The sequence below is a fragment of the Gordonia sp. NPDC003424 genome, assembly GCF_053588655.1.
Genome location: NZ_JBSFQJ010000009.1, coordinates 169,347 through 227,017 on the forward strand (window position 1 = coordinate 169,347; position 57,671 = coordinate 227,017).

Consider the following 57,671-nt stretch of genomic DNA (forward strand, 5'->3'; position numbering starts at 1 on the left):
GGCCTTGTTCGTGCCGAGGTCGAGCTTCTCGGCCTCACCGGCGAACGCGTCGTCATCGAGATCGGCCGCCCAGTCGGTGTGGGCGTCGGTCTCCTTGATGAGGCTCACGGATTTCGACTGGTTGCGCGAGGACTGGGAACCCAGCAACCGCCACATGCTGTTCGTCAGCTTTCCCACCGAAACTTCTCCTGACTCGTGCCCACTCGGGTGTCGGTTCTCGGTCGGGGCCATCGACGTGCGCAAGAACGGCACGCGTGGGCGCCCGAGGTCGCCGTCCACGGTACGCGTCGCCACCTGGCCGCTCGCTGAGAAGTCCACAGAAGTCCACGGTCGGCGACGCCGGTCCGCTCATCGATGTGTCTTGGTGCGTCGCCTGTCGGTCCGGTCGGCTACGTTGATCTCTGAACGACAATGTGAGGTTCGTGAACGCCATCGTCGAAGGAGCGGCCATGACCCGGTTCGACCATCGCACCTTCTCCCCTGCCCGCACGGCCGCGCCCGCCGTGGCCCGGCCGGCGTCTCGCACCTCGACGAGCAGGGCGACGGCCGGGCTCGTCGGCGCTATCGCGCTGGCCGCCTCGGTGCTCGGCGCGGGACAGTCCGCGGCTGCTCCGGCGCCCGTCGCGCCGCCGAACATGAAACCGGCGCCGATATCGCCGCACCGGCTGCCGAACGCGATCGACGGCTTCGCCGGTAGGACGTATGAGTCCGTCGCGGTGTTCGGCGGCGTCATTCCCGGCGGCGGTCCCCTGCGGCTCGCGTTCGGCCGACAGGGCGCGCTCGGTCTCACCGCCGGATGCAACCAGCACGTCGGGCGGGGATCCATCACCGGTGATCAACTGCGGATCGGTCGGCTGGCGTCGACGATGATGGCGTGTCCCGGCCCGCGCGCCGATGCAGACCGCTGGCTCACCACGTTCGTCTCGGTGCCGCTGACCTTGCATGCCATCGGGCCCGTCCTCACCCTGTCGAGTCCCCGACAGACCGTGATCCTGGTCGAGCACACCCGCTGACCCGACATATCAACGACGCGAAGGAATTTCATGTCATCGCTCACACCTGCGGTGGTCACCGTGACCGGCGCCGCCGGCCACATCGGTTATGCCGCACTGTTCCGTATCGCGGCCGGGGCCATGCTCGGCCACGATCAGCCCGTCGCGCTGCGACTCCTCGAACTGCCGCAAGCGGTTTCGGCCGCCGAGGGAACCGCGATGGAGATCGACGACGGCGCGTTCGAACAGCTGGACTCGGTCGACATCTTCGACGAACCCCGCGCCGCGTTCGACGGCACCGACTTCGCGCTGCTGATCGGTTCCAAACCGCGCACCAAGGGGATGGAGCGGTCGGATCTGCTGCAGGCCAACGCGGCGATCTTCGCGGAGCAGGGTGCGGTGCTCAACGAGGTGGCCGGTGACGACGTGCGCATCATCGTGGTCGGCAACCCGGCCAACACCAATGCGGCCATCGCGGCCGCGCATGCCCCGGACATCGCCCCCGAGCGGTTCACCGCTCTGACCCGGCTCGACCACAACCGGGCCATCGCGCAACTCGCTCTGCATGCACATGTCCCGGCCCGCGAGATCAGTCGGGTCTCGGTGTGGGGCAATCACTCCGCATCGCAGTACCCGGACATCTTCCATGCCCGCGTCGGTGACCGGGACGGCGCGGAGCTGGCCGAGGATCGGGCATGGCTGGTCAACGATTTCATCCCGACGGTCGCCAAGCGGGGCACCGCGATCATCGAGGCCCGCGGGGCGTCGTCGGCCGCATCGGCGGCGAGCGCGACGATCGATCACGTCCACGACTGGGTGCTGGGTACCCCGGCGGGTGACTGGACGTCGGCGGCCATGCCCTCGCCCGGCGCCTACGGGGTTCCCGAGGGTCTGGTGTGTTCGTTCCCGGTCCGGGCTGTCGACGGTCGGTGGGAGATCGTCGAGGGGTTGGACATCAACGATTTCTCCCGCCAGCGCATCGACGCGTCGGTGGCCGAGCTCGCCGGGGAGATCGCGGCTGTACGGGATCTGCTGCCGGTCTGATCGTGATCGCCGTAAGCTCAACGCATGTCGAAGAAAGCGAAGGCCGCCGCACCCCTGAAGTTGTCCGGCAAGGTCTATGAGGCCGAACTGTTCCGCCTGCAGACCGAGTTGGTGAAGCTTCAGGAGTGGGTGCGCACGACGGGCGCACGCGTTGTCGTCATCTTCGAGGGCCGCGACGCCGCGGGCAAGGGCGGCACCATCAAGCGGATCAGCGAATACCTCAGCCCGCGCGTGTCTCGCGTCGCGGCACTGCCCGCGCCGACCGACCGGGAACGCGGCCAGTGGTATTACCAGCGCTACGTCGCGCATCTGCCCGCGCCCGGTGAGATCGTGCTGTTCGACCGGTCCTGGTACAACCGCGCCGGCGTCGAGAAGGTCATGGGGTTCTGCACCCCGGAGGAGCACACCCGGTTCCTGCGCCAGACACCGATCTTCGAGCAGATGCTCATCGACGACGGGATCGTGCTGCGCAAGTACTGGTTCTCGGTGTCCGACGAGGAACAGCTCAAGCGATTCCGTTCCCGGATGAACGACCCTGTGCGCCAATGGAAGCTGAGTCCGATGGACCTCGAGGCGGTGTACCGCTGGGAGGAGTACTCACGGGCCAAGGACGAGATGATGGTGCACACCGACACCGCGATGAGCCCGTGGTACGTCGTCGAATCCGACAGCAAGAAGCACGCGCGGCTGAACATGATCGCGCATCTGCTGTCGACGATCGACTACCACGACGTGCCGCGACCGAAGGTGGATCTGCCGAAGAAACCGATCGCCTCGGGCAACTATCACCGGCCGCCGCGCTCCCTCTCCAAATACGTGCCCGATCATGTGGCGGCACTCCTCGGGGGAGATCACTGACCCGAGCCGTACCGGATGAGTTGGTGCGGTCGGTAGTATTCCCGGGGTGCACGTGCCCGGCTCAGACGTCTTCACCCGTGTCCGCGATCGTCTCCGCCGCACGGAGATCATCTATCTCGTCGCGCCGGCGGGATATCCCAATTATGGCGACGAACTGATCGCGCGAGCATGGCTGCGGTATCTGGCACGGACGCGGCCGCGCGCCCTCGTCGTTCTCGACTGCCATACTCCTGGGCAGTCGGCGCTGATGCTGTACGACGCCCACCCGAACGTGGTGTTCGTCGACACGCTGTGGCAGCTGACGGTCTATGCCGCCGACGCCACCCGCGAGGACGGACCCGACCCGGCCACGCCGTGGACCTGGGTGGCGGAGGCGGCGACCACCTTCGGGCCGGCACCGCGCCTGTCCGAGGGTGTCGACATGTTCCGGAGTGCGTCGTCGGTGCATCTGCTGGGTGGGGGTTACGTCAATCAGGTGTGGCCGCATCATGTCTCGCTGGTCATGGCGGCCGCCGAACTCGCCCGGACCGCAGGCGTTCCGGCCTACGCCACCGGGCAGGGCCTGATCCCGGTGGTCGACGGCCCGGCGCGCGACGCGCTGCTGCGGGCGGCCGACGAGTTCACCGTCTTCGATGTTCGCGACGACGGATCCGCCGATGTCCTGGGTTCGATGGCGGGGCGGCGGCAGACCGGCGACGACGCGTGGCTCGCCGTACCCGAGACGCTTCGGGCCCTCGAGAGCTCCGAGATGCCACCGCAATCCGACGGTGTCGCATTGTGCATCCAGTCCGATCTGACCGAGAGTTTCGCCGCGTTCGGCACCACCGGTCTCGACGCGCTGACCCGATTCGTCGCCGCCACACTCGATGCGTGGGAGGTACCGGGCAGTGCGATCACCGTCGTCGAGGCCATCCCGGGCATCGATTCGGAGGTGCCCACCCGGCTCGGCGCACGACTCGACGGGGCCACCTATATCCCGTTCCTCGACGTGTGGCGTTCCGGCCTGCCCATCGGGCAGGGCAAGACCTGGATCAGCACCCGTTTCCATCCGCATCTGGTGGCGGCGGCCGCCGGCGATCCGGGGGTCGCGATCATCGGCCGGCCGGACTACTACGCCAGCAAGCACATCTCGCTGACGTCGGCCGGCTCGCGCTGGACCGTCGTCCACGATCCGGGCGAGATCCCCGCCAAACCCACCGCCAATGGGTTCACCGCCGATGACCGGGACACCGCGATCGCAGCGAAAAAGGCTCTGGCGCAACGCCTCTATCCGTGGCGAATAATCTGATCGCGGAACCTCGCCGGCGAGGTCTACGATGGCGGAACGATGTGGATAGGGTTCGCAGAGTTCGATTATCTCCTTGGTGACGTGCATTCACTCAAGCAGAAGCGGTCGGTGATCCGGCCGATCATCGCCGAGATGGGCAAACGCTATGCGGTGTCGGCCGCCGAGGTGGAACACCATGACATGTACCGCCGCTCGATCATCGGCGTCGGTGTCGTCGCCGCCGATCGCGCCCACGTGATCGACGTGCTCGACCACGTCGAGCGCTGGGCCGCCGGACGCCCGGAGGTGGAGTTGCTGTCGGTGCGCCGCCGGGTCATCGCCTCCGACGACGTGTGATCACACCACGCCCGCCGCGCGCGCCGCCGCGGCATACGCTTCGGCCAGCGTCTCCACCGTCTCGTGGGCATTGAGCCCGCTCGGGTTGGGCACCACCCACACCGACGCGGAGTCCCACTTCTCGTCCTGCGGTCCGACGACCGCCTTCGGGTGTCCGAATGCCGTGCGGTAGGCGGTGATTCCCGCGATCGCGACCACCGTCGGCGCCACCCGCCGCACCGTGTCCCGCAGTCGTCGGCCCCCGGCGCGCAACTCGTCCGCGGACAGCTCGGCCGCGGTCGCCGTCGCGCGGGCGACCACGTTGGTGATACCCACGCCGCTCGCGATCAGCAGGTCACGGTCCTGCTCGCGCATACCGGTCGAGGCGTCGATGAGTCGGGAGGTGATCCCGGCGCGGAACAGCGCCGGATAGAACCGATTGCCGGGTCGCGCGAAATGCGCGCCGACCGCGGCGGTCCACAGGCCCGGGTTGATCCCGACGAACAGCAGCCGGCAGCCCGGTCCGATCAGGTCGGGCACCTCGGCACCGGAGAACGACGCCAACTCTGTTCGGGTGAATCCCATGGACCCTCCTGTCGCCACCTGACCGTCGAACCACGGTATCCCGCCGAACGGACATGTGGGACCACGGTGTTCCGGTTTACACTCTCGTGCGTGGCCCGGCTCGAGTTCATTGTCCTGGGCGGCCTCGGCGCGCAGATCGATTCCGAGGCCGTCGAACTCGGTACGCGCAAACAACGCGCGGTGCTCGCGCAACTGCTGCTCGCCGACGGGGACCCGGTGAGCACCGGCCGGCTCATCGACGGAATCTGGGGATCGGCCGCGCCGGACCGCGCGGAAGTGTCTGTGCAGGCCTACATCTCGGGGTTACGCAAGGCCTTGGAACCGGATCGGCGGCCCCGGACGCCGTCGAGCGTCGTCCTCACCCGCGGAACCGGCTATGTGCTGTCGGCCGATCCCGATCGGGTCGACGTCCGTCTTCTCGTCGCCGACATCGAGAAGGCTCACGAGCAGCACAAGGCGGGCGACTCGGCCGGTGCCGCGACACGACTGCAGTCGGTGCTGACCCGCTATCGCCCGCTGCTGCCCGAGTTCGAGGGTCTCGGATTCCGCGACGAATCGGCTGCACACCTCGACCGGACGATCGCCGAGGCGCAGGAACTCTCGTACGAGGCCCGCCTCGCCATCGGTGAGCATCGGGCGCTCGTGCCCGAACTCGAGCAGGCCGTCCGGCGGTCTCCGCTCGACGAGGGCCTGTGGATGCTGCTCGCCGTCGCCCGATATCGGCTCGGGCGCCAGTCCGAGGCGCTGGGCGCGATCGCCGATGCCCGCGCGATCCTGGCCGCGGAGATCGGCGTGGATCCCGGTCCCCGGTTGCGCGCGCTCGAGCACGACATCCTCACCCACTCCCCGGCCCTCGACGCACCCACCGGCCCCACCACTCTCGCGGCGACGCCCACCACATCGCCACATGTGGACACGCCGACGACCACGACGGAAGCTCCTCTGCCCGAACCGGATCGGGAGCTGATCGGGCGGCTCGACGAACTCTCGGTGCTGCACCGTGCCGCGCTGGCGTCGACCACGGGACCGGGCGGGATCGTCGTCGTCGAGGGGGAACCCGGCGCCGGCAAGACGACCCTGCTCGAGGAGGCGGCTCGCCGCGCCACGGACGCCACCGACCTGCAGGTGCTGTGGGGGCGGTGTGTCGACGATGCCGCGGCACCCTCCATGTGGCCGTGGGTGCAGGTCCTCGGCGCTGTGCTCCCGGAACTCGATGCCGAGCATCGCGCGACCCTGCTCGACAGCGACCTCGGCCGCATGGTCACCGAGGACACCACCGTGATCCCGCCGCCACGCGAAATGCCGGATGCCACAGCGCGATTCCGCTTCTACGGGCAGGCGGCGGACCTGCTGGGCGCAGTGGCGGAGTCCCATCGCCTGGTCATCGTGCTCGACGATCTGCAGTGGGCCGACAACGCATCGCTGGAACTGTTGTCACACATGATTTCTCGGCGGACACCGGGGGTCACGTTCTTCGTGGCGCTACGGTCGTCACCCTCGTACCGCACTCCCGTCGCCAACGCGCTCGCCTCGCTGGCACGGCTCCCCGATCACCGCCGGATCGAGGTCGGACCGCTGTCCGACGACGACATCTCCGCGCTGGTTCTCCGTGAGGCCCAGGCACAGCCGAGCGCGGACATGCTCGCCTCCATCGCGTTGCGCAGTGGCGGCAACGCGTTCTTCGTGCGGGAACTGGCCCGAATCCTCGCCGACCGGGGTTCCGTCGATGACCAGGCCGTACCCGCCGGCATCCGCGATGTCGTCGGCGAGCGCCTACGCCCCCTGCCGCCGACGACGCTCACCCTGTTGGAGTCTGCGTCGCTGATCGGGCGGCGGGTGGACATCGCGCTACTCGCCGACGCCGTCGGGCTTGCGGTGGGTGACACCCTCGACGCTCTCGACGCCGCCGCGGCCGCCGGTCTGATCGACCTCGACCCCGACGACCCCTTCGCGTTCCTGTTCAATCACGACCTGATCCGGGAGGCCGTCGCCGACCGCATTCCGGCCACCCGCGCCTACCGGTTGCACCTGGCCATCGCCGACCAACTCGCGACCGGTCGCACCCCGGCCATGGTCGCGCAGTACGCCGCACACCTGTGGGCGGCGGGCCCGTTGGCCGACCGTCGTCGCACTGCTCGAGCGTTGTTCGACGCGGGACGAAATGCTTTGCGCAGCTATAGTTTCGACATTGCCGAGCAGCGGCTGGTCAACGCCGCCACGCTCGCCCGCGCCGTCGGCGACGACAGTCTCGAGCTGCAGGTGCTCACCACCCGTCTCGCCGATGCCGTCGCACGGACCGGCTACCTCTCCGCCGACCCGGACCTTCTCGTCCGGACACGGGAACTCGGGGAAGCCGCCGGGGACCTCGCCCTGCTCACCAACCTGGACTTCGCCCGGTTCGCCGCCCACTCGCAGATCGCCGACATCCACGCGTCGCACCGCTACGCCGTCGATCTGGCGGCCGCCGCCGTGGTCTCCGACGATCCACGCGTCATCCACCTCGGCATGCAGGCAGCCGGTATCGACCAGTTCGACCGCGGCCACTTCGGCGAGGCGTACCGCACGCTGGAGACCTACGCTCCGCTCACCGCACCGGTCGACGGACTGCAGCCGGACCAGATGATGATCGCGCGCGGGTTCCGGGCGCTCACGGCAACCGTGCACGTCGGGCCGGACCACGGACGCGACCTTTTCGCCCAGATCGACAGGGGTCCCGCCGACCCCATGTCGCATTTGGGTGTGGCGATCTTCGGCGCCACGGCGGCTGCCCTCGCCGGCGACGCCGCGTGGGCGCAGGAGATGGGCTCACGTCTGCTGACGGGCACCGCGCACGAGTCGATGGCGTATCTGCGACACAGCGGTGAACTCATGTACTGGTGGGCACGGGGGGTGGCCGATCCCGGCGGTGAGGCATTGCACCGGATTGACGAGTTGCTCGCCACAAGCATTCCACGATTCACCGGAACCGGGTTATGGTTGGCCCTGTACGCGGAGGTGATGATCGTCGCCGGGCGGCTCGAGGTCGCCCGTGACCTGCTGACACGTGCCGAATCGTTCGCGAACCGTTCCGGTCAGCACTACCCCGATGCCCACCGACTGCTGATCGCGGCGCGCTACCAGTCCGCCGCCGGATCGGTGGCCGGCGAGGTGATCGAGACACTGCAGGCCGCCCGACGCCGCGCCCACGAACAGGAGGCGACGACGATCGCTGCGCGCATCGACGCCTTCGCCAAGCATCACGGGTGGTCACTGGACGACTGACCCCGGTCACCCGAGCACGGCTTGGATGACGAACCAAGTCCATCCCAAGCCCGCTCCAAGACCCTCCGAGCAGAGTTCCTCATGAGCCGGCACCCCGCCGGAGCCCCCCAGCCGGAACCCCGGCCGACCAGAGGAACACCGATGACCATCCAGTCCACTCCCCCATCCCCCGTCGTCGCGTCCACCGAACTGCACGCCCGCATCGCCGGTGACGTCATCAGCCCCGGCGATCCCGGGTACGACGCCGCGCGCAGCGGTTTCAACCTGCTGACCAACCATCGCCCGGCCGTGATCGTCGTGGCCGCCAACCGGTTCGACGTCGTCGAGGCCGTCCGGTATGCCGCGGCGCGCAATCTGCGGGTTGCCGTGCAGGCCACCGGTCACGGACCCGGCCCGGCCGCCGATGGGGCGCTGCTGATCAACACGTCGACGATGACCGAGGTCAGCGTCGATCCGGCGGCGCATACCGCCCGGATCGCGGCGGGTGCCAAGTGGGCCCCGGTCCTCGAACAGGCCCAGCAGCACGGCCTCGCGCCGCTGCTCGGCTCGACCACGGACGTCGGCGCCGTCGGCTACACACTCGGCGGCGGGTTCGGCTGGCTGGGTCGCAAGTACGGACTGGCGTCGGACGCGGTCCGGTCGTTCGACGTGGTGACGCCGGACGGCACCCCGGTGCACGCCAGCGCCACCAGCCACCCGGACATCTTCTGGGCGCTTCGCGGCGGTGGCGCCGGATCGATCGGCGTGGTCACCGACATGGAGATCGACCTGTTCCCGGTGGCCGAGGTCTACGCGGGCAACCTCTTCTACCCTGCCGAGGATGCCGCCAAGATCCTCCGTCGCTTCGGCGAGTGGGCGCCGCAGCAGTCCGAGGACCTGACCTCCGCGGTGACGTTGATCAACTTCCCGCCGCTGGACATGGTGCCGGAACCCTTCCGCGGCAAGAGTTTCACGCTGTTCCGCGGATGCTGGTCCGGCGATCTCGAGGAGGGTAAGGCGATTGTCGACGAGTGGCGCGCGTGGCAGGAACCGCTGGTCGACATGTGGACCGAACTGCCGTTCGCCGCGGCCGACGCGATCTCCATGGACCCGACCGACCCGATGCCGGCGATGGTCACCACCGAGTGGCTCGACACCCTGCCCGAGGATGCCATCGACATCATGACCACACGGATCATGCCGAACGACGGCTCGATGCCGCTGATCCTGTTCGGCGAGATCCGCCACGCCGGTGGAGCGATCGGGCGCAACGCCGGCGACGCCGTCAACGACCGTGGACGCAGCGGCACGTTCCTGCTGGAGATGTGTTCGATCGTGCCCGATCCGCATACCGGACTCGCGATCGAGTCGGCTCAACGTCTGACCCGAAAAGCTCTGGAGCCCTTCGTGACCGGTGCCACCTACCTCAACTTCACCGAGGGCGGGGAGCGGTCCGCGCGATCGGCGAGTGCGTTCAGCGACGAGCATCGCCGGCGGCTCGTCGCGATCAAGCAGGCACTCGACCCGGAGAACCGGTTCTGCCACGGCGTGGCGATCGGCTGACCGGCCGCTACCCCGCTCGTCGGCCGCCCGCGGCCCGCCACCCCTGCTGGTCGATCAAGTAATCTGAGCCGCTACCCCGCTGCTTACGAGGACGCGCATCGAGACCCCCTTGCTCGGGTGTCTCGATGCGCTTCGTCGCTGTCGCTCCCCGCTTACTCGATCAGCGGGCGGAGACTTTCGTTCAGGCCTCGGTGAGTTCGAGGTCCTTGGTCTCCCGGGTGAACACCAGGATGGTCCCGCTGACGAGGGCCAGAGCGATCACGAACAGACCCACCGGGACCAGGGAGTTGCCGGCACCGGCGAACAACGAGGCCAGGATGACCGGGGTGAAACCGCCGCCGAGGAGGGTGGCGAGCTGATAGCCGAGTGACGCCCCGGTGTAGCGGCTTCGGGTGCCGAACTGTTCGGAGATGTAGGCCGCCATCGGTCCGTAGGTGGCGCCGTGGCACACCATCGACAGGACGAACGCGAGGGCGATCAACGCCAGGTTGCCCGAGGCGAGTAGGTGGAACAGCGGGTAGACCAGCAGGATCATGCCTGCGAGTCCGGCCAGCATCACCGGCCGGCGTCCGATGCGGTCGGACAGGCGGGCGTAGAAGAGAATCAGGAAGATGCCGCAGAACTGTCCGAGCGCATACGCCAGCAACACGTTCGGTTTCGACGACCCGCCGTGGACCGCGTAGGCGATGCCGAAGGTGGCGAAGGCGGTCTGGATCGCGAAGCTCGCCAGGCACGCACCGGCGGCGATCGCAACGGTCTTCGGTGCGCGCAGCACCTCGACGATCGGCGCGGTGCTGCGGGTCTTGCTCAGCGCCGCCTTTTCCGCGGCCGCCGCGAAGATCGGGCTCTCGCTGACCCGGGTACGCACGAACAGCCCGAGTGCGAGCAACACCGCCGACAGCAGGAACGGGATGCGCCAGCCCCAGCTCAGGAACTCGTCGTCGGGTAGCAGGGCGAACAGGGTCAACGCGAGCGTGCCGAGCACCGCGCCGGTGGGTGCGCCCGCGTTGGTGAACGCCGCCATGAATCCTCGACGACGCGGGTCGGCGTGTTCGAGTGCCATGAGCGCGGCGCCGCCCCACTCGCCGCCCACCGCGATGCCCTGCACGATCCGCAACAGCACCAGCAGGACGGCACCCCAGCTGCCTATCGCCGAGGCCGGCGGGATGATGCCGATGAGCACCGACGCGATCCCCATGATGGTCATCGCTAGGACCAGCATCGCCTTGCGGCCGACCCGATCTCCGAAGTGCCCGAAGATGATTCCGCCGAATGGGCGGGCGAGGTAGCCGGCCGCGAAGGTGCCGAGAGAGGCGATGGTGCCGGCGGCCGGGGACAGTCCGGAGAAGAAGACCGGGCCGAACACCAGCGAGGCGGCAGTGCCGTAGAGGAGGAAGTCGTAGTACTCGAGCGTGCTGCCGAGGTAGCTCGACATCACGACACGGCGGGCTTCGCGGGATCTCTCCTCGCGGGTCAGGTTGGTCAGTGCCTCGGAGGTCGTCATGGTGGGCCTTTCGGAAGGGTGACGATGGTGGGCGTGGATTATGTTGCTGCGGAGTATGTTTCGCGAACTCGATGCTTCCGGACGTATGGGCTCACGGCTTGGTGAGTCGTCGGCCGATGATCTCCTTCATGATCTCGGTGGTGCCGCCATAGATCGTTCCGCCACGGGAATCGACGTAGTCGCGGGCGACGTCGTATTCGGCCATGAATCCGTAGCCGCCGTGGAGTTGCACGGCTCGGTTGACCACCGTGGAGTGCAGTTCGGTGACCCACCACTTGGCCATGGCGGCGGTCACCTCGTCGAGGTCGTGGTGGGCGGCGTCGAGGATGCAGCGATCGACGAAGACCTGTGCGATCTCGATCTCCGTGGCCAGCTCGGCGAGGTAGAAGCGGTTGGCCTGGAAGTCGGCGAGGCGCTGCCCGAAGGCCTTGCGCGACAAGGTGTGCTCCAGAGCCTGGTCGAATGAGCGGCGCATCAGCGCCATCGACGTGACGGCGATGGAGAGTCGTTCCTGTGCGAGATTGTGCCGCAGGTAGGCAAAGCCTTTGCCCTCGTCGCCGAGGAGGTTCGCACGGGGGACGCGCACGTTGTCGAAGTGCAGTTCGGCGGTGTCCTGCGCCGCGAGGCCCATCTTGCTCAGCGGGCCGGTGCGGGAGAAGCCAAGCGTGTCGGCCTCGATGAGCAGGAGGCTGATGCCGCCCTTGCCCGCCGACGGGTCGGTGGTGACGACGGTGACGAAGATGTCGGCGAGCATGCCGTTGGAGATGAACGTCTTCGATCCGTTGACGATGTAGTGGTCTCCGTCCGCGATGGCCGTGGTCGACACGGCGGCAAGGTCACTACCCGCGCCCGGCTCGGTCATCGCGATCGCCGACACCTTGTCGCCGGAACACAGCGGTGCGAGGAATGTGCGCTTCTGCTCGTCGGTGCACAACCATTCGAGGTACGGCGCGACGAGGTCGTTGAACCCGGACAGCGCCATGGTCACGGCCTGCGCGCCGACCGCGCCGAGCTCCTCGATGAGGATCGCGTTGTACCTGAAGTCGTCGATGCCGCCGCCACCGAAGTGTTCGTCGACCGCGACGCCGAGCAGACCCAACTCCCCGGCCGTGGCGAACAGCGAACGATCGATCGACTTGGCCGCGGCCCATTCGGCGAGGTGCGGCTCGACGTGACGCTGCGCGAAGGCTCGGGCGGTCTGCCGAAATGCTCGGTGATCGTCGTCGAAGATGGTGCGTTCGAGGGCTACCGAAACCATGGCTCTGTTCGTCTCCTGGTCCGAGCGTTGAGGGCTGGAATGTCGTGGATCACACGTAATCATCGATTATTGAGTATGTCAATGGTTAATACTGACCAGTGTTCGTCGCAGGAGGATCACCATGACCACCCCGGTTCCCGTCGAGTTGACCGCCGACATCGGCTTTCTGCTGTCCCGTGTGGGCGCGCTCGTCGCTTCCGCGGTCAGCGAGGCGCTGGTCGTTCACGGGTTGAAGGTGCGTTCGTACTCTGCCCTCGCCCTGGCCTGTGACAGTTCGACGGGTGTCAACCAGCGCACGGTGGCCGAGACCATCGCGCTCGATCCGAGTCAGGTCTCCTCGCTCGTCGACGATCTCGAGCGCCGTGACCTCGTGCGGCGCATCACCGATCCGTCCGATCGGCGTAACCGGCTTGTCGAAGCGACCGCCGCCGGTCACACGCTGTACCGTCGGGCACACCGTGACGTGTGCGCCACTCAGGATGACGCCTTGTCCGCGGTGCCCGATGATGTGATGGCCGCACTTCGGACGACGCTGCAGTCCGTGTTGGCCACCGCCCACTGACCACCGTCCACTGACCACGAGCGCTGTCCCCTCCCGAAAGGACCGAACGACGTCTTCGACACCGAACCCCGAACCGCCGCTGCTCGTCGTCGATGCGGCGAACGTCGTCGGGTCCCGCCCCGACGGTTGGTGGCGGGACCGCCAGGGCGCGGCCGCGCGCCTGCGGGACCGGCTGGCCGGGGTCGCCGATGCCGGGGTGCCCGGGGTGCTCGATCCCCCGGTGGAGGTCGTCATGGTGGTCGAGGGCAAGGCGCGCGGCATCGAGTCGTCTCCGACGGTTCTGGTCGTCGAGGCCGACGGATCCGGCGACGACCGGATCGTGGACGTGGTGGCCGGGCGGACCGAGGGCCGTCGTTGCGTCGTCGTCACCGCCGATCGCGGCCTGCGCGAACGCGTCGCGGCGCTGGGCGCCGACCGCGTCGGGCCGACGGTGTTGGGCGGCTGAGAGGCGTCCACCACGAAGGACCCACCGGCGCAGCAGGATTCAGAACGGCGGTGGCGGGCCCTCGTGGTGACGCTTGTGGTTACGGTTCCTCTCTGCCCGTCGGCGGGCGTGCTTGTTCGCCGTCCGAGTCCGGGTGCGGGTCGGCCGTGGGATCGGTGGGGGCGCATCCTGGGGTGGGGCTTGGGGCCGGGCGGTGAACCGGATACGGCGCAGGCCGGGGAAGAGGTCTTCGAGGGTTTCGGCCTCGCCGGGGATGACCAGCCCTTCGGGGGTGATCGTTTCGGTGCACAGCCGGCCGTCATGGTCGCGCCCCATGTCATCGAGCCACTCGCCGAACGTTTTCAGCAAGTGCCAGGGCCGACATTTCGGGTTCATGTTCTCCGAAGTCGTCTGCCCACCCGCGGCCGGATCATCGTGGTCGTACTCGGCGACATGATCGCCATCGCACTGCCAGGCACTCGTCCCGCAGCCGGGTTCGCTGCAGTAGCCGTGCCGGATGCGCATGAACTCATTCAGCGCGGTACTGGACCGGTACGGGTCCGACGGGATCGACCCGGGCAGCATGAACGACCCGTCGGGGTCCATCGGGGTGCCCGGCGGAACCAGATACGAGATCCGGGCATCCGGGCGGTTCGCCAACTCACGCACATGCTCGTCGTCGATGACGCCGTGTCCGTCCATGAAGCCCGGGTTGTTCGCTCGACCGGCCAGGGTGGCTTCGTCGCACACGACGTGGATGACCACCCGCGGCGCTACCGGTACCAGCGCCGTCGACGCCGCGGGACTGTCGGTGACGGTGTCGCCCCTGGTGTCGGTGTCGGTGGTGAGGTCGAGGGTGGGTGTGGTGACTGGGCAGTCGTCGCGTCCGCATTCACACGCGAACTCGCTGGCACTCAGCAGCGCGAACTCGGCATCGGAGAGTCGCTGGTTCTTGGTGCGGCCGTCGTGCTCACACACCCGGCCGGCGACCGCCTCGATGTTCGCGTAGGCGATGCGGGCGTTCTCCGCGGACATGACCGCGGCAAGTTCGGCGGTGCCGTCGCCACGGTTCTCCACCCACACACCACGCTTGTCCAGGGCGTCCTTGCGACGCTCGCGCACCGCGTCGGGGTCGTGGCGGAAGATGATCCGGTCGACCATGTCCCGCAACCGTTGGGTGGAGTAGGTGCCGGCGCGCAGTCGTTGGGCGATCTCGGCATCGACCTGCGGGCTATAGGACTGGCCGTCGATCAGGTCGGTGTCGAGAATGATCTGTCGGGCCTGGTTGGGGCTGATCACCCCGTCGCCGAGACATTCGAACACCTCCCGGAGCCGGTCACGCAGGGCGATCGCCTCGGTGAGCAACCGCTCGGCCCGATACCGGGTCACGGTGAGCACCTGCGCGATGCGGGTGGCGGCGTCGGCGAATCCGTCCACGACGAACCCGTCGGTGTCTTCGCGGGCGGCGACATACCGATCGTAGAGGGTGGCGGCGTGCTGGTACTCGCGGTAGGCGAGATAGGACTGTCCGCGATGCATCTCGCGCATCCCGGTGAGCAGATCGGTGGTCGGCGCCGCCTCGACGTCGCCGGCCTCGACCCCACCGGTGTAGGCCGCCGGCAGCCCACGCCACACCGACGGTGTGGTGGGCGAACCGGCAGACGCGGACACGACGAGCCTTTCAGAGATGCGGGCATGACTGCAGGACAACCACATTCATCTCTGACTCGTGCACCACCCGACAGCGCGGTGGTGCGGCCCCTCGTTCTCTTTTTCCTGCTGACAACAACCTATAACAGGGGTACGACAAGAATCGTCGGCGTGCGCGGTCGTCTCGACTTCGACAAGCTCAGCCCGGCGGATTCGCCCACTCGCTCCGCTCGCGCGCTCATCCGAAGAGTCGCCACACCCCCCTGATCGAGCAAGGGAGGAGCTTGCGACGACCGCATCGAGATCGATCAGCGAAAAGGGCTGCGCCTCTTCCCAGCCCACGCTGGACGCCTGCGGCGGCCCAGGTTACTCACTCGACCATCGGGAGGCTTGCCCGATCATCGGGTCTCGGCGTACACAGATGACTTCCCCGCCGCGCAGCCGATTACCGCTGATCGAGTACGGATCCGAGGGTAGTGAGGCGCCGCATCATCCGGCGGGTCGAGTAAGCGCGGCGACGAAGGAGCCGTGCGCGTCGAGACCGAGGTCCTCTGGCTGACATCAAGATCCTCTGTGTGACAACGAAAGTGGTCTCGATGCGCCGCCTCGCTTCGCTCGGAGGCTTACTCGACCATCGAAGCGGGGAGTCCTCGCCCATCGGACCGGAGTCCTCGCCCATCGACGGGAGGAGCCCGACCATCGAAGCGGGGAGTCCTCGCCCATCGGACGCAAGTCCCCGAACATCGGACGCCGCGTCGAGATCGACCGGCGGAACCAGGCGCCTCTCCCCGGCCGGCGTCGACCACCTGGCAGAATTGTGTCCCATGGCCAACGACGCAACCGTGGATCTACCCGCCTACCTGGAGCGTGTCGGTCATCACGGCGACGTGACACCCACCCTGGAGACACTCGACGCCCTCATCGGCGCGCATCTGCGTCACATCCCGTTCGAGAGCATCGACCCGATGATGGGGATACCGGTCGAGCATCTCGATGCAAAGAGCCTGCACGACAAGATGATTGCACAACGGCGTGGGGGCTACTGCTACGAGCAGAACGGCCTGTTCCGATATGTGTTGTCCGCGATCGGTTTCGACGTCGAGCTTCTCGCCGGCCGAGTCGTGTGGGGCCGTCCGCCGGGCGGGTCGATTCCCGCGGAAACCCATCAACTACTACGGGTCCACATCCCGGGCGACACACAGCCCTATCTCGTGGACGTCGGCTTCGGCGGCCAGACTCCCACGCAGGCACTGCGTTTCACCACCGGTGACAGACAGGCAACCGACCTCGATCCGTTCCGGATCGTCACGTGCGACGACGACCGCTATCTGCGGCTCGACTCCGAGGTCGCCGGCAGGTGGCGCCCGGTCTACTTGTTCGGCGACACACCGCGACCCGACATCGACAGTGTCGTCGGCAGCTGGTACGTCTCCACGCACCCCTCGCATCCGTTTCGTACCGGCCTGAGCGCGTCGATCATCCACGACGACGCCCGCTGGAATCTGCGCGGCCGCCACCTCGCAATCCACCGTCCGGAGGCGGCCAGCGAGACCCGCGATCTCGATACCGCCACCGAGGTCCTCGATCTGCTGACCGAACGCTTCGGCATCGACCACTCCGGCATCACCGGCCTCGAAGCCCGAGTCGCCGAGGTCCTCGACAACTGAGCTCGATCGTTGGCGGCCTGTCACCCGAGTCGAGTCAGCCCTCGATGTCCGCCCATCCCGGGTATCGCGCACACAAGTCCTCGGCATGTTGTACGAAAGAGTCGACCGCGGCACGATCGCCGGCTGCCGACCACACCAGCCCGAAATCGCGAACCGCGCCCTTGTCGGTAAGGGGGATGCTCACCGCATGTGCGTGAGCGATTGAGTCGGCCGGCACCACGCCCACTCCGAGTCCACCCGCGACATAGTTCGCGACCGTCAGCCGATCGTCGGCCTCAACGACGATCCGTGGCACGATTCGTGCTGCAGCCCAAAGGTTCTCGACCACCTGCCGCGAATGGTAGCGGCCGTCGAGCACGATGAAACCCTCGTCGGCCACCTCTGCGAGCGAGGCCGATTCGCGACCGGCAAGTCGATGCGACGGTGGAACGAGGAGCACGAACGCCTGTTTCCCGAGCCGTAGCCAGCGGAATCGGCGTGGAGGTCGGGGTGCGGTCACGGCCACATCGACGTCTCCGGTCTCGATGTCACGCAGGACCGCGGAGGTGGACATCTCGCGATGGGCCACCGAGGTTGTCGGGTGGTCGCGCAGATAGGCCGGGACGAGTTCACACACCACGGACGGCCCCAGCGACCGCAGGAAGGCGATCGTCAGTCGAGTGCCGGCATCCGCACCGGTCACGCGCCGGATGGCCATATCCATACTGTCGACGGCGGACGCCGCGGCATCGGCGAGGGCCCGCCCCTCGTCCGTGAGCCGCACGCCACGTCCGTCCTCCTCCACGATCGTCACGTCGAGCGCATCCTCCCAACGTCGGATCGCCCGACTCATCGTCGGCTGGCTGGTCCCGGCCCGAGAGGCCGCCCCGGTAACCGATTCCTCGATCCGCAACGCCGCGAGCTGCACCAGGCCCGGCGCCAAGACGCGTATCGCCGATTTCTCATTCATCATTGAATGAGTATAGGGGCTGGGTGCTGGTGTGGGCAGCACGATCTGCGCGACAGTTGGACGGTCCGCATCACCACGCCGAAGGAGACCGATGTGACCACCGAAGCAACGGCCACCAGAGATCGACGTGCGTCCGCGGACCGGTCCTGGACGACCCGCCGCGACCGCAAGCGCCGCCGCCTGTCCGCCGCCTCGTCGATCGCGAACGGTCATGTGGCGCCCACGGAATCGATCGTCCGGTTGATCGAGGCCGTGGTGGAGTCCGGTGACCGCGTCGCGCTCGAGGGCAACAATCAGAAGCAGGCCGACTTCCTCGCCCGATCGCTGAACCTCGTGGACCCCGATCGGATCCACGACCTGCACATGCTCATCTCGTCGATCTCCCGCCCCGAACACCTCGACCTGTTCGAATGCGGGATCGCCCGCCGGATCGACTTCGCCTTCGCCGGACCACAATCCGCGCGCGTCCCCGCCCTCATCGCGGACGGGACGATGGAGGTCGGCGCGGTGCACACCTATCTCGAGCTGTACGCGCGGATGTTTCTCGACCTTGCTCCCGACGTCGCCCTGGTCGCCGCCGAGGCCGCCGATGCCGCCGGCAACCTGTACACCGGAGCGAACACCGAGGACACCCCGGCAATCGTCGAGGCCACCGCATTCCGCGACGGCATCGTCATCGCCCAGGTGAATCGCCTCGTCGACGACGGTCAGCTCCCCCGGGTCGACATTCCGGCCGACTGGGTGGATTTCGTCGTGGTCGCCGACCGGCCGTTCGACATCGAACCCCTCTTCACCCGCGATCCGCGACTGATCACCGACGTGCACGTGCTGCTGGCCATGCTCGCGATCCGTGGCGTCTACGAACGGCATCAGGTCACCTCCGTCAACCACGGCATCGGGTTCGACACCGCCGCCATCGAACTCCTGCTGCCCACGTACGGCGAGCGACTTGGATTGCGCGGCAAGATCGCAACGACCTTTGCGCTGAACCCACACCCCACCCTCATCCCCGCCATCGAGAGCGGCTGGGTCGAGACGGTGACCTCGTTCGGCGGCGAACTCGGCATGGAACGCTACGTCGCCGCGCGCCCCGACGTGTTCGCCACCGGACGCGACGGCACGCTGCGGTCGAATCGCATGGCCGCGCAGACCGCCGGCCTCTACGCCACCGACATGTTCATCGGGTCGACCTTGCAGGTCGACGCCGAAGCGAACTCCTCGACCGTCACCGCCGACCGGCTCGCCGGCTTCGGCGGCGCCCCGAATCTCGGCAACGACCCCCACGGCCGTCGTCATGCCACTCCCGCATGGATGAGCCTCGTCGAGGGAGAAGGGCGGCTCGGCGTGCACCGCGGCCGCAAACTCGTCGTCCAGATCGCGGAAAGCTACGGCACCGGCGGGGTCCCGAAATATGTCGAACGTCTCGACGCCGTCGAGGTCGGCCGGAGCGCCGGAATGCCGCTCGCCCCGGTGATGATCTACGGCGACGACGTCACGCACCTCGTCAGCGAGGAGGGCGTGGGGTACCTCTACCGTGCGCGCGATCTCGAGGAGCGTCGACAGGTTGTGGCCGCACTGGCCGGAGCCGGACCGCTCGGAGCCACCTCCACTCCTGCGCAACGTGACCGGCTGCGTCGCGACGGTGTGCTCGCCACACCCGGTGACCTCGGCGTACGACCTGCCGACGCCACCCGAAAGATGCTGTCCGCCTTCAGCATCGAGGACCTCGTTCGATGGTCCGGCGGTCTGTACGACCCGCCGGCCCGGTACCGGAGCGCGTGATGGTCACCGCGACAACGCTTCTGCGCTCCGACGAGCGCAGCGATGAGGATCTCGCCGACGCCGCGATCGCGGCCCTGGTGGCCGAGGCCGAACTCACACCCAAACCTGCGCTCGTCGACGGCCGCGACAGCGGCGTGCATTCCGACATGGACCTCGCCATGATGCACCGATCCGCGCACGCCCTGCGCGACACCTTCGTGCGACTCGCCCGAATCGGCCACACCGTCGACGACGATCGTGCACTGCGTATCCATCTCGCGGCGGCGGGCCGCGACGGTGAGCACGCGATGATGACGGCCACCGGCGGTGTCAACACCCACCGTGGCGCGATCTGGGCGCTCGGACTCGCGGTCGGTGCCACTGCGGCCACGAGGAGCAACGTTCCTTCCGAGATCCTGACGAAGGTCGCCGCCATCGCCGCGCACGACGACCCCGCCGGGCAACACGAGAGCGATCGTCTCGGCGCACGTGCGCGCGCACGGTATCGCGTCGGTGGCGCTATCACGGAGGCGCGCAACGGATTTCCGCACGCAGCCGCGGCCCTGGACCAGCTGCGCGCCTCACGGGACCACGGCCGGCTCGAACATCACGCCCGACTGGACGCACTCCTGGCCGCGATGAGCGGTCTACAGGACACCTGCCTTCTCGCGCGCGGCGGACTTCCCGCCCTCGACACCGCGCGTCGCGGCGCACGTTCGGTGTTGCGCCACGGCGGCGTCGGCACGTCGGCCGGCGCACGTGCACTCGACTCCCTGGACCGCCGGCTCTGCGCGCTCGGCGTCTCGCCCGGGGGCAGTGCCGATCTGCTCGCCCTCGCACTGTTCCTCGACCACCTGGAGGCACCATGCAATCGTTGACGCTCACCTTCCCCGCACACGCGGAGCTCGAGCGGCCCGTTCACGTCGGCGTGGTCGCCTCCGGCGATCTGGAGATCCTGATGACCCCTCGCCTCGGCGGCGAGGACGCCCGGGTCGAGTTGCGCACCAGCGTCGACGGTTTCGACGACCTGTGGCGCCGTGTCCTCGAGCGGACGCTGCGTGAGCACGCGTTCGCCGCACGCTACGAGATCAACGACTTCGGCGCCACGCCCGGCATGGTCACCCTCCGACTGGCCCAGGCCGCCCAAATCGCCCGGAACGGAGACACCGGTGAGTAGTCCTCTGACGCAATGCCTTCCGTTCACAGAGCTGACGGCCCGCGACCGCGTCCGATCGATTCTGGACCCGGGAACCTTCCGCGAACTGCTGGGTCCGGCCGATCGCGTCGAGTCCCCGCACCTGCCGATCCAGGGCATCGTGCCGCAGACCGACGACGGTGCGGTCATCGGACGCGGCACCATCGACGGGGTCAGCGCCGTGGTCGCCGCACTCGACGGCCGATTCCAGGGCGGCGGAGTCGGCGAGATCTCCGGGGCGAAGCTCGCGGCCGCGCTCGAACGGGCCGCCGTAGACCTCGCCAGGGGCATCGACATCCGCGTCGTGCTGGTCCTCGACACCGGCGGAATCCGTTTGCAGGAAGCCAATCTCGGGCTCCTCGCGATCGCCGAGATCCATGCGGCGCTCGTCGAGCTCCGCCGTGGCGGCCCGGTCGTCGGCGTGATCGGCGGACCGCTCGGATGCTTCGGCGGGATGGGCATCGCCGCCGGCCTCACCAGCCATCTCATCATGACCCGCAATGCCCGCCTCGGCCTGAACGGACCCGAGGTCATCGAGAGCGAGGCAGGCGTGGATGAACTGAATGCACGTAACCGCCCACTCATCTGGTCGACGATCGGCGGCACACAACGCACGTCGACGCGTTTCGCCGAGATGCTGGTCGACGACGAGGCCGATCGGGTCGGCGACGCAGTCCGCGCGGTGTGGACGACACCGTCGAATCCGGGCCCGGCCCGGGCCGACCAGATCGACCGCGGTCTGCGGATCGTGGCCGCCGTCGACCCCGTCGAACGTCCCGATCCCGCCCGGTTCCGCACGCTTGTCGAGGAGATCGACCGATGACCACCCCACCCAACTCATTCGGATATGCATGGTTCGACGCGCTCGTCGCGGACCGTCTGCGGGCCGAACCGGCGAGTCTGCTCTCCGGGACGTACCGCACCGAATCCGCGGCATCGGCCGCGATACTCGCCGTCACTGGGGACCCGGCCGCCCGCTACCCCCGGGCGCGGCGCGGCGAGGTCGGCCTGGCCGAGGGATGGGCAGTCGCCGATGCGATCACCCGGGTCATCGACGACGACGCGTCCCGCACGGACAAACGTCCGGTCATCATGGTGATCGACGTGCCGAGCCAGGCATACGGCTACATCGAAGAATTGGCGGGTATCCATCAGTCGCTCGCCGCGGCCGCGAACGCCCTCGCCAGCGCACGCCTGGCGGGCCATCCCACCATCGGAGTGATCGTCGGGCAAGCGGTTTCAGGTGCCTTCCTGGCGATCGGTCTGCAGGCCGGGCGGTTGCTCGCCCTCGATCACGACGGTGTGGTCGTGCAGGTCATGTCCAAGACGGCCACCGCTCGCATCACCCGCCGCACCGTCGATGAACTCGACGCCACCGCCGAGCTGGTACCGGCCACCGCGTACGACATCCGGTCGTTCGCCCGCCTCGGCGCCCTGCACGCGCTGCTCTCGGTGGAGGATCCGTCGTCACCGTCGGTCGACGACGTCCGGGTGGTCCGCGCGGCCATCGATACCGCGATCGACGACCTGCGGGTCACCGGCGACCGCACCCTGCGAACCCGGCTGACCTCGGACGCAGCCCGCGACCAGAGGGCAGGATCGACTCTGGTCCGTGAGCGGATAGACGCGCAGTGGACGCTCTGACGCCGCACCCACACGACCTGCTGCGCCTGATGTCGGCGACGGCGCTGCACTGCGATGACCCCACGCGGACGGCACGTGCCCGCGCAGCGGCCACGATCGGTCCCGACCCGTGGGTCGTCGTGCGGCGCGCCGACGCCGGTCCTGGCCGGGTCGCGGTGGGCGTCCGGGGAGCGACGCGGGCCGAACGCTACGCGGCCGTGGTGCCCGTGGGCGCGGTGACCGAGGTGGTGGCGCCGTGGGCGATCGCGACAACACCGGCTCCGGACCGGCGACATCTGCCGGCGTTGCGCACGTTGGACCGGTTGCGCAGCTCTGGGGCACTCCAGGGGCTTGCCGAGCGCTGGGGTCCGGGCGGCAGCGTCGGCTTCGAACTCGTGACCGGGGCACCGGCGGTCGCCGAGGGCAGCGATCTCGATCTGGTCGTCGACGCCCCGACACCGCTGTCCCGCGACGCCGCGCACGACTGTCTCGCCGTGCTCGACGGCTGCGGTGCACGAGTCGACCTCCAGGTCGCCACCCCGCTCGGCGCCTTCGCACTCGCCGAATGGCTCCGGCAGGACGGCGGGCCGGTCGCGCTGCGCACCGGCACCGGCCCGGTCTTGACCAGTCGCCCGTGGGGATGACGGTGCGATGAGCGCCGCTTTCGTCTTCCCCGGCCAGGGAGCCCAGCAACCCGGCATGCTCCACCGACTGCCGGCGGCGGGTGCGGCCGTCCTCGCCGAGGCCGCCGAGGTCTTGGGTGCCGATCCCCTCGAGCTCGACACCGAGGCCGCACTCGCCTCCACCCGGGCGACGCAGTTGTCCATCCTGCTGACCTCGGTCGCCTGGGCTCGTGAACTCTGTTCTGCCGGAGCCCGTCCCGATCATCTCGCCGGCCACTCGGTGGGACTCTGGGGTGCGGCGGTGATCGCCGAAGCCGTCGACCTCGGTGACGCCATCGGGCTCGTCGAGCTTCGCGGCACCGCGATGGCGTCGGCCTCCCCACCGGATGCCGCCATGGTCGCCGTCGACGGCATCGGTGTCCTGGCCGCGGAATCGGCTGCGGCACAAGCTCGAGCAACCGGGAACCGGGTGTGGGTGAGTACGGTGAACTCGCCGCTGCAGGTGACGATCTCCGGCCTGGCGGCCGACGTCGATGCGCTGGTGCCGCATCTGCGTCACCTCGGGGCGCAACGGGTGCGGCGTCTCGCGGTCGCGGTACCCGCTCATACCCCGCTGCTGATCCCCGCCGAGACCGCCCTGCGGCAGGCGCTCGCCGACACTGACCTCCGACGGCCCGCGATCCCGTTGGCAGGCAACATCTCCGGGCAACGAATCGTCACGGCGGCCCAGTTGCGCGCCGAGCTCAGCGCCGGTGTCACCCGGCCGGTGCAGTGGTCCAAGGCGATGCAGATCCTGTCGGATCGCGGAGTCCGCTGTTTCGTGCAGCTGCCGCCGGGGCGATCGCTGGTCGGACTGATGCCCGATGGCGCGGAGGTGGTCGTCGCGGAGGAAACCGGCGCGGCCGAAGCCGCCCGGCGACTGGCGACGTTCGGTCGCCACTGAACCGCCCCTTTCCGGGGCGCCACAGTCAGGCCCTCGAGAACTCCGATGCCCGCGCTACCTGCTCGGCGGTGATCGCCATCCCGGTGTACCGCTCGAACTGCCGCGCGGCCTGCAGGGCGATCACCTCGGCTCCGGTGATCACCTGCTTGCCCGCCGCGCGGCCCGCGCGGATGAGTGGCGTCTCGGCCGGAAATGCGACGACGTCGAAGACCACGTCGGCCGCGGCCACCGCGTCGTCGGAGAACGACTGTGTGTCCTCGTCGGCACCCCGCATGCCGAGGGGCGTGACGTTCACGACGACCGGGGCGCCGGGCGCCGGGTCCTCCACGCTGTGCCGGTAGCCGTACTTCTCGGCGAGCGCGGCACCGGCTTCGGCGTTGCGGGCCAGCACGGTGACGTCGTCGAATCCGGCGCCGCGAAACGCCGCCACCACGGCCTTACCCATGCCGCCCGATCCGCGGATGACCACCGACGACGACGGGTCGACGGCGTGCGAGGCGAGCAGCGATGCCACCGCCTCGTAGTCGGTGTTGGACGCGGTCAGGCGGCCGTCGTCGTTGACGATGGTGTTGACCGATTCGATCGCCGTCGCCGATTCCTCCATCTCGTCCACGAGCGGGATCACGGCCTCCTTGAACGGCATGGACACCGAACAGCCGCGGATGCCGAGCGCCCGGACACCGCGGATCGCACCCTCGATGTCGTCGGTGGAGAACGCCTTGTAGATGTAGTTCAGCCCGAGTTCGTCATAGAGAAAGTTGTGGAAGCGCGTCCCGATGTTCGACGGTCGGCCGGACAGCGAGATGCACAGGGTCATGTCCTTGTTGAGGATCGGCATGTGGCGAGCCTATCCGGCCGGGACTGTGCGCGGTGCGCAGTAGCCTCGAATCATGACGATGCACAGTCGGCACCTGTCGGTCGTGATTCCCGCTGCCTCGGCCGACGAGGTGTACGCGTTCGCGGCAGACCCGGACAACCTGCCGAGGTGGGCCGCCGGTCTCGCCGCGGGCGTGCGTCGGGTCGGCGATGTCCTCGTGGTGGACTCCCCCATGGGTGAGGTCACGGTCACGTTCGCACCGGCCAACGACTTCGGCATACTAGACCACGACGTGACGCTCCCGGACGGGACCGTGGTCGCCAATCCCCTCCGCGTTCTCGCGCACCCCGATGGTGCCGAAGTGGTGTTCACCGTTCGGCAACGCGACCTCACCGACGAGCAGTTCGAGGCCGATTGTGCTGCGGTAGAGCGGGATCTGGCGGCGCTGGCGGCTGCGGTTGTCGGGTGAGAACATCGACCGGCTGAGAACATCTGCGGCTCACCGGGTTTCGACTCGATGCTCCGCTGGCGCTCCGCATCGGCTCAACCGGCGGGGGGAACGATCCCGCCAGCGCTCCGCATCGGCTCAACCGGCGGGGGGAACGACCCCGCCGGCGCTCCGTATCGGCTCAACCGGCGGGGGTTACTTGCCGAAGCCCGCGTCCCGCAACGCCTGGGCCATCGATCCACTCGGTGCCGGCCGGTTGTCCCGCCGTTGGTTGCGATCACCACCACGCTGCCCCCGCTGACCACCGCGATTTCCGCCGGACTTGCCCTGTCCCGCAGAAGGTTTCGCCGGCTTCCCACGTCCGGGCTCGTCGTTGAGCCGCAGGCTCAGCCCGATGCGCTGGCGATCGACGTCGACATCGATGACCTTGACCCGCACCACCTGGCCCGAACGGACGACCTCGTGGGGATCGGAGACGAACCGATCCGACATCGCCGACACGTGCACGAGCCCGTCCTGATGGACGCCGACGTCGACGAACGCCCCGAAGGCCGCGACGTTGGTGACCACGCCCTCGAGGACCATGCCGGGCTTCAGGTCGGCGACCTTCTCCACGCCGGCGGCGAAGGTCGCGGTGGCGAAGGCCGGTCGCGGATCGCGTCCGGGCTTCTCGAGTTCGGCGAGAATGTCGGTCACGGTCGGCACACCGAACCGGTCGTCGGCGAACTCGTTGGGCCGCAGCCCCCGCAGGGTGCGTGTGTTGCCGATCAGCTCGGCGATCGGCATCCCCGAGGAAGCCACGATCCGCCGGACCACCGGGTAGGACTCGGGATGCACACCCGACGCGTCGAGCGGATCCTCCCCGTCCCGGATGCGCAAGAACCCTGCGCACTGCTCAAAGGCCTTGGGGCCCAGACGCGGAACATCGAGCAGCCCCTTGCGACTGCGGAACGGGCCCACCTCGTCGCGGCGTGCGACGATCGCCGCGGCCAAGAATGGAGTGACGCCCGATACTCGGGACAGAAGCGGCACCGACGCCGTATTCAGGTCCACACCAACCGCATTCACCGCGTCCTCGACGACCGCATCGAGGCTGCGCGCCAACGTCGTCGGCGTGACGTCGTGCTGGTATTGGCCGACACCGATGGATTTCGGCTCGATCTTCACCAGCTCGGCCAGCGGATCCTGCAGCCGGCGCGCGATCGACACCGCGCCGCGCAACGACACGTCGAGTTGCGGCAGCTCGTTCGACGCATACTCGGACGCCGAGTACACCGACGCACCCGCCTCGCTGACCATCGCCGCCACCGGTGGCGTGGCGCCGGACGCGCGGATGTCGGCGATCAGTTCCTTTGCCAGCGCGTCTGTTTCGCGCGAGGCGGTGCCGTTACCGACGGCGATCAATTCGACGCCGTGGCGCGCGACGAGAGCCGCGAGAACACCCTTGGCCTGATCCCACTGCTTCTGCGGTTGGTGAGGGTAGATGGCGCACGTGTCGAGCACCTTGCCGGTGGCGTCGACGACGGCCACCTTGACACCGGTGCGGAAGCCGGGGTCCAGGCCGAGGGTGGCGCGGGTGCCGGCGGGAGCGGCGAGCAGCAGATCCTTCAGATTGGTGGCGAACACCGTGACGGCGTCCTCCTCGGCACGCTGCCGCAACCGAACCCGCGCCTCGATCGACGCCGACACCATCAGCTTGGTGCGCCAGGCCCAGCGCGCGGTGCCCACCAGCCACGGGGTCGCCGGGCCGTTGTTCGAGGCGTCGATGCCCAGGGTGGCCGCGACCATCGCCTCGTAACCGTCGTCGTCACCGCCGTCGAGGGTCAGCGTCAGCGCGTCCTCCTTCTCGCCGCGCAGCACCGCCAGGACACGATGCGACGGCATCTTCTCCAGCGGCTCGGTGAAATCGAAGTAGTCGCGGAATTTCTGCGCCGCCGGTGTGTTCGCAGCGGCCTCCGAGCGCGCCGCGGTGCGCATCGACCCGCCGGCCCAGAACTTCTCCCGGATCGCGCCAACCAATTCGGCATCCTCGGCGGCGCGCTCCACCAGGATCTGCCGGGCACCGTCGAGCGCCGCCGCGGCGTCGGCGAATCCGTCGCAGGTGAACTCGGCGGCCGCCTCGTCCGGCAGCAGGGACGGGTCGGCGAGTAGGCGGTCGGCCAGCGGCTCGAGGCCCGCCTCGCGGGCGATCTGCGCCTTGGTGCGTCGTTTCGGCTTGTACGGCAGGTAGATGTCCTCGACGCGGGCCTTGGTGTCGGCGGCCAGCAGCGCGCCGCGCAACTCGTCGGTGAGTTTGCCCTGCTCCTCGATCGAGGCGAGCACGGCGTCGCGGCGCTCGTCGAGCTCGCGCAGGTAGCGCAGCCGCTCGTCGAGGGTGCGCAGCTGGGCGTCGTCGAGGCTGCCGGTGACCTCCTTGCGGTAGCGCGCGATGAACGGGACGGTCGACCCCTCGTCGAGGAGTTTCACCGCCGCCGCGACCTGCGATTCACCGACCGACAGCTCCTCGGCGATGCGGGCATTCACTGACTTCACGGCAGTACTCGAATTCACTCGCAGCACCCTACCGAAGCGGTCGGACACGCACGCCTCCTCGGGCGGTGCGTGTCGCCCACGCGCCCGGCGCCGGTCAGAATTCTTCCCATGTGGCCGGGTCCTGCCCCTTGTTGCGCCCATCCGGGCGTCCGAGCGCGGTGATGCGTGCGACCTCGTCGTCGGTGAGCGTGAGATCCACGCCCGCGAGGTTTTCGGTCTGCCGCGAGGGTGAGGCGGCTTTCGGCAGTGGGATCGCGCCGCGGGCCGCGGTCCAGGCCAGCACGGTCTGGCCGGGTGTGTAGCCGTTGACCTGCGCGATCTCGGCGATCACGGGGTCACCGAGCAGGTCGTTGCCCTGTCCGAGCGGGCTCCATGCCTCGGTGATGATGCCGTGCTCGGCGTCGTAGGCGAGCATGTCGGCCTGCGGAAACCGCGGATGCAGTTCGATCTGATTGACGACGGGCAGCACACCCGTCTCGGCCGCCAGGCGGTCGAGGTGGGCGGGCAGGAAGTTGCACACGCCGATCGCCCGCACCAGTCCGCGCTTACGCGCCTCGATGAGTGCCGTCCACGCCTCGACGTACTGGTCGACCCGCGGGTTGGGCCAATGGATCAAGTAGAGGTCGAGATAATCCAGGCCGGTCCGGTACAGACTCTCCTCGATCGTGACGATGGCCTCGTCGTAGGCGTGGTGGCGTCCGGGCAGCTTGGAGGTGACGATGAGATCCTCACGCGGGACCGACGCGGCGCGCACGGCACGTCCGACGGCCCCCTCGTTCTCGTAGTTGAACGCCGAATCGATGAGCGTGTATCCGTTGTCGATGGCCCGGGTGATCACATCGACGCCGTCCGCGCCATTGCACTTGTAGGTGCCGAATCCGATGGCGGGCAATGTGAATCCGTCGTGGGCGGTGTGCACTGTGGTCACAGGTTCTCCGGTTTCGTCGACGCGGTGGGACTCATCCAGGGTGCCACCCGAGCGCCGGGCCGAGACGAGTGGCCATGTCCGAGATGATCTGCGCGTAGTCCGGGGCGTCGAAGGAGAACGGCAACGCGAACGCGACCTCGACGGCACGCTGGAATCCGGCGTGCTCATACAGGCGGGCGGCGAGTTCCTCGGACGGGCCGACCAGATCGGGCGCGAACAGCAGGCCACGAGGGCCCTGCGGGGTGAGTGTGCGCTCGAACCGGGCCGCGGCGTAGTCGGTGTACTTGCGCACCTGGTCGCGGGTGGCGGTGTCGGTGGGGATGACGACGAGACCCTGCGAAACCCGCGCCGACTCGGGGTCCGGGTGATGGGCCCGGTAGGCGTCGATGTGTTCGGCCTGAATCGTCGCGAAGTCCCGCGACGCGGTGCCCTCGATGGTGACGACCGACGACGTTAGGTAGTTGAGGCGGTTCTCGGCCGCCCAGATCGCCGACGCCAGTCCGCCGCCGTACCAGACGCGGGACGCGAGTCCCGGCGATTGTGGCTGCACGCGCCGGGAGAAGACCTCGATACCGATGGTGCCCTCGAAGTCGCTGAGGGGTTCACCCCGCAAGCAGTCGAGCAACCGGGTGACGCGATTCTTGGAGAAGTCCTCGAGGTCGTGGGTCTCCGGATAGAGCGCCATCTTGTAGTTGTCGTAGTGCATCGGAGTCCCCACGGACACACCGGGATTCACTCGTCCACCGGACAGGAGGTCGACGGTCGCGAGATCCTCGGCCAGCCGCACCGGATTCTCGACGCCGAGCGGGATGACCGCGGTGCCGAGTTCGATCCGGCTGGTGCGCATCGCGGCGGCGGCCATGACCGCGACCGGCGACGAGATGCCGAACTGGAAGTGCCGGTCGCGCAACCACACACTGTCGAAGCCGAGGTCTTCGGCTCGCGCGATCACGTCGAGGGTCTCGAGATGCCCGGCCCTCGGATCGCGTTCGTCGAAGCGTCCGATGGTCAGGAAGCCAAGCTTTCTCAGGCGTTCACCGGCGCGCGGCATCGGTCCTCCTGCCAGGTCTCGCCGGCGGCAACCCGTGCAGCGCGGTGATCAGATCCGCGACGTCCTCGGGCCGCTCGGCGTAGCCGGGGAAATAACAGCAGACCTCGGCCGACTCGGCCCCGAAACGCTCACCGATCTGCGCGGCGCATTCCTCGGACGTGCCGACCACGCCGATGGTGCCAACCATCTCGTCGGTGATCAGCGCCCGCATCTCGGCGAACCGGCCGAGCTTCGAGAGCCGATTGAGTTCGGGCTGCACGTCACCCCACCCGTGCACCTCCAGGACCGGTCGGTAGGCCGGTGTGGACCCGTAGAACGCGATCAGCATGGCGACGCCGTCAACGGCGGCCGCCAGGTCGGCCTCGGTACGCCCCACGGCTACCATCGCCTGGGCGATCACCTCGAAGTCGGTGCGGGACCGGCCCGATCGTCGCAGACCGTCCTCGATCGACGGCAGCGTCCGCTCGGCGAAGTGTCGGCCGCTGTTGAACGGCATCACGAGCAGACCGTCGGCGACCTCGGCCGCGGTACGGGTCATGATCGGACCGAGCGCACCGAGGAGGACCGGAGGCGGCCCGAACGGGTTCGGTCCCGGGTCGAAGTTGGGGGTCATCAGCGTGTGCGTGGTGAACTCACCACGAAAATCCAACGGCGCGTGTCCTTCCCACGCCTCGAAGATCGCCGTGATCGCCCGGACCCACTCGGCCATCCGCGCGGCCGGGCGTCCCCACGTGCTGCCGTAACGCTTCTCGATGTGCGGACGGATCTGCGACCCCAGGCCCAACCGGAATCGTCCACCGCTGTAGACCTGCAGGTCGTAGGCGGCGTGCGCCAGGTGCAATGGACTGCGCGGCCCGGCGATCGCCACGTTGGTCATCAGGTCGAACTCGGCGCGTCCGGCCGCGACGACCAGCGGGAAGAAGACGTCGTGCGGCCCTTCGAAGGTGAACAGCCCATCCGCGCCCAGCGCGGCCAACCCATCCACCGCCGGCAGCACCGCCGACGGTGATCCATCAAGCAGCACATGCACTTTCACGCGCGATCCCCGGGTGTCACAGGTAAATCACCTGACCGAAGAGGGCCGTCTGCACGATCTCGTCAGCGACGTACCCATCGATCGAGTCGGCGTCGGTGCCCGGGTGCACGGTGACGTAGCCGGCGAGGGTGACGGCGAGGGCGTCGGCGTCGAGCTGGTGGCGCGCACCGCCCAACTCGGTGATCGCCGCGGTGGTGCCGTCCCAGTCGTCGACCGTGGCCCAGTGCGCGATGCCGCACCCCTCCACCGCTTCAACGACGACACGCTGCGCGATCTGCCTGTACACGGCTCGATGCTACGACGGCGAGGCGGCCGACGCGCCCGACCGCACCGGTGCGTCCCGTCAATGCGGTGATTCTCCTCCCGCGAGTGTCGTCGCGGCGCCACAATCGTGTCCATGGCCATATCGTTAGCCGCAGAAAACGCTGGGCAGTTCAGTCCGTTGCACGGCGGCCCGCAGCGATGACCGCGCCGGCGCAAGCACCCGTGGAGGCGATCGACAAACGCCGACTCTGGTCCATCTTCGGCGGGCTGATGCTCGCGATGCTGCTCGCGGCACTCGACCAGACAATCGTGTCGACCGCACTGCCGACCATCGTCAGCGATCTCGGTGGCGCCGAGCACCTGAGCTGGGTGGTGACCGCCTACATGCTGGCGACCACCGCGACCACCCCGCTGTGGGGGAAACTCGGCGACCTGTACGGACGCCGCAATCTCTTCATCGCCTGTGTGGTCATCTTCCTGGTCGGCTCGGCGTTGTGCGGCACGTCGACGTCGATGATCCAGCTCATCGGCTACCGCGCGCTGCAGGGTGTGGGCGCCGGCGGTCTGATGGTGTTGGCGCAGGCGATCATCGGTGATGTCGTCCCGCCCCGCGAACGAGGCCGCTACCAGGGTGTGTTCGGCGCGGTCTTCGGTCTGGCCAGTGTCGCCGGCCCGTTGCTCGGCGGATTCTTCGTCGACAATCTGAGTTGGCGGTGGGTGTTCTACATCAACCTGCCGATCGGTGTGGTGGCGCTGATCGCGGTGATCCTGGTGCTGCCGTCGACGTCGGCACACAGCAAACCCTCGATCGACTACGCCGGCATCTTCCTGCTCGCCGCGACCGCCACCTGCATCGTGCTGGTCACCAGCTTCGGGTCCCTGTGGGGCTGGGATTCGACCCGCATCCTGTTGTTGATCGCGCTGGCCGTGCTCGCCGTCGTCGCCTTCGTCTTTGTCGAGCAGAGGGTTCCGGAACCGGTGATGCCGGTGCGGCTGCTCACGAACCGGGTCTTCGCGACGGCCTCGACGATCAGCTTCGTCGTGGGCTTCGCGATGTTCGGTGCCATCACGTTCCTGCCGATGTTCCTGCAGTCGGTGCAGGGCGCCACCGCCACGTCGTCGGGCCTGCGCATGATCCCGATGATGCTCGGATTGTTGATCACCTCGATCGCCAGCGGCCAGATCATCAGCCGCACGGGGCGATACAAGATCTACCCGATCCTCGGCTGCGCGATCTTCACCGTCGCGCTCTACCTGCTGTCGACCATGGACCGCGACACCTCGAACCTGATGACGAGCACCTTTCTGTTCATCCTGGGTGTCGGGCTCGGCATGGTGATGCAGGTGCTGGTGCTGGCGGTGCAGAACGCGGTCGAGTACCGCGATCTCGGCGCGGGAACCAGTGGGGCCACCTTCTTTCGCACGATCGGCGCGTCCGTGGGTGTCGCGGTCTTCGGTGCCGTCTTCAACAGCCAGCTCACCTCGCACCTCGAGGGCACCGCACCACCGGACGCGGTCGGCCGCTGCTCCGCCGACGTGCTGCAATCGTCGACGCTGACGCTGCCCAGTTGTTCACGCGCGGTACAGGAATGGTTCCTCGACGGGTTCACCGACGCATTCCACATCGTGTTCCTCGTGGCCGTCCCCATCGGCCTGTTGGCCTTCGTGCTGTCGTGGTTCCTGCCCGAGGTCGAGTTGCGCACGGCCACACGCACTCCCGACCCGGGCGAATCGTTCGGCATGCCGTCGGAACGTTCCTCCCTCGAGGAGTTGCGGCTGCAGATGTGGCGCACCCTGGGCCGCGAGGAGCGGCTGCGCATCTGGGAGATCGTCGTCAAAGCCGCCGGCAGCGACCTGTCGCGCGGCGAGGCATGGATGGTCAGCAGGGTGGACGAGGAGGGCTCGCGCACCATGGAAGAGATGTCCACCGCCTCGCACACACCCATCACCCAGATCGACGAGATCGCGCGATCGCTCGCCGATCGGGGCATGGTCACCGTCGAGGGCGACGTCGTGAGAATCGCACCCCCGGGTGAGCTCGAGTCGAACCGCCTCCTCGAGGCGCAGCGGGAACGGTTGCGCGCGTTCGTGTCCGACTATCCCGGCAGCGACCAGGCGGACGTCGAGAAGATGCTCGACGAGATCGCGCAGGCGTTGCGCGACGAGGCACCCGCCTGACCGGAGGTTCGGTTGGGCGCGGGGTGATCAGACCGTGCCCCGTACCGCCCATGCCCGTGCCGGCAGCGTGAAGGACCGATCGGCGTCACCCACCAGGCGTTGCCGGAGTCGCGCCCGTAGATCGTCGCGCTGCGACGGTGACAGCGATCGTGTCATCGTCCCCGCGGGTCCCTGGCCGGACTCGAACGGCTGCCAATAGTCGTCGAACGACGTGAATTCCAGGTCGATGGTGAGTGGTCGTTCGGTGACCGCGCGCAACCCGTGCCCGCGCCACAATCCGGCCAGTTCGCCCGGTCGGCACAACGGCATTCGACGCTCATCGCGCTCCTCGGCCCCGGGCGCGATCTCACACGCCTCATCCCAGAAGGCGCGCAGCATGCCCATTCCGTCGCCGTAGTCCCAGACCGCGCCCGCGATCACACCGCCGGGGCGGGTGACCCGGATCATCTCGGCGAGTGCGCGCGCCGGTTCCGCGACGAAGTTCAGGACGAGCATCGACAAGGTCCGGTCAAAGGTGTCGGCCCCAAACGGTAGGTCCTCGGCTGCGCCCGTCACGAAGCGCACCGACCCGTCACGGGAGCGCTGCCGCGCGACCTCGATGAAGGTGTCGGACGGATCGACACCCGTCACCGTCACACCGTCGATGTCGGTGGCCGCCGATGCCAGCGCCCCGGTACCGCACCCGACGTCGAGCAGTGTGCAACCGTCGTCGACCTCCGCAAAGGCGAGGAACGGCAGCGCGAGCCGTCGACTCCAGCGGCCCATGAACCGCTCGTATCCGTCGCTGTCGGAGAACATCATCCACCGTGCCGTCGTCTGTGCCTGACTCCGCATGCCTGACTTCGCATGCCTGACTCCACCGTAGGACTCCCGGTGCCATAAAGACATCGGCCACACAGACACGGGCGACAGACACGGGTCGGGCCCCGATCATGTGCGACGACCACGGCGTTCACCCGAGACCCGATCGTGACCGGCGCTTCACGGTAAACACCGACAACATTCGTCACAATTACCCCATTTGTAACTTCAGTAACATCCGCTGCTTTGGAGGTTCCGGTGGTGCCACGCTTTGCTCGGTCGGTACGAGTGTCACTGGTGGCCGCGCTGACCCTGGGAGCCTGCGCGGTCGGACTGTCCACCGGCGCCGGACACGCCGACGCCTCACCGTGCGGCAATGGCGGATTCGGCTCGAGCGGTATCGACTTCGGGTCGCTCGGATCGAGCGGCTCGTCGGGGTCGAGCGGATCCAGCGGGTCGAGCGGATCGACCGGATCGCTGGGCAGCTCCGGCATCCCCGGCATCGGCCCCCAGGGACCGCTGCCGATCTACGTGTCCCCACGCACGCAGAGCGTCGCATGGGTCACCGGGCCGCTCAGCATCAATCAGACCTTCACCCGGTTCGCCATCTCCGGCACCGACATCGGGGTCAGCTGGGACAACGGATCGGGCCAGACCCTGATGGCGTTCGGCGACACCTTCGGAGACTGCAATACCCTCGGCCAGCAGTGGCGCCACAACGTGTTGCTGCGCACCAACGACAACCGGCTCATCGACGGCATCCGGGTACCCGACGGAGTCGCCGACGATCCCGCCTCCGGGAGCGTGATCTTTGCCGGGCAACCGAACTTTGCGCAGCAACTCATCGCGTCGCTGGGCATCAGCGGCATCGAGGTCACCACCATCCCGACCGCCGCGATCGCATTACCCAAGCCCGGCGGCGGCTACCGGCAGTTCATCAACTACATGTCCGTGCGATCCTGGGGATCGGCAGGCAACTGGGTCACCAACTTCTCGGCGATCGCCTTCTCCGACGACAATGGACAGCATTGGGAAACCGATCAGAGCACCATCCGGATCAACACGCCCGCCTCGCTGGCCACTCCGGCCGGGGTGCCGGTGCTCGAGTACAACAACGGCAAATACCAGCAGAACGGGTATACCCGCGGCCGGCCGGACGATCCCGACGAGAGCGGTTACATCTACCAATTCGGCACGCCCAACGGCAGATACGGGGCCGCCTTCCTGGCGCGATTCAAGCCAGAGGACATCCAGAACCTCGATCGCTACGAGTACTGGGCGGGCAAGTCCCTTGGCTGGATACATGACATCGCCGGCATCCCCGACGACGGATCGGCGATTGTCGTGCCCCCGCCGGTGACCGAACTGTCGGTCGCGTGGAGCCCGTACCTGCGCAAGTACGTGATGCTCGACGGGGACAACGGGATCAAGCTGCGCACCGCCAACCACCCCGAGGGCCCGTGGAGCAGTCCCACCTACATCGTCGCTCCCGCGGCCATCGTCGTCTACGCGCCGATGATGCTCGCCAACTCCCCTGCGCTACAGGGAAATTCGCCCGACCTGTACTTCAACGCGTCGCGGTGGAGCGACTACAACGTGATGATGTTGCACACAAATCTGGCGTTGGTCCCGCACTAGACACGGCGGATATGTGTTGACGGGTCGGATACTTCCGCCGCATCAGACGAAATGTGCCGCGCCGATCCAGATCGCCGGTAACGCCGGGTACCACCGACGCTGCATGGGCCGAACGGGGCATGTCAGCCACGGGAGAGGCGTTCGTTGATGACCTCCGCGATCGAGGCGATCGCCGCATCCTCCGTCATGGCGAGATGCGTTGCGTCGACGTCGACGTTCGAGATGCGGCCACCAACGAACGGCACCCACCCGTGGTGACCCTGCGCGTCGGACCGCCGGTCGCGGACGGCGGTGAAGTACAGCATGTCGGTGTCCACCGCCGGGGGCTGCCACGCGGCCGCGGCCCGGATCGATACGTTGTAGGCCTCGGTGAGGCGATCGATGGTGGCCGCGTCCACGCCGAAACCGTCACCGAGGTGTTCGGTGATCTGTTGCGCCGCCTGTTCGGCGGTGGCGTCGGCACTGACGAAGTCGATGCCCAGGACCGGGCCGAGGTTGCTGATCAACTGGCCGGCGGTGATGGTCGAGACCTCCGACGGGTCGATGCCGTCGGCCTCGGCGTCCAGCATCGCCAGCAACTCGACGTGTTCCCCGGCAGCCGTTATCTCGGCGGCAACCGCGTGGGCGATCACCCCGCCCATCGACCAGCCGAGCAGGTGATACGGGCCGTGCGCCTGCACCTTTCGGATCTCGTCGAAGTAGCGGCGGGCGATGCCGGCGATCGTCGTGGGCCCGTCGTCGTCGCCACCGATCTGCGGGGCCTGCAGGCCGTAGATCGGCCGGTCCGCGCTCAGGTGAGGCGCAAGAGTGTGATAGCACCATGCGAGGCCTGAGGCGGGATGGATGCAGAACAACGGCGGTTGCTCTCCCTCGGCGCGGATCGGCAGGAGTACCCCGAGCCCGAGACCGGTTGCGCCGGTGTCGTTCTGTCCGTCACCCGCGCCGGACTCGATCCGCTTCGCGAGGTCGGCCGGGCTCGGGCTCGACAGCATCCAGCGGATCGGGACGTCGGTGTCGAGTGCCTTCTTCAGTTCGCTCACCACCTGCACCGACTTGAGCGAGTTGCCACCCAGAGCGAAGAAGTCGTCGTCGGCCCCGACCCGCGGCACACCGAGGACGTCGGAGAAGATGCGCGCGATCTCGGCTTCCAGCCGTGACGACGGCTCACGGAAGTCGCCGACGGTGCGTTGTGGTTGCGGCAGCCGGGCCCTGTCGAGCTTGCCCGACGGGGTGACCGGCAACGTGTCGAGCACCATGACGGCGGACGGCACCATGTATGCGGGCAGTTCGGCCGCGGCACAGGCCACGACGTCCCCGGTGTCCACCGTGGCATCCGCCGCCGGCACCAGATACACCGCGAGGTAATCACCGGCCGGCGAGGCGATCACCGAGGCGACTGCCCTCGCGACATCGGGATGCTCGGCGAACACGGCCTCGATCTCGCCCAGTTCGATTCGCAGCCCGCGCAGCTTGACCTGGAAGTCGGTGCGACCCAGGTATTCCAGTTCACCGGTGACCCGCCGGCGCGCCAGGTCGCCGGTCCGGTACATCCGCTCCCCGGCCGCGAACGGGCTCGGCACGAATCGCTCGGCGGTCAGGCCGGGACGTCCGTGGTAGCCACGCGCAATCTGGACTCCGGCGAGGTACAGGTCTCCTCGCACACCAGCCGCCACCGGCCGGAGCCGGGAGTCGAGTACGTATGCCCGGGCATTCCACACCGGTGTGCCGATCGGCACCGCACCGTCGTCGGACTCCCGGAGATCGTGCGCGGTGGCGTGCACGGTGAATTCGGTGGGGCCGTACAGATTGTGCAGGGTCACGCCGGGCAGGGCGGCCCGCGTCGCGGCCACCACGTCCGGTCCGAGCGCCTCGCCCGCCACCAGCAACGCGCGCAGCGATCCCAGCGCATCCGGCGGTGCGGCGGCGGCGAACACAGAGAGCATCGAGGGGACGAACGAAGTCATCGTGATCTGTTCGGCGGCAATGGTTTCCGCGAGATATCCTGGATCGGAATGCCCGTCCGGCCGCGCGATCACCAGGTGCGCGCCCACCGCCAACGTGGCGAAGAGCTCCCACACCGACACGTCGAAATGGGCGGGGGTCTTCTGCAGCACCACATCTGCCGTCGTCAGCGAATAGGTGTCACTGATCCAGCGCACCTGGTTCACCACCGAACGATGGGACACGGCAACACCCTTCGGTCGGCCCGTGGACCCGGAGGTGAACAACACGTATGCCAGGTTGTGGGGCCGCAGGGGCGCACGACGGTCGTCGTCGGTGATCGGCGCGTCGTCGAATGCGGCCCAGTCCGCGTCGTCGATCCCGGACAGGACGACCACGGGATCCGCGGCGTCGAGCATGTAGTCGATTCGTTCGGCGGGATGATCGGGATCGATCGGCACGTAGGCGCCGCCGGCAGCGATCACCGCGTACATCGCGGTGACCTGGTCCAGCGACCGGCGCATCCGCAGCGCGACAAGCGAGTCCGGTCCGACGCCGCGTGAGATCAACCATCGTGCACAACGATTCACCCGTGATGCGAAGCCGGTGTAGGTCAGCGACCGTCCGTCGCCGGTCACCGCACGGCGATTCGGGTGCCGGTCCACCGCCCGGCCGAACACCGATGCGAGTGTGTCGGCCGGTTCCAGCGCCCGATCGGTCGCGTTCGCGTCCTCCAGAACGCTCGTTCGTTCGGTGGCATCGAGCAGCTCCACGTCGTGCACCGTCTGGCCGGGATCGGCGGACAACGCGGCGAGCATGCGCAGCAACCGATCGACGAACGTGGCGACGGTCGCCGCGTCGAACAGATCGGTCGCGTACGTCACGTCACCGGTGATGCCCGCGGCCGCGCCGGAGGCGTCGTAGGTGTCCGACACCGTGACCTGCAGGTCGAACAGCGACGTACCGGTGTCGGCTTCCACCGCCGACACGGACAGTTCGGGCAGCTCGACGTCGGTGGTGGTGAGATTCTGGAAGGCGAGCATCACCTGGAACAGCGGGTGGTGAGCGTTCGAGCGGACCGGGTTCAGTTCTTGCACAAGACGTTCGAACGGTACGTCGGCGTGTCCGAAGGCAGCCAGATCGGTGTCGCGCACGTCGTCGAGCAGATCGCTGAAGGACATTCCGGCACGCAACCGGGTCCGCAGCACCAGGGTGTTGACGAACATGCCGATGAGGTCGTCGAGTTCGGGTTCACCACGTCCCGCGTACGGGGTGCCGACGCTGACGTCGTCGGTGGCGGCCAACCGACCCAGTACCGCCGCCAGCGCCGCGTGGAAGACCATGAACAGGGTCGTGCCATGCGCTCGCGCCACCCGGTCGAGGGCAGCGTGCAGATCGGCATCGATGGTGATCGGGACGCCGGCACCGGCGTAGGACTGCACGTCCGGGCGGGGTCGATCCGCGGGGAGTTCGAGCAGGGCCGGAGCGTCGGCCAACTGTGTTGTCCAGTAGTCGATCTGCGCACGCAACAGCGAATCGTCGTCGGCCTCGGAGCCGAGAACCTCTCGTTGCCAGATCGCGTAGTCCGCATACTGCACCGCCAACGGCGACCATCCCGGTGCTTCCTCCTGCAGGCGGGCGGTGTACGCGGTCATCACGTCGCGTGCGAGTGGTGTCAGTGAGGAACCGTCACCGCAGATGTGATGCAGCACGATGGCCAGCACCCACTCGTCACCGCCGAGAGCAAACAGGCGGATACGTGTCGGGGCAGCGGCCGTCAGGTCGAACGGCGTCCGAACGAGCTGTGAAATATTCTGCGCCAGATCCGATTCCGCCGTGTCGACGACGACCATCGGCACGTGACCGGAGTCGGCGGGCAGGACCATCTGGGTGGGGGATCCGGCGACGTACGGATACACCGTCCGCAGGATCTCGTGGCGTTCCACGACGTCGTCGAGCGCCATCCGCAGGGCGTCGAGGTCGACCCGCCCGGACAGTCGGACGACGATCGGGATGCTGTAGGCGGGCGAGTCCGGTTCGAACCGGTTCAGGAACCACATCCGCTGCTGCGCGTACGAAAGCGGAACGTGCTCGGGTCTGGGTTGCGCGGTCAGCGGTACCCGTCCGGTGTCGGTGTGGGATTCGGCCCGGGCGGCCAGCTTCTCCACCGTCGGCGCCTCGAAGAGCATCGAGACCGGAACCTTCGTGTCGAGCGCGGCGCCGATCCGGGCGACCACCCGGGTGGCGACGAGGCTGTTGCCGCCGAGGTCGAAGAAGTTGTCGTCGGCCCCGACGGCGCCGTCGATGCCCAGGACCTCGGCGAACACACCCGCCACGATCTCCTCCACCGGCGACGACGGCGCCCGGAAGTGTCGCAGCGTGATCATCGGGGCGGGCAGGGCCTTGCGGTCCAGCTTGCCGCTCGGGGTCAGCGGGATCTGTTCGATCACCATCACGGTAGCGGGAACCATGTAGGGCGGCAACGTCTCTGCCAACACCTCCCGCAACTTCTCACCCGAGAGGACCGTTTCCGGCGCGGGCACCACGTAGGACACCAACCGCGTTCCGGCGGCGCCGTCGTGTCGCAGAACGGTCACGGCAAACGCCACATCCGACCTCGCGCCCAGCACCGCATCGATCTCGCCGAGCTCGACCCGGAATCCGTGAATCTTCACCTGGAAATCGTTGCGGCCCAGGAACTCCAGTGATCCCTGGGGGTTCCAGCGGACGACATCGCCGGTGCGGTACATGCGTTGGCCCGGCGCGCCGAACGGATGCGCAACGAATCGGGCCGCCGAGACGGCCGACCGGTTCAGATATCCGCGTGCAAGTGCCGGGCCCGCGAGGTAGAGCTCACCGGCCACCCCGATCGGCGCCGGCCGCATCCGGTCGTCGAGCACCAGGGCCTGCATGGCCGGCAGCGGCACGCCGATCGTCGACCGCTCCCCCGCCGCCAAGGGATCGGTGGCGGTGGCGACGATCGTGGTCTCGGTCGGCCCGTAGAGGACGCGGAACTCCCTGGCACCGGCGGCATCGGTACCGACCCACCGGCTGACCAGGTCGGTCGGTACCTCGTCGCCACCGGACATCACCAGCCGCAGATCGTCGAGTCCGTCGGCATCCACCGACGCGAGCGCCGCCGGGGTGATGAAAGCGTGCGTGACCCGCTGCTCACGCAGGAGCCCGGCGAGTTCGTCGCCGCCGCGAATACCGACCGGTGCCACCACGAGTGCCCCTCCGGACCCCGTCGCGAACAGAATCTCCAGCAGCGACGCGTCGAAGGACGGTGAGGCGAAATGCAGGACGCGGGAGCCGGCGTCGGCGTCGACATGCAGTGCGCGGAGGTAGTCGGCGACGCCCGCGTGGGTGACCGCCACACCCTTGGGCCGGCCGGTCGACCCGGAGGTGAAGACCACCCAGGCCGGATTGGTGATGCGTACCGGATGCGCCCGTTCGCCCTGCTCGATCGGCGTCGCGCTCAGGCCGTCGACGTGCGCGGCGACGGCAGCGTCGTCCAGCACGACCCAGTCCGGTCCGTCGGGGAGCGCGGTGCGCGCCCGCAACGCCGTGACGCCGAGCCGCGCGCCCGAGTCGGACACCATCTGCTCGATCCGCGTGGAGGGATAGTGCGGATCCACCGGGACGAACGCCGCACCCGTCTTCACGACGGCCCACCAGGCCACCACCGACTCCACCGACCGTTCGACGGCGACCGCCACCGACGTCTCCGGAGCCGCACCGAGACCGATCAGGTAGCGCGCCAAGCGGTTCGAGCGTTGGTCGAGTTCCCGATAGGACATCTCGACGTCCCCGGACACGAGGGCCGCACCGTCGGGGTTGAGCGCGACGGCCTCGGCGAACGCGTCCGGCAGCAGGATCGGGGTCGGCGCCGCGTCGGGTCCCACCTTCGACAGCAGCGCCGAGCATTCGTCGGGCTCCAGCCAGTCGATGTCCCCGATCGACGTCGTCGGGTCGTCGGCGACCGTCTCCAGAACCCGGTGCAATCGGCCGAGGAATCCGGCCACCGTCTCGTCGTCGAACAGGTCGCGCGCGAACATCAGCATCCCCGAGATACCTTGCGCCGCACCATCGGGGCCGTACGAGTCGGCGATCACCAGCTGCAGGTCGAACTGGCAGATCCCGGTGTCGGCCTGTTCACGGGACACGGTCACCCCGGGCAACTGCACGTCGACGTGCGACAGGTTCTGGAATGCCAGCATGGATTGGAACAGTGGGTGATGCGCCGTGGACCGCGCTGGGTTCAGTTCTTCCACGACACGTTCGAACGGCACGTCGGCGTTCTCGAACGCCTGCAGGTCGGTGTCCCGGACGCGGCCGAGCAGGTCGGCGAAGGACTCCGCGCCGTCCAGCCGCGTCCGCAATGCGAGGGTGTTCACGAACATGCCCACCAACGCGTCCAGGCCGGGTTCACCCCGGCCGGCCACCGGGGTTCCGACCACCACGTCGTCGCCGCCGCTCAACCGTGCGAGGACGGTCGCAAACGCGGCGTGCATCACCATGAACAGCGACGACCCGCTCGTCCGCGCGAGAGCGAGCAGCCGACGGTGCAGGTCGGCATCGATGTCCACCGGCACCCGACCGCCGGCGAGCGAGGCGACCGGGCGACGCGGCCGGTCGGCGGGCAGATCCAGTCGTTCCGCGGCCTCGGCCAGGCTGGAGCGCCAGAATCCCAGCTGAGCGTGCATCAGGGATTCCTGATCGTCGACGGCGCCGAGCACCTCCCGCTGCCACAACGCGTAGTCGGCGTACTGCACCTCGAGTGCATCCCACGCCGGGGCATCTCCGGTCACCCGCGCGGCATACGCCGTCATCACGTCACGGGCCAACGGCCCCATCGATTGTCCGTCGCCGGCGATGTGATGGACCACGAGCACCAGAAGGAATTGGCAGGTGTCGCCGACGCGTTCGTCGTCGATCTCCAGCAGCGCGACACGCAGCGGGACCCGAGTGGTCACGTCGAAGCCACGACGGACGAACTCGCCCACCACCTCCCCGACTTCGCGTCGCACCGCATGGCGCACGTCCACATCGACCGTCTCGTCGTCGCGGACCAGCTGCCGCGGTTCGCCATCGGTCTCCGGATAGGTCGTCCGCAGCACCTCGTGCCGCCCGACGACGTCGGCGAGCGCCGCCTCGAGGGCACCGATGTCCAGCCGCCCGGACAGCCGCAGCATCACCGGGATGTTGTATGCCGGCGATTCCGGTTCGAGGCGGTTGAGGAACCACATCCGCTGCTGCGCCAGCGACAGCGGAACACGGTCCGGTCGTGCCGTCGCCGTCAGCGGCACTCGCCGGCGGCCGGTGATCGACTCGGCCAGCGCCGCGAATCCGGCGACGGTGGGTGCCTCGAACAGGGCGCGCACCGGAATCCGGACATCGAGGGCGGCGCCCACGCGGGAGACGACGAGCGAGGCGTTGAGCGAGTCACCGCCGAGGGCGAAGAAATCGTCGTCCGCCCCGACCCTCGCCCGGTCGAGCACGTCTCCGAAGGCGGTCGCGACCACCACTTCCGCCGTCGTCGACGGCGCCCTGAATTCCGTTGCCGCAAGCATCGGTTCGGGCAGGCGGGCGCGATCGAGCTTGCCGGTCGGCGTCCGTGGGATCTCGTCGAGCACGACGACCGCGGCCGGCACCATGTACCCGGGCAGCATCTCTGTCAGACCGGCACGCAGAGCGTCCCCCGACAGGGTGGTGCCCGTGTCCGCCACCACGTAGGACACCAGGGTCGGCGGACGTCCCTGCGCGCCGCGCCCGACGGTGACGGCGTACCCGACACCCATCTGCGCGCCGAGCAGGGCGTCGATCTCACCCAGTTCCACCCGGGTGCCCCGGATCTTGACCTGGAAATCGTTGCGTCCCAAGAACTCCAGCTGGTCGCCGCAGCCGCGGCGCACCATGTCGCCGGTGCGGTACATCCGGTCGCCGGGCCCACCGAACGGGCACGCCACGAACCGCGCCGCGGTGGTCCCCGGCTTGCCGACGTACCCGTCGGCCAGCCCGGGTCCGAACAGGTAGAGTTCGCCCGCGGTCCCCGACGGCACCGGGCGCAGCCAGGTGTCGAGAACCGCGGTCCCGACCGCAGCCACCGCGGTGCCGATGGTGATCGGATCGCCCGGGTCCAGTGGCCGGCTTGCGGTGGCCCAGATCGTGGATTCGCTCGGGCCGTACAGATTGACCATGGTGCGGTCGGGCGCCCACCGATCCACCAGTTCGGGCCCGACGGATTCACCCGCGGTCGCCAGCACGCGCAGCGTGTCCAGCCCGTCGCCGGGCATGGTGGCCAACGCCGACGGCGTCAGGACGGCATGCGAAACCTGTTGGTGCCGGATCAGTTCCGACAGGAGCGGACCGCCGTACACTTCCGGCGGCGACACCACCAACCGGCCCCCGGTGCCGTGCGCCATCAGCAATTCGAACACCGACGCATCGAAACTGGGCGAGGCGACCTGCAGCACCGTTGCGTCGTCGGTGACGCCGAGGACCGAGCGCTGGGCGGCGACGACCTGCGCCAGGCCGCGATGCGTGACGAGCACTCCCTTGGGCGTGCCGGTCGATCCGGATGTGTAGATCAGGTACGCGGTGTCGTCGATGCGGACGTCCCCGCCGCGTTCGGTGTCGGTGATCGGTTCCGCCGATTCGGCCGCCATCTCGCTGCGGGTGTGGTCGTCGTCGAGAACCACCCAGTCGGCGGTGCCGGGAAGTCGGGCACGGCAGTCGCCGATGGTCATCCCGAGTGCGGCACCCGAATCTGCCAGGAGGTAGCCAATCCGGTCGGCGGGCAGGTTCGGGTCGACCGGGAGGAATGGGGTTCCGGCCTTGACCGCGGCCCAGATCGCCACGACCGCGTCGATGGAACGCGGCAGCGCGCACGCCAACACTCCGTGCGGCCGGGCCCCTCGCCGCAGCAACACTCGGGCGAGACGCGTGGACCGTTCGTCGAGCCACCGATAGGACACCGACACGTCACCGCACGTCACGGCGAGGGCATCGGGGGTGCGGTGCACGGACTGCTCGAACAACTCCCGCATCGCGGCCGGGCGCGCGGTCTCGGTTCCGGCCGCACGCACCGCAGCGGACTCTGCCGAGGTGACCGCGGCCAGCAGGGTGCGTGGGTGCTCGGCGATCCGGACAAGACAGTCGGCGAACCGCTGCAGGATCTCCCGGGCATGTTGCTCGTCGAATGCATCGGTGCGGAAGCGCAGCGTCATCGTCAGGCCCGGCACACCGTTGCCGCCGTTCAACTTCGGTGCCACGACCAGACTCAGTGGGTACGGGGTGGCATCCACGCCCGTGATGGCGTCGACCCGCAGACCGGCCGATTCGACCAGCTGTCCCAACGCCTCCTCGTGCAGCGGGAACGATTGGAAGGCCAGGGCGGTGTCGAACAGTTCGGGCATGCCGACACTGCGGTGGATGTCCGGCAGCCCGACGTACTGGTGATCCAGCATCCGCGCATACTGCTCGTGGATCTGAATCATCAACTGCCCCAGTGAGATCTCCGGGTTCAGCCGGACGCGCACCGGGACCGTGTTCAGGAACATCCCGAGCGTGGAGTCGACGCCGGGCACCTCGGGCGGCCGGCCGGACATGGCCGAGCCGAAGATCACATCGGTCTCACCGGTCACCACGCGCAGGTTCATCGCCCACGCAGCGGACAGGGCGGCACCGACCGTGACGGCGGCATCCGCGGTCACCGCGCACAGTTGCGCGAAGTGTTCGGCGGACAACTCCGCGCCGACTTCGGCCGCGACCACTGCGGTCGTCCCGGTGGTGCCGCGCGAGGCACGCGTCGGTGCCTCGACGTCGACGAAGGCCTCCGCCCAGGCGGCCTTGGATGCGTCCAGATCCTGCTCCCCCAGCCAGGCCAGATAGTCGCGATAGGAGGACGCGGGTCCGGTGATCTCGATCTGCGACGGTGTCCCGTAGTACTCCAGCAGCTCGCCCATCAGCAGCGGCATCGACCAGCCGTCGAGGATCACGTGATGGTTGGTGATGAGCAGCCGGAACGCACCGCGACCGAGGTGGATCAGTGTGAACCGGATCAGCGACGGCTGTGCCAGATCGAACCCGGCGGCGGCATCCGACTCGCCGAGCGCGGCGACGTCGGTTGCCGCTGCCGCCCCGCCGGCGAGATCGACTTCGGTGAACCGGACGTCCGCGTGGTCCACCACGATCTGCACGGGGCCCGCCGACGACTCGGCGAATCCGACGCGCAGGATGTCGTGCCGGTCGACGAGGGCCTGCGCGGCCCGCCGTATTCGCTCACCGTCGACGTCCCCGGAGAAGGAGATCGCCGACTGAACCGTGTAGTTGTCGACGGCATCGGAGTCGAACGTCGAATGGAAGTGGATGCCCGACTGCATGGGCGACAACGGCCACACGTCGGCGAGCGTCGGATAGCGCTGTCCGAGCCGGTCGATGTCGGACTGCGCGAGATCCACGAGCGGGAAGTCCTCGGGCCGGGGGTCCCGGTCGAGGGCGCGAGTCGTCCGGCATTCAGGTCGGGGCCGGGTCGGCTCCGCGGCGGATTCGCTGGTCGCCACCGCGGCGAGGGCGGCCACCGTCTTGGCTTCGAACACGTTGCGCGGGGTGATGGTGAGTCCGGCGGCCTTGGCCAGCGCGACCAGCCGCATCGAGACGATGCTGTCGCCGCCGAGGGTGAAGAAATTGCTGTCGGCCGAGACGCTGTCGAGGTGGAGCACATCGGTGAACAGCCGGGCCATGAGCTGTTCGGCGGGGGTCTCCGGTGGTCGGCCGCCTTCGCTTTCAATGTGGAAGGACCTCTCACGCAATGCTTTTCGGTCGATCTTTCCGGTCCGCGTGAGGGGCATCGTGTCCAGCTCGACGATGGCCGCCGGATTCATGTAATGCGCGAGGCTGTCCGCGAGATGGTCGTGCAATGCTCCGACGTCCAGCGACTCTCCGGCGGTGGCGACGACATAGGACACCAGGATCGGCTGATCGGCGGGGCCCGGACGTGCGATGGTGGCGACCTGCGCGACGGAACCGTGTCGCGCGAGATGGGCGTCGATGTCGCCGGTTTCGATGCGCAGGCCATGAATCTTGACCTGCTGGTCGTTGCGGCCCAGATACTCCAACTCCAGGCCGCATCGGCCACGCACCCAGCGAACCGCGTCGCCGGTGCGATACATCCGCTCACCGCGTGCGGACGCAGGGTTTGCGACGAAACGCGAAGCGCTGATGCCCGGTCGATCGAAGTAGCCGCGGGCGAGTCCGGGCCCACCGATGTACAGCTCACCGGTGACACCCACCGGCACCGGGCGCAGCCACGCGTCCAGAACCATGGCGGACACACCCCGGATCGGGCGTCCGATGGTCACCGGTTGCCCAGGCCCGAGGTCGTCGAGTCCGGTCGCCCAGATGGTGCATTCGGTCGGGCCGTAGTGGTTCATGAGGCGACGCCCCGGCGCCCACCTGTTCACGATGTCGGCGCCGGTGGCCTCTCCGACGACGGCGATCGTGGTCAGCGACGGCACCCGCGCCGGATCCATCGTGTTCAGCGCCGACGGCGTGATGATCGCATGCGAGATCTGTTCGGCCTCGATGAGTTCCTCGAGATCGCTGCCGCCGTAGACGTGTGGTGGGGCGATGGCGAGGCAGGCTCCGCTGCTGTGCGCGAGGAGAATCTCCGCCACACACGCGTCAAAACCGGGCGACGCGACCTGCAACACCGTCGAACCGACTGTCGTGTCATAGGATTCGGCCTGGGCGGCGACGAAGTCGGCTAGTCCCCGGTGGCTGAGGTGAACGGCTTTGGGCTTGCCGGTCGAACCGGAGGTGTAGATCAGGTACGCCGCATTGTCCGGACGTAGCCCGTCGGCCGCGGCAACAGCGGAATCGTCGCCGGGCGCATCGTCACGTCCATCGTCGAGCGACAACCAGTCGACGGTGTCCGGTAGTTTCGGTGTCACCGCGTCGACGGTCAGTCCCAGTGTGCTGTGCGAGTCGGCGAGCAGTTCCGCGATCCGTTCGGTGGGGTTGCCCGGGTCCAGGGCGACGAAGGCGGCGCCGGTGGTGGCCACCGCCCAGACGGCCACGACGAGTTCGACCGACCGCGGGACGGCCAGTGCGACGAATGACTCCGGACATGCGCCGTGGCCGATCAGGTCGGCGGCCACCCGTCGCGCTCGGTGCTCGAGTTCGCGATAGGTCAGCGCGATGTCGCCGGCACGCACCGCGACCGCATCCGGGTACCGGGACGCGCTGTCGGACAGGATCTCTCGGAGCAGACGGTCGGCCTCGCGTGGCGCACCGTGGACCGAGAGCAGCTCGTCGTGTTCGTCCTCCCGGCACGACATGATCGCGGCGACCTTCCGCGAGGGGTCGGTCACGATCTGCTGGAGCAGCAGGATGAACCGTTCGAGCAGTGTGCGGGCGGTCTCGGCGTCGAGTCGATCGGTCGCATACCGCACCGTCAGCCGGTAGGCATCCGGCTCGTCGGTGGCCGAGCGTCCGGCGCCGGTCGGGCGCGGCGGCGTGACCTGCAGGCTGAGCGGGTACGGCGTGGCGTCGTGGGCGACGAGATCGATCCAGCGCAACCCGGCATCGCCGAGGGTGCTCTCGACCGCGGCGGCGTCGAGCGGATAGGACTCCAGGACGGTCACGGTGTCGAACATGTCGGCGATCCCGGTTGTGCGCTGCAATTCGGCCAGCCCGACGTTCCGATGATCCAGCATCGCGGCGTGCTCAGACTGTGCGCGGGCCAGCAGATCCGCGACGGTCTGGGCGGGGTCGAGCCGGAACCGCACCGGGAGGGTGTTGATGAACAGACCGATGGTGCGGTCGATGCCCGGGATGTGTGGCGGGCGGTCGGAGACCGTGTTGCCGAACACCACATCCGACCGACCGGTCATCGTGGTCAGCAGCAGCGCCCACGCCGTCTGAATGGCGGTGTTGGCGGTGACGCCGTGGGTGCGGCCCACCTCGAGAACGGATTCGGTGGTCGCGAGATCGAGGTCGAGGGTGATCTCCCCTATGCCGGCGGTGGCCGAGCGATCCGGCTTTCCGGTCACCAGCGTCGGGCTGTCGATGCCGTCGAGCATCTCGCGCCACGCGTCGATCGACGCCTGATGATCCCGTGTCTGCAGCCACTGCAGATACTCCCGGTAGGACTGCGGTCGCGGCAACCCGTCGGGGCGACCGTCGGCGATGTAGAGCGACAGCAACTCGTGGATGAGCACCGGCATCGACCAGCCGTCGAGCACGATGTGATGGTTGGTGAGGACCAGCCGGAACGTTGCGTCGTCGACCCGGATCAGGTGGAGCCGCAGCAGCGGCGGATGGGCGAGGTCGAACGGACCCGCCGACTCCGCGACGAGTCGCCGCAGTTCGCGTTCGCGGCCGTCGGCGTCACCGATGCCGGTGATGTCGGAGTCCGTCCAGTCGACCCGGGTGTCGCGCAGGATGATCTGCCGTGGCCCCGAACTGGTTTCGACGAACGCGGCGCGGAGGCTGTCGTGCCGATCGATGAGCATCTGTGCGGCCCGCCGCATCCGTGCGGGCTGCACGTCACCACCGAGGGTCAGTTCGGCCTGCACCGTGTAGCCGTCCGAGCCGTCGTCGTAGGTGGCGTGGAACAGCAGTCCGGATTGCAGAGCGGTCAGTGGCCACACGTCGGTCATCGACGGGTAATCGCCCAGCCAGCCGTCGACATCGTCCTGCGAGGCCGTCACCAGTGGGAAGTCGGATGCGGTGAAGCCGCCGGCGTCGTCGGAGCGCACATGCGCGGCCAGTGCCCGCAAGGCCTGCACCCACAGCCCGGCCAGTTCCTCGACATCCGTGTGGTCGATCACCAGTGTCGCGAATTCCCATGCGGCGCTGAGTTCGAACCCGTCGGGCCCTGGTTCGGCGATCGCGTTGATGTCGATGACCGCCGCCAGCGCCATGGACGGATCACGCGTTCCGGTCAGCGCGGCGAACTCGGTCGACGGCGCCCACGGTCCGGAGAGCTCGCGAGAACCTGCGCGCCCCAGGTAGTTCAGGCTGACCTGAGGTTCCGGAAGGTGTCCGAGTTCGGCGCGGCCCCGTGGGTCCAGATGCCGCACCATCCCGTAGCCGATGCCGTTGTCCGGCACCGCTCGAAGCTGTTCCTTCACCTGCTTGATCGCGAGGCCGGCGGCCGGCCCGCCGGCGAACGCGTCCTCGACATCGACGCCCTGCAGTTCGAGTCGGAGGGGGAAGCATGAGGTGAACCAGCCGACCGTGGCGGTGAGATCGGCGCCCGGCACGGCCTGTTCCTCGCGACCGTGTCCCTCGAGGGTGACGACCTCGCTGCGCGGCGCCACCCCGCGCCGACGCCGCCACTGCGCCAGCGCCAGCGCCAACGCGGCGAGCAACGAGTCGTTGGCACTGCCGTGGAAGCGGGCCGGAATGGTGGTGACCGCCGCCTCGGTGACGTCTGCGGGTATGCGGACGTGCAGGAGTCCCGCGGTGGCTCCCACATCACGGCCCGGGTCCAGCGGGCGCGACCCGAGAAGCTGATCTCCCTGGGCGAGCACGCCGGTCCACCGCTCGAGTTCGGCGGAGGTCCGGGCGGGGGTCTGCTCGACGAGGCCGTGCGCCCAGCGCCGAACGGAGGTCGACGTGCTCGGCCCGAATTCGGGGTCGGCACCGTCGGTGATGCACTGCCATGCCTGTGCGAGATCGGTGAGAAGGATGCGCCACGACACGCCGTCGACGGCGAGGTGATGGATGACCAGCCACATCAGATCCGGTTTGGTGCCGTGCCGATCCTCCATCCAGACCAATCGGATCAGCTTGCCGGCATGCGGGTCCAACTGGTCGGCGGCCGTCTGCAGATGCTGATCGATCTCGTCGGCATCACGGCGTTCGAGCCACACGTGGACCAGTGCGGCGTCGGCGTTGACCGCGCCCGGTCCACGAACCTCGATGTCGCGGCTGTCGGATCGTTCACCGCGCAGGACCGCGCGCAGGATGTCGTGACGGTCCAGGAGCGCACGCACTACTCGTGTCAACCGCGCGCGCGTGACCTGCTCCGGGAGTTCCACCAGTGCCGCCTGCGCGAACCGGTCGATCCGTCCCCGGTCGAGCATCGCGTGCATGATGGGCGTCAGCGGGATCGGCCCGACACCTCCGCCCGGCAGTTCGTCGAGCACCGCCTCGTCGGCGGCATCGGTGGCCATCGCGGCCAGGGCACCGACGGTCTTGTGTTCGAACACATCCTGGGTGGACAGTGACAGGCCGTGGGCCTTGGCGCGGGCGACGAGTTGGATCGACAGGATGCTGTCGCCGCCGAGCGCGAAGAAGCTGTCGTCGGCGCTGACCTGGCTCACCCCGAGAACCTCGGAGAACAGCTCTGCCAGTTGATATTCCCGCGGCGTCGACGGCGGCCGTCCGGTCCCCACGGTGTCGAAGACCGGGGCGGGCAGCGCGCGCCGGTCCACCTTGCCGAAGGCGTTGACGGGCATCACATCCAGCGGCACGATCACCGCCGGGACCATGTGCGGCGGAAGGGCATCGCGGGCGAACCGCTCGAGGTCGCCGGGGTCGATCCGACGATCACCCACCGGAACCACATACGACGCGAGGACAACCGCGTCGGCGTTGTTGCGGACCGGCACCGTGAGGGATTGCTCGACGTCCGGGTGCGCGGTGAGTGCCGCGTCGATCTCGCCGGGCTCGATCCGGTAGCCGCGGATCTTCAGCTGGAAGTCGCTGCGGCCCATCAGCTCCAGGGCCGGCGCGGAGTCGTCGCCGACCCAGCGCGCGATGTCCCCGGTACGGTACATGCGCTGCCCGGGGTCGCCGAACGGATCGGCGACAAAGCGGGTCGCGGTCTGCCCCACCAGGTTTGCGTATCCCCGGGCGAGACCCGGGCCGGCCAGATAGAGCTCGCCTGCGGTACCGATCGGTACCGGCTGCAGCGCGGGATCGAGCACCATGGCCGACATCCCACGGATCGGGCCGCCGGCGGTCAGGTCTGCCGCCGAATCGATCACACCACCCGCCGCGGTGATCGTGGTCTCGGTGGGACCGTACTCGTTGAACATGGTCGCCTGCTGCGTCCACCGCTCGACGACGTGGGGCGGGCACGCGTCGCCCCCGACGACGACGGCACGCAGGTCATGCAACGGCACGGGGTCGACGGTGGCCAGCATCGTCGGCGTCAACGTAAGGTGCGTCACCCTCTCGCCGCCCAGGAGTTCGGTGAGCGCCTCCCCGCCGATCACCTCGGGTGGCACGATGACCAGACGCGCTCCGTTCGCGAAGCAGGTGATCAGCTGTTCCATCGACGCGTCGAAACTGGGCGAGAGTGCGTAGGACACCCGCGATCTCGAGTCGAGACCACAGGCCGCGCTCCGGTCGGCGACGAGGTTCGCGAGTCCGGCGTGGGTGACCTGAACGCCTTTGGGCACACCGGTGGAGCCCGAGGTGTACGTCATGTAGGCGACATTGGCGGCGCGCAGCGGATGGAATCGTGCGTCCTCGTCGATCGGACGGCAGTCGGCGCCAGTGTCGGCGTCGGTGTCGGTGTCGGCCTGCATGGTGTCCTCGTCGTCGAGAACCATCAGGCGGACGCCCTCCGGGAGCCGATCGCGATACGCGTCGACGGTGATCACCACGTGGGCTCCGCTGTCGGCGATCATGTGCTCGATGCGTGCGCGCGGATACTCCGGGTCGATCGCGACGATCGCCGCACCGGATTTGGCCACCGACCAGACCGCGGTGACCGACTCGGCCGACCGTCGGAGCACGATGGCCACCGCCGAGTCCGGTCCGCATCCGAGAGCGATCAACCGCCGCGCCCATCGAGAGGACACGGTGTCGAGTTCCCCGTAGGTCAGGGTGTGCCCGTTCGCCGAGATCGCCACCGAATCACGATGATCGCGAACGGCTTTCGTCAGAAGTTCGGGTAGCAGTCGGGTTCCGACGCCCGCGTCCCCGCGAACCGGGAGCAGTGCGGCACGTTCGGACTCGTCGAGCAGCGGCAAGCGCGACAGCGGGCTCGACGGCGCGCAGTCGAGGAACTCGTGCAGGAACCGCAGGAACCGCCGGTGGTGCCCCGCGAGTTCTTCCTCGCGGTAGACATTGGGGTTGCCCTGGAAGTCGACGTGCGTGCTGTCCTTGCCCGCGCCCGGGTAGATGTTGACGAACAGATCCGAGGTGGGGCCCGAGGTGAGGACGTTGAGGCGCCCGGTGGTCTCGCCGAGCACGACGTCGTTGTCGATCATCATCAGGTTGATCGCCGGCCCGAACGAGGCGGTCTCGTCGCGGGCGATGCCCATGTCGGCGAAGATGTTCTCCTGGCGATAACGCTGCCGTCGCAGTGCGCTGATCAGCTCGCTCTGCGCGGCGGTGATCACCTCGTCGACGGTGCGGCCGGCCACCGCGAGCCGCAGTGGCACCACGTTCGCGATCATGCCGCCCGATCGGCGCAGCACCGCCGAATGCCGGCCGGAGACCGGCAGGCTCAGCAGCACCTCGTCGCTCGCGGTCATCCGGGCCAGGTACACACCGAACGCCGCGACGATCACCGGGGCGACGCTGGTACCGCGTTCGGCGACCACGCGGTCCAGCAGTTGGGCGGTGTCGGCTCGCAACGGTGTGCTCACGAGAATGGGGTGAATCGTGGGCGTGCCCATCCGACCGGCCAGACTGACGACGGGCGGTGCATCGGCCAGGTGCTCGGTCCAGTATTTCCGGTCGTTGTCGAAACGCGCCGACTCCGGATAGGCCCCGTCCTGGGCGACGATGTCACCGATACCGTTCACCGACGATTCCGAAGCACTCTGCCCCGCCACTCCGGCGTTGTAGAGCTCGGTGATGCGGCGCACCATCGTCACGGCGGCGTAGCCGTCCAGCGCGATGTGGTGGGCACGCTGGTACCACAGGTAGTGCTCGGTGCCGACCTGGAAGATCGTGCTCGTCATGAGGTGATCGGTGGTCAGCTCCAGCGGACTCGAATAGTCCTGGGTCATCAGCTGGTGCGCGGTGGCGACCGGGTCGGATTCGCCCCGCAGATCGACGATCGTCACGGGCGCTCCGTGCTCCTCGTCGACGCGTTGGCGCGGCTCGCCGTCGACCACGCTCAGACGCAGGTTGCCGCCCCCGAACTCCAGGCCGGCCTTGCGGCACACGTCCGCGAGCAACTCGGTGTGCAACTCACCGACCACCTCGATGTACTGGGCGATGGAGATGGGCATGTCGCCCGCGAGGTGCTGGGCGAACCAGATCCCCCGCTGCGCCGCGGTGAGTGGAAGCGCCTGAACTGATGGGGCGCTAGGTGCGTGATTGTGGTGGGACGTGGTCACGGTGGCCTCCGTCGGAGTGTCTCGTGTCATGGCTTTTCCGCCGTTGGAGCCGCGCGTGACGTCGGTGTCCGCGCAGCGTTGAACCTCGCTCGGCATGCTGTTGCCGAAACGACTGACTACTTTCGATATTTGGTGATCAATGCCAGGAGAAATCGCGACCAATCAGACATATCGGCTTGGTCCCGTCCGATTCATCCGAGATTTCTTCGCGATTCACCTGATTTGTATTCGGTCACTCCTCTGTCACAAAAACAATGCACGTTGGTCTCAATCGGAAATGCGATCCGACCGACTGGTGTGCGCCACGACTCCGGGAGACATTCGCGTGACAGATCGTCCGGCCCGGCCCGCGGCAACCGATGACACGGTCACCATCCACCGGTCGGCATGACCGCGGCGTAGCCATCGCGCGTGCTTGGCCTGTCACGTAATCTATTTGTACACAAAACTTCTCGGATCTCGGCGCCACCAGTTGGGCAACACGGGCAAGCGATCGGCCGGCGAAACCACCGGTGCACGCGTTTGATTGAACGCCGACGTCGTGACCCCGGCGAGAATCGTGCGCGTTCTCGATCACACGACTACTGTGACCGACGGCCAGGTTATCGACGCGAGTAGCCAACTACTCGACTTTGCCCATGCGGGTTTCGGCAGTACTTACTGATCGGTCACTCGATCGATCTCCACACGATTTCATCGGTCCGATAACCGCGCCGAATTGATTCGTCGGACTCGCCGCTGGGGCGGGAAAAAGCAAACCGAGTTGATCTCGATGCGTTCGTCGCAAGCTCCTCACTTACTCGATCAGCGGGATCTCGACCTCGCCGTCTCCCCGCCGCTGATCGAGCAACCCCACCCTCATCCGCACCGCCGCCCAGTCCGCATAGTCGCCCCGTCCGCACGGTCGTCCCCTCCGCACGGTCGTCCCGTCCGCACGGTCGTCCCGTCCGCACGGTCGTCCCGTCCGCACGGTCGCCCCCTCCGCACGGTCGCCCCCTCCGCACGGTCGCCCCCTCCGCACGGTCGCCCCCTCCGCACAGTCGCCCCCTCCGCACAGTCGCCCCCCTCCGCACAGTCGCCCCCCTCCGCACGGTCGTCCCCTCCGCACGGTCCCCTCCGCTGATCGAGTAAGGCCCCGAGCTTGCGAGGCGCCGCATCGAGATCGACAGCCAAGAAGAGGAATTTCAAGATACTCGCAATTTACTATGTCTCATTAGTCGCACACCCGACCCCAGCGACCCGGCTGTTACTCGATTGCATCGAAACAGGATCTCCCGATTCCGGCACCACCCACCAAAGCATCTGGTCTCAGAACCAGCTCCCACCACCGTGTCTTGAAATCCCCCTCCCGATCAATTTTGCGATACATTGACGGCCATGAACCTCGACCCGCCGGGCGGCAGCACCGTCGCGATGCTCGGCTACGCCCGGGCGGGTGTCGGCGCCGACACCCTCGCAGCCCAGGTAGATGCCCTGACCAAAGCCGGGGTCGACCCGTCGCGGATCTACAGCGACGAGTTCGCCGGCGTCTCGGTCATGCCGAGACGTCCAGGTTTGTCCGCCCTGCTGGACTATGCGAGACCCGGCGACACCACGATCGTGGTCGGCATCGATCGACTCGGCCGGACAACCGCGGAGGTACTCGCGACCGCCCGCGACCTGTCGCAGCGTGGGATCGGTGTGCGATCACTGCGTGAAGGCATCGATACCGACGATCCGGCCGGCGCGATGATCGTGGGGGTTCTCGCCTCGCTCGGAGAAGTCGACGCGGAACGCGGTCAGACACGCCGTCACGCGGCGGCGGTGTCCCGATCGGGCAGCACGTCGTCGGTCGGTCGGCCGCGAGTGCTCGACGACGATCAGGTGGCGATGGCCGAACGGATGCGCGCCGGTGGCCGTCCGGTGCCCGACATCGCCGAGACCTTGGGCGTGAGCCGCGCAACCCTGTATCGCAGTCTCGCCGAAAGGCGTGTGGCCCGTTGACAACTCATGACACCGGTCTGCCCGCGCTCGATACCCCGACCGCCGACGGCGTCGTCACCCGCCTCCCCACCTCGTTCCCGATCGTCGACCCCGAGCTCGACGCTCACCTCGACCCTGATCTGTTCCAACGGGGCTTCGAGGACGCCCTTTCCCGCCTGGATTCACTGCCGCGGACGTGGGCCCGTCATCATGCGTCGACGACGATGGCGTCGGCCCCCGATCCCGACGACGACGAACCGAGTTACACCCGCGGCTATCGTGCGGGGTTGTACGGCTACCTGCGGCACGCCAAGGACTGACCGCTCGGTCGCCACTATGCACCGGGCCACCGTGCCCGGTCGTGCCTATCTCTCGCGCGGCTGGGGCGCGGTCACGTGATCCGACAGGTCCAGGTGCAACGCCTGATGCGCGTCGAGCAGGTGTCGCAGCCCCGTGTCGAGCGGCCAGGGATAGGTGAGCTCATGCCCGAACCGATCGTCGACCGCGGCCACCGATCCCTGCCGCAACGACGTGTCGTCGACACGCTCGACGATCGACTCGAACAACTCGATCGGGGTGGCCAGGTAATACAGCGGCCGGTGCGCTCCGGGCGCGCTCATCCCCGCGGCGTAGACGAGCCCGTGCGAGGTGATCACCAGACGGTCCGAGGCGATCACGACCTCGCCGGCGAGCTCGCTCCTCCCCCACTCCACCGCGGCGTCGCGGGCCTCCTCCACCCGTCGTCGGGTGTCGTCGGTCAGCAGCTGTTCGACGTGGTGGCGATCGATCCGGTCCGCGGAGCTGTACTCCGGACCGAAATGCCGTTGCAGGACCTCGTCGACGAAGTCCAACAGCGGATCACTCGTCACCTGCTCGCCGCTCATCGCACGCACCTCCGTGGAGAATCACACTGGCCGTTCAGCGTCTTTCCGACACTACGCCGACACTGGCGTGACACCCGGGAAAGTGGCGAAGACCCCACCCGGGAACGGGACTTGGTCGGGACCAACGACCCGATCCTCGAGTTGCGAGGTGACCAAGCCCGAGTGACCATGAGGTTATGGCGAAGTTGAGTCCGCAGGTCAGCGCCGTGAAGGCCACCCACTGGAAGCAACGCCTTGCTCCCCATCTCGCCGAGGGCGAAGTCATCCGCGCATTCGCCTCGGCCTGCCGCCTCAAACCCGCCACCGAAGGTGTGGCGTTCACCAACGCGCGCGTCATCGGATTCAACACCGACTCGGCGTCGTCGGACGGAACGTGCGTCGCCGTCTCGGTCACCGCCGACGACATCCTGGGGTACGACCTCACGCCCGTCCATCTCGTCCCGACGATTTCGATTCATGCGTCGACCGGCATGGTGAACCTGGGGACGTTCGACAAGGCCGAAACCGACTTCATCGCCTACTTCCTCGAATCCCTGCAACAGGGCGGAGTCGATCCGGCGGCGCAGGCCGGAATCGACGCACTGCAAGAGGAGGAGTCGGTGCGCGAGAAATCCGAAACTTGTTGGGAGGAAGCACATCAGAGCGTGCCCGTGTTCGGTGAACCGATGACCGTCGCGCAATGGGCAACCGTTCAGGAACACGCACCGGCACACGAGGTGCCGTGGCTGGTCCTCAACAGCGGACGTGCCGGACAGCTGGTGGCGTTCGACGATCGCGTCGTCCTCCTCAAGAGGGGTTACCCATCCGATCCAGCAGGCGCTGTTCACGACACGA

Annotated in this window: 38 protein-coding genes (2 of these 38 cut by a window edge); 23 read left to right on the forward strand and 15 right to left on the reverse strand. The window is 68.2% G+C overall.

Features of this window, described 5'->3' with window-relative positions; translation table 11 throughout:
* Positions 1-177, reverse strand: partial view of an accessory Sec system translocase SecA2 gene (gene secA2 / locus ACWDTI_RS15465; RefSeq protein WP_449738980.1) — the 5' end (the start) only. 2,397 nt of this gene lie to the left of the window's left edge; only the first 177 of its 2,574 coding nucleotides appear in the window; its start codon is at positions 175-177; the stop codon falls past the left edge of the window.
* Positions 178-449: 272 nt separating this feature from the next.
* Between secA2 and ACWDTI_RS15470 the strand changes: the two genes are divergently transcribed.
* From ACWDTI_RS15470 to ACWDTI_RS15490, 5 genes are read left to right on the forward strand one after another with little or no spacing between them, the layout of a single operon-like run.
* Entirely contained in the window at positions 450-1,013 is a 564-nt protein-coding gene (locus ACWDTI_RS15470; RefSeq protein WP_449738981.1) for an META domain-containing protein, read from the forward strand.
* A 30-nt stretch (positions 1,014-1,043) separates the two neighbouring features.
* The gene (locus ACWDTI_RS15475) at positions 1,044-2,036 is read left to right on the forward strand and encodes a malate dehydrogenase (protein WP_449738982.1); all 993 of its coding nucleotides are present in this window, start codon (positions 1,044-1,046) and stop codon (positions 2,034-2,036) included.
* A 24-nt stretch (positions 2,037-2,060) separates the two neighbouring features.
* Entirely contained in the window at positions 2,061-2,894 is an 834-nt protein-coding gene (gene ppk2 / locus ACWDTI_RS15480; RefSeq protein ID WP_449738983.1) for a polyphosphate kinase 2, read from the forward strand.
* Between the two features lie 52 nt (positions 2,895-2,946).
* Positions 2,947-4,182: a polysaccharide pyruvyl transferase family protein gene (locus tag ACWDTI_RS15485; RefSeq protein ID WP_449738984.1), complete on the forward strand. Its 1,236-nt coding sequence runs from the start codon at positions 2,947-2,949 to the stop codon at positions 4,180-4,182.
* Between the two features lie 39 nt (positions 4,183-4,221).
* Positions 4,222-4,518, forward strand: coding sequence for a DUF503 domain-containing protein (locus ACWDTI_RS15490; protein ID WP_449738985.1), 297 nt, complete (start codon positions 4,222-4,224; stop codon positions 4,516-4,518).
* On the opposite strand, the gene ACWDTI_RS15495 is transcribed toward ACWDTI_RS15490, so the two are convergent.
* Positions 4,519-5,082 (reverse strand): mismatch-specific DNA-glycosylase, encoded by a 564-nt coding sequence (locus ACWDTI_RS15495; protein ID WP_449738986.1) that lies wholly within the window; start codon positions 5,080-5,082, stop codon positions 4,519-4,521.
* A gap of 90 nt (positions 5,083-5,172) precedes the next feature.
* Between ACWDTI_RS15495 and ACWDTI_RS15500 the strand changes: the two genes are divergently transcribed.
* Together ACWDTI_RS15500 and ACWDTI_RS15505 are read left to right on the forward strand one after the other, a co-directional pair.
* Positions 5,173-8,343, forward strand: a complete 3,171-nt coding sequence (locus tag ACWDTI_RS15500; protein ID WP_449738987.1) for a BTAD domain-containing putative transcriptional regulator — start codon at positions 5,173-5,175, stop codon at positions 8,341-8,343.
* A 141-nt stretch (positions 8,344-8,484) separates the two neighbouring features.
* Entirely contained in the window at positions 8,485-9,885 is a 1,401-nt protein-coding gene (locus ACWDTI_RS15505) for an FAD-binding protein (RefSeq protein WP_449738988.1), read from the forward strand.
* 181 nt (positions 9,886-10,066) lie between these two features.
* Here ACWDTI_RS15505 and ACWDTI_RS15510 read toward each other — a convergent pair whose 3' ends face one another.
* Entirely contained in the window at positions 10,067-11,389 is a 1,323-nt protein-coding gene (locus tag ACWDTI_RS15510; protein ID WP_449738989.1) for an MFS transporter, read from the reverse strand.
* A 91-nt stretch (positions 11,390-11,480) separates the two neighbouring features.
* Positions 11,481-12,647 (reverse strand): acyl-CoA dehydrogenase family protein, encoded by a 1,167-nt coding sequence (locus tag ACWDTI_RS15515; protein WP_449738990.1) that lies wholly within the window; start codon positions 12,645-12,647, stop codon positions 11,481-11,483.
* Between the two features lie 121 nt (positions 12,648-12,768).
* Here ACWDTI_RS15515 and ACWDTI_RS15520 point away from each other — a divergent pair, with 121 nt between their 5' ends.
* Together ACWDTI_RS15520 and ACWDTI_RS15525 are read left to right on the forward strand one after the other, a co-directional pair.
* Positions 12,769-13,209, forward strand: a complete 441-nt coding sequence (locus ACWDTI_RS15520) for a MarR family winged helix-turn-helix transcriptional regulator (RefSeq protein ID WP_449738991.1) — start codon at positions 12,769-12,771, stop codon at positions 13,207-13,209.
* Positions 13,210-13,288: 79 nt separating this feature from the next.
* Positions 13,289-13,654 carry a hypothetical protein gene (locus ACWDTI_RS15525; protein ID WP_449739052.1) on the forward strand — a complete coding sequence of 122 codons (366 nt, stop codon included), beginning with the start codon at positions 13,289-13,291 and terminating at the stop codon, positions 13,652-13,654.
* 39 nt (positions 13,655-13,693) lie between these two features.
* Here ACWDTI_RS15525 and ACWDTI_RS15530 read toward each other — a convergent pair whose 3' ends face one another.
* Positions 13,694-15,349: a DUF222 domain-containing protein gene (locus ACWDTI_RS15530; protein WP_449738992.1), complete on the reverse strand. Its 1,656-nt coding sequence runs from the start codon at positions 15,347-15,349 to the stop codon at positions 13,694-13,696.
* A gap of 758 nt (positions 15,350-16,107) precedes the next feature.
* Between ACWDTI_RS15530 and ACWDTI_RS15535 the strand changes: the two genes are divergently transcribed.
* The gene (locus ACWDTI_RS15535; protein WP_449738993.1) at positions 16,108-16,950 is read left to right on the forward strand and encodes an arylamine N-acetyltransferase family protein; all 843 of its coding nucleotides are present in this window, start codon (positions 16,108-16,110) and stop codon (positions 16,948-16,950) included.
* Between the two features lie 34 nt (positions 16,951-16,984).
* Here the strand turns inward: ACWDTI_RS15535 and ACWDTI_RS15540 are convergent, their stop codons facing one another.
* Positions 16,985-17,902 carry a LysR family transcriptional regulator gene (locus ACWDTI_RS15540; protein WP_449738994.1) on the reverse strand — a complete coding sequence of 306 codons (918 nt, stop codon included), beginning with the start codon at positions 17,900-17,902 and terminating at the stop codon, positions 16,985-16,987.
* A 90-nt stretch (positions 17,903-17,992) separates the two neighbouring features.
* On the opposite strand from ACWDTI_RS15540, the gene mdcA reads away from it, so the two are divergent.
* The 7 genes from mdcA to ACWDTI_RS15575 are packed head-to-tail and all read left to right on the forward strand — an operon-like array spanning position 17,993 to position 24,044.
* Positions 17,993-19,681: a malonate decarboxylase subunit alpha gene (mdcA, locus tag ACWDTI_RS15545; RefSeq protein WP_449738995.1), complete on the forward strand. Its 1,689-nt coding sequence runs from the start codon at positions 17,993-17,995 to the stop codon at positions 19,679-19,681.
* A complete protein-coding gene (locus tag ACWDTI_RS15550; protein ID WP_449738996.1) occupies positions 19,681-20,538 on the forward strand; it encodes a triphosphoribosyl-dephospho-CoA synthase in 858 nt (285 codons plus the stop codon). Before mdcA ends, ACWDTI_RS15550 begins: the two co-directional genes overlap by 1 nt.
* On the forward strand, positions 20,526-20,837 hold the full coding sequence (mdcC, locus tag ACWDTI_RS15555) for a malonate decarboxylase acyl carrier protein (RefSeq protein ID WP_449738997.1): 312 nt from the start codon (positions 20,526-20,528) through the stop codon (positions 20,835-20,837). The genes ACWDTI_RS15550 and mdcC overlap by 13 nt, the downstream gene beginning before the upstream one ends.
* The gene (locus ACWDTI_RS15560; protein WP_449738998.1) at positions 20,830-21,678 is read left to right on the forward strand and encodes a biotin-independent malonate decarboxylase subunit beta; all 849 of its coding nucleotides are present in this window, start codon (positions 20,830-20,832) and stop codon (positions 21,676-21,678) included. The genes mdcC and ACWDTI_RS15560 overlap by 8 nt, the downstream gene beginning before the upstream one ends.
* Entirely contained in the window at positions 21,675-22,499 is an 825-nt protein-coding gene (gene mdcE, locus ACWDTI_RS15565; protein ID WP_449738999.1) for a biotin-independent malonate decarboxylase subunit gamma, read from the forward strand. The genes ACWDTI_RS15560 and mdcE overlap by 4 nt, the downstream gene beginning before the upstream one ends.
* Positions 22,487-23,122: a malonate decarboxylase holo-ACP synthase gene (locus ACWDTI_RS15570; protein WP_449739000.1), complete on the forward strand. Its 636-nt coding sequence runs from the start codon at positions 22,487-22,489 to the stop codon at positions 23,120-23,122. The genes mdcE and ACWDTI_RS15570 overlap by 13 nt, the downstream gene beginning before the upstream one ends.
* A 7-nt stretch (positions 23,123-23,129) precedes the next feature.
* A complete protein-coding gene (locus ACWDTI_RS15575) occupies positions 23,130-24,044 on the forward strand; it encodes an ACP S-malonyltransferase (RefSeq protein ID WP_449739001.1) in 915 nt (304 codons plus the stop codon).
* 25 nt (positions 24,045-24,069) lie between these two features.
* Here ACWDTI_RS15575 and ACWDTI_RS15580 read toward each other — a convergent pair whose 3' ends face one another.
* Positions 24,070-24,882, reverse strand: a complete 813-nt coding sequence (locus ACWDTI_RS15580; protein ID WP_449739002.1) for a shikimate 5-dehydrogenase — start codon at positions 24,880-24,882, stop codon at positions 24,070-24,072.
* 58 nt (positions 24,883-24,940) lie between these two features.
* Here ACWDTI_RS15580 and ACWDTI_RS15585 point away from each other — a divergent pair, with 58 nt between their 5' ends.
* The gene (locus tag ACWDTI_RS15585; protein WP_449739053.1) at positions 24,941-25,330 is read left to right on the forward strand and encodes an SRPBCC family protein; all 390 of its coding nucleotides are present in this window, start codon (positions 24,941-24,943) and stop codon (positions 25,328-25,330) included.
* Between the two features lie 174 nt (positions 25,331-25,504).
* Here ACWDTI_RS15585 and ACWDTI_RS15590 read toward each other — a convergent pair whose 3' ends face one another.
* The 5 genes from ACWDTI_RS15590 to ACWDTI_RS15610 all read right to left on the reverse strand — a co-directional run bounded on the left by ACWDTI_RS15590 (position 25,505) and on the right by ACWDTI_RS15610 (position 31,142).
* Positions 25,505-27,859: a Tex family protein gene (locus ACWDTI_RS15590; RefSeq protein ID WP_449739003.1), complete on the reverse strand. Its 2,355-nt coding sequence runs from the start codon at positions 27,857-27,859 to the stop codon at positions 25,505-25,507.
* 76 nt (positions 27,860-27,935) lie between these two features.
* Complete coding sequence (locus tag ACWDTI_RS15595; protein WP_449739004.1) at positions 27,936-28,769, reverse strand: aldo/keto reductase; 834 nt, start codon at positions 28,767-28,769, stop codon at positions 27,936-27,938.
* A 31-nt stretch (positions 28,770-28,800) separates the two neighbouring features.
* Positions 28,801-29,820 (reverse strand): LLM class flavin-dependent oxidoreductase, encoded by a 1,020-nt coding sequence (locus tag ACWDTI_RS15600; RefSeq protein WP_449739005.1) that lies wholly within the window; start codon positions 29,818-29,820, stop codon positions 28,801-28,803.
* Positions 29,804-30,856 carry a TIGR03617 family F420-dependent LLM class oxidoreductase gene (locus ACWDTI_RS15605; protein ID WP_449739006.1) on the reverse strand — a complete coding sequence of 351 codons (1,053 nt, stop codon included), beginning with the start codon at positions 30,854-30,856 and terminating at the stop codon, positions 29,804-29,806. The genes ACWDTI_RS15600 and ACWDTI_RS15605 overlap by 17 nt, the downstream gene beginning before the upstream one ends.
* A gap of 16 nt (positions 30,857-30,872) precedes the next feature.
* Positions 30,873-31,142 (reverse strand): hypothetical protein, encoded by a 270-nt coding sequence (locus ACWDTI_RS15610; RefSeq protein ID WP_449739007.1) that lies wholly within the window; start codon positions 31,140-31,142, stop codon positions 30,873-30,875.
* Positions 31,143-31,318: 176 nt separating this feature from the next.
* Between ACWDTI_RS15610 and ACWDTI_RS15615 the strand changes: the two genes are divergently transcribed.
* A complete protein-coding gene (locus tag ACWDTI_RS15615; RefSeq protein WP_449739008.1) occupies positions 31,319-33,298 on the forward strand; it encodes a DHA2 family efflux MFS transporter permease subunit in 1,980 nt (659 codons plus the stop codon).
* A 27-nt stretch (positions 33,299-33,325) separates the two neighbouring features.
* On the opposite strand, the gene ACWDTI_RS15620 is transcribed toward ACWDTI_RS15615, so the two are convergent.
* Positions 33,326-34,132: a class I SAM-dependent methyltransferase gene (locus ACWDTI_RS15620; RefSeq protein WP_449739009.1), complete on the reverse strand. Its 807-nt coding sequence runs from the start codon at positions 34,130-34,132 to the stop codon at positions 33,326-33,328.
* A 225-nt stretch (positions 34,133-34,357) separates the two neighbouring features.
* Here ACWDTI_RS15620 and ACWDTI_RS15625 point away from each other — a divergent pair, with 225 nt between their 5' ends.
* A complete protein-coding gene (locus ACWDTI_RS15625; protein WP_449739010.1) occupies positions 34,358-35,737 on the forward strand; it encodes a DUF4185 domain-containing protein in 1,380 nt (459 codons plus the stop codon).
* A gap of 122 nt (positions 35,738-35,859) precedes the next feature.
* Here ACWDTI_RS15625 and ACWDTI_RS15630 read toward each other — a convergent pair whose 3' ends face one another.
* The gene (locus tag ACWDTI_RS15630) at positions 35,860-54,021 is read right to left on the reverse strand and encodes an amino acid adenylation domain-containing protein (RefSeq protein WP_449739011.1); all 18,162 of its coding nucleotides are present in this window, start codon (positions 54,019-54,021) and stop codon (positions 35,860-35,862) included.
* Positions 54,022-55,368: 1,347 nt separating this feature from the next.
* On the opposite strand from ACWDTI_RS15630, the gene ACWDTI_RS15635 reads away from it, so the two are divergent.
* Positions 55,369-55,974: a recombinase family protein gene (locus tag ACWDTI_RS15635; RefSeq protein WP_449739012.1), complete on the forward strand. Its 606-nt coding sequence runs from the start codon at positions 55,369-55,371 to the stop codon at positions 55,972-55,974.
* Positions 55,971-56,273, forward strand: a complete 303-nt coding sequence (locus tag ACWDTI_RS15640; RefSeq protein ID WP_449739013.1) for a hypothetical protein — start codon at positions 55,971-55,973, stop codon at positions 56,271-56,273. Before ACWDTI_RS15635 ends, ACWDTI_RS15640 begins: the two co-directional genes overlap by 4 nt.
* Positions 56,274-56,318: 45 nt before the next feature.
* Here the strand turns inward: ACWDTI_RS15640 and ACWDTI_RS15645 are convergent, their stop codons facing one another.
* On the reverse strand, positions 56,319-56,837 hold the full coding sequence (locus ACWDTI_RS15645) for a glucose-6-phosphate dehydrogenase (protein ID WP_449739014.1): 519 nt from the start codon (positions 56,835-56,837) through the stop codon (positions 56,319-56,321).
* Between the two features lie 176 nt (positions 56,838-57,013).
* On the opposite strand from ACWDTI_RS15645, the gene ACWDTI_RS15650 reads away from it, so the two are divergent.
* Positions 57,014-57,671: the 5' portion of a hypothetical protein gene (locus ACWDTI_RS15650; protein ID WP_449739015.1), read on the forward strand. It continues 293 nt past the right edge of the window; the window shows 658 of its 951 coding nt (coding positions 1-658); its start codon is at positions 57,014-57,016; the stop codon falls past the right edge of the window.

Bases quoted from the DNA above. Each gene is read 5' to 3' on its own strand.
- ACWDTI_RS15470 (WP_449738981.1), top strand. From the start codon at position 450: ATGACCCGGTTCGACCATCGCACCTTCTCCCCTGCCCGCACGGCCGCG.
- ACWDTI_RS15475 (WP_449738982.1), top strand. From the start codon at position 1,044: ATGTCATCGCTCACACCTGCGGTGGTCACCGTGACCGGCGCCGCCGGC.
- ppk2 (WP_449738983.1), top strand. From the start codon at position 2,061: ATGTCGAAGAAAGCGAAGGCCGCCGCACCCCTGAAGTTGTCCGGCAAG.
- ACWDTI_RS15490 (WP_449738985.1), top strand. From the start codon at position 4,222: ATGTGGATAGGGTTCGCAGAGTTCGATTATCTCCTTGGTGACGTGCAT.
- ACWDTI_RS15495 (WP_449738986.1), bottom strand. From the start codon at position 5,082: ATGGGATTCACCCGAACAGAGTTGGCGTCGTTCTCCGGTGCCGAGGTG.
- ACWDTI_RS15505 (WP_449738988.1), top strand. From the start codon at position 8,485: ATGACCATCCAGTCCACTCCCCCATCCCCCGTCGTCGCGTCCACCGAA.
- ACWDTI_RS15510 (WP_449738989.1), bottom strand. From the start codon at position 11,389: ATGACGACCTCCGAGGCACTGACCAACCTGACCCGCGAGGAGAGATCC.
- ACWDTI_RS15515 (WP_449738990.1), bottom strand. From the start codon at position 12,647: ATGGTTTCGGTAGCCCTCGAACGCACCATCTTCGACGACGATCACCGA.
- ACWDTI_RS15520 (WP_449738991.1), top strand. From the start codon at position 12,769: ATGACCACCCCGGTTCCCGTCGAGTTGACCGCCGACATCGGCTTTCTG.
- ACWDTI_RS15530 (WP_449738992.1), bottom strand. From the start codon at position 15,349: ATGTGGTTGTCCTGCAGTCATGCCCGCATCTCTGAAAGGCTCGTCGTG.
- ACWDTI_RS15535 (WP_449738993.1), top strand. From the start codon at position 16,108: ATGGCCAACGACGCAACCGTGGATCTACCCGCCTACCTGGAGCGTGTC.
- ACWDTI_RS15540 (WP_449738994.1), bottom strand. From the start codon at position 17,902: ATGATGAATGAGAAATCGGCGATACGCGTCTTGGCGCCGGGCCTGGTG.
- ACWDTI_RS15550 (WP_449738996.1), top strand. From the start codon at position 19,681: ATGGTCACCGCGACAACGCTTCTGCGCTCCGACGAGCGCAGCGATGAG.
- mdcC (WP_449738997.1), top strand. From the start codon at position 20,526: ATGCAATCGTTGACGCTCACCTTCCCCGCACACGCGGAGCTCGAGCGG.
- mdcE (WP_449738999.1), top strand. From the start codon at position 21,675: ATGACCACCCCACCCAACTCATTCGGATATGCATGGTTCGACGCGCTC.
- ACWDTI_RS15575 (WP_449739001.1), top strand. From the start codon at position 23,130: ATGAGCGCCGCTTTCGTCTTCCCCGGCCAGGGAGCCCAGCAACCCGGC.
- ACWDTI_RS15580 (WP_449739002.1), bottom strand. From the start codon at position 24,882: ATGCCGATCCTCAACAAGGACATGACCCTGTGCATCTCGCTGTCCGGC.
- ACWDTI_RS15585 (WP_449739053.1), top strand. From the start codon at position 24,941: ATGCACAGTCGGCACCTGTCGGTCGTGATTCCCGCTGCCTCGGCCGAC.
- ACWDTI_RS15600 (WP_449739005.1), bottom strand. From the start codon at position 29,820: ATGCCGCGCGCCGGTGAACGCCTGAGAAAGCTTGGCTTCCTGACCATC.
- ACWDTI_RS15615 (WP_449739008.1), top strand. From the start codon at position 31,319: ATGACCGCGCCGGCGCAAGCACCCGTGGAGGCGATCGACAAACGCCGA.
- ACWDTI_RS15620 (WP_449739009.1), bottom strand. From the start codon at position 34,132: ATGCGGAGTCAGGCACAGACGACGGCACGGTGGATGATGTTCTCCGAC.
- ACWDTI_RS15630 (WP_449739011.1), bottom strand. From the start codon at position 54,021: ATGACACGAGACACTCCGACGGAGGCCACCGTGACCACGTCCCACCAC.
- ACWDTI_RS15635 (WP_449739012.1), top strand. From the start codon at position 55,369: ATGAACCTCGACCCGCCGGGCGGCAGCACCGTCGCGATGCTCGGCTAC.
- ACWDTI_RS15645 (WP_449739014.1), bottom strand. From the start codon at position 56,837: ATGAGCGGCGAGCAGGTGACGAGTGATCCGCTGTTGGACTTCGTCGAC.